Annotated in this window: 60 protein-coding genes and 1 pseudogene (1 of these 61 cut by a window edge); 34 read left to right on the forward strand and 27 right to left on the reverse strand. The window is 68.6% G+C overall.

Features of this window, described 5'->3' with window-relative positions; all coding sequences use genetic code 11:
- Positions 1-236 precede the first annotated feature (236 nt).
- Complete coding sequence (locus BWI15_RS05575) at positions 237-803, forward strand: ATP-dependent DNA ligase (protein ID WP_168197265.1); 567 nt, start codon at positions 237-239, stop codon at positions 801-803.
- On the forward strand, positions 800-1,087 hold the full coding sequence (locus BWI15_RS05580; RefSeq protein ID WP_077013196.1) for a hypothetical protein: 288 nt from the start codon (positions 800-802) through the stop codon (positions 1,085-1,087). The genes BWI15_RS05575 and BWI15_RS05580 overlap by 4 nt, the downstream gene beginning before the upstream one ends.
- A gap of 18 nt (positions 1,088-1,105) precedes the next feature.
- Here the strand turns inward: BWI15_RS05580 and BWI15_RS05585 are convergent, their stop codons facing one another.
- Positions 1,106-1,795 (reverse strand): ANTAR domain-containing protein, encoded by a 690-nt coding sequence (locus BWI15_RS05585; RefSeq protein ID WP_237771139.1) that lies wholly within the window; start codon positions 1,793-1,795, stop codon positions 1,106-1,108.
- Positions 1,796-2,285: 490 nt separating this feature from the next.
- On the opposite strand from BWI15_RS05585, the gene BWI15_RS38685 reads away from it, so the two are divergent.
- On the forward strand, positions 2,286-2,510 hold the full coding sequence (locus BWI15_RS38685) for a hypothetical protein (protein WP_143465415.1): 225 nt from the start codon (positions 2,286-2,288) through the stop codon (positions 2,508-2,510).
- A 471-nt stretch (positions 2,511-2,981) separates the two neighbouring features.
- On the opposite strand, the gene BWI15_RS38690 is transcribed toward BWI15_RS38685, so the two are convergent.
- From BWI15_RS38690 to BWI15_RS38695, 3 genes are all read right to left on the reverse strand, one after another.
- Positions 2,982-3,188: a hypothetical protein gene (locus BWI15_RS38690; RefSeq protein ID WP_143465416.1), complete on the reverse strand. Its 207-nt coding sequence runs from the start codon at positions 3,186-3,188 to the stop codon at positions 2,982-2,984.
- Between the two features lie 94 nt (positions 3,189-3,282).
- Positions 3,283-6,228, reverse strand: a complete 2,946-nt coding sequence (locus BWI15_RS05590) for an RHS repeat-associated core domain-containing protein (protein ID WP_143465417.1) — start codon at positions 6,226-6,228, stop codon at positions 3,283-3,285.
- Positions 6,229-6,987: 759 nt separating this feature from the next.
- Positions 6,988-7,641 carry a hypothetical protein gene (locus tag BWI15_RS38695; protein ID WP_143465418.1) on the reverse strand — a complete coding sequence of 218 codons (654 nt, stop codon included), beginning with the start codon at positions 7,639-7,641 and terminating at the stop codon, positions 6,988-6,990.
- 402 nt (positions 7,642-8,043) lie between these two features.
- Here BWI15_RS38695 and BWI15_RS40700 point away from each other — a divergent pair.
- Positions 8,044-8,124, forward strand: a pseudogene (locus tag BWI15_RS40700) (hypothetical protein); the annotation flags it as partial.
- A 209-nt stretch (positions 8,125-8,333) separates the two neighbouring features.
- Here the strand turns inward: BWI15_RS40700 and BWI15_RS05600 are convergent.
- Entirely contained in the window at positions 8,334-8,636 is a 303-nt protein-coding gene (locus BWI15_RS05600; protein ID WP_143465419.1) for a hypothetical protein, read from the reverse strand.
- A gap of 297 nt (positions 8,637-8,933) precedes the next feature.
- Entirely contained in the window at positions 8,934-9,959 is a 1,026-nt protein-coding gene (locus tag BWI15_RS05605; RefSeq protein ID WP_077013200.1) for a hypothetical protein, read from the reverse strand.
- Between the two features lie 287 nt (positions 9,960-10,246).
- On the opposite strand from BWI15_RS05605, the gene BWI15_RS05610 reads away from it, so the two are divergent.
- The 3 genes from BWI15_RS05610 to BWI15_RS05620 all read left to right on the forward strand — a co-directional run bounded on the left by BWI15_RS05610 (position 10,247) and on the right by BWI15_RS05620 (position 13,334).
- Positions 10,247-11,467, forward strand: coding sequence for an NAD(P)/FAD-dependent oxidoreductase (locus BWI15_RS05610; protein ID WP_077013201.1), 1,221 nt, complete (start codon positions 10,247-10,249; stop codon positions 11,465-11,467).
- A 21-nt stretch (positions 11,468-11,488) separates the two neighbouring features.
- Positions 11,489-12,427, forward strand: a complete 939-nt coding sequence (locus tag BWI15_RS05615) for a sigma-70 family RNA polymerase sigma factor (RefSeq protein ID WP_077013202.1) — start codon at positions 11,489-11,491, stop codon at positions 12,425-12,427.
- Between the two features lie 142 nt (positions 12,428-12,569).
- Entirely contained in the window at positions 12,570-13,334 is a 765-nt protein-coding gene (locus BWI15_RS05620; RefSeq protein ID WP_077013203.1) for a class I SAM-dependent methyltransferase, read from the forward strand.
- A gap of 26 nt (positions 13,335-13,360) precedes the next feature.
- On the opposite strand, the gene BWI15_RS05625 is transcribed toward BWI15_RS05620, so the two are convergent.
- Complete coding sequence (locus tag BWI15_RS05625) at positions 13,361-14,251, reverse strand: phosphotransferase family protein (RefSeq protein WP_168197266.1); 891 nt, start codon at positions 14,249-14,251, stop codon at positions 13,361-13,363.
- 314 nt (positions 14,252-14,565) lie between these two features.
- Between BWI15_RS05625 and BWI15_RS05630 the strand changes: the two genes are divergently transcribed.
- Both BWI15_RS05630 and BWI15_RS05635 read left to right on the forward strand, forming a co-directional pair.
- Positions 14,566-15,546: a phosphotransferase gene (locus BWI15_RS05630; protein ID WP_077013205.1), complete on the forward strand. Its 981-nt coding sequence runs from the start codon at positions 14,566-14,568 to the stop codon at positions 15,544-15,546.
- A gap of 299 nt (positions 15,547-15,845) precedes the next feature.
- On the forward strand, positions 15,846-16,151 hold the full coding sequence (locus tag BWI15_RS05635) for an SbtR family transcriptional regulator (RefSeq protein ID WP_330359526.1): 306 nt from the start codon (positions 15,846-15,848) through the stop codon (positions 16,149-16,151).
- 40 nt (positions 16,152-16,191) lie between these two features.
- Here BWI15_RS05635 and BWI15_RS05640 read toward each other — a convergent pair whose 3' ends face one another.
- The gene (locus tag BWI15_RS05640; protein WP_237771140.1) at positions 16,192-17,127 is read right to left on the reverse strand and encodes a CPBP family intramembrane glutamic endopeptidase; all 936 of its coding nucleotides are present in this window, start codon (positions 17,125-17,127) and stop codon (positions 16,192-16,194) included.
- Between BWI15_RS05640 and BWI15_RS05645 the strand changes: the two genes are divergently transcribed.
- Together BWI15_RS05645 and BWI15_RS05650 are read left to right on the forward strand one after the other, a co-directional pair.
- Positions 17,107-17,775 carry a TetR/AcrR family transcriptional regulator gene (locus BWI15_RS05645; RefSeq protein WP_077013206.1) on the forward strand — a complete coding sequence of 223 codons (669 nt, stop codon included), beginning with the start codon at positions 17,107-17,109 and terminating at the stop codon, positions 17,773-17,775. The genes BWI15_RS05640 and BWI15_RS05645 overlap by 21 nt on opposite strands.
- Positions 17,776-17,820: 45 nt before the next feature.
- On the forward strand, positions 17,821-18,774 hold the full coding sequence (locus BWI15_RS05650; RefSeq protein WP_077013207.1) for a phosphotransferase family protein: 954 nt from the start codon (positions 17,821-17,823) through the stop codon (positions 18,772-18,774).
- Positions 18,775-18,889: 115 nt separating this feature from the next.
- Here the strand turns inward: BWI15_RS05650 and smpB are convergent, their stop codons facing one another.
- Both smpB and BWI15_RS05660 read right to left on the reverse strand, forming a co-directional pair.
- Positions 18,890-19,369 carry an SsrA-binding protein SmpB gene (gene smpB, locus BWI15_RS05655; RefSeq protein WP_077013208.1) on the reverse strand — a complete coding sequence of 160 codons (480 nt, stop codon included), beginning with the start codon at positions 19,367-19,369 and terminating at the stop codon, positions 18,890-18,892.
- Positions 19,370-19,574: 205 nt separating this feature from the next.
- Positions 19,575-19,877 carry a hypothetical protein gene (locus BWI15_RS05660; RefSeq protein ID WP_077013209.1) on the reverse strand — a complete coding sequence of 101 codons (303 nt, stop codon included), beginning with the start codon at positions 19,875-19,877 and terminating at the stop codon, positions 19,575-19,577.
- Positions 19,878-20,095: 218 nt separating this feature from the next.
- Here BWI15_RS05660 and BWI15_RS05665 point away from each other — a divergent pair, with 218 nt between their 5' ends.
- The 3 genes from BWI15_RS05665 (at position 20,096) to BWI15_RS05675 (ending at position 23,541) form a co-directional block, all read left to right on the forward strand.
- Positions 20,096-22,009 (forward strand): AAA family ATPase, encoded by a 1,914-nt coding sequence (locus BWI15_RS05665; protein WP_077013210.1) that lies wholly within the window; start codon positions 20,096-20,098, stop codon positions 22,007-22,009.
- Between the two features lie 5 nt (positions 22,010-22,014).
- Positions 22,015-22,887 carry a helix-turn-helix transcriptional regulator gene (locus BWI15_RS05670; RefSeq protein WP_077013211.1) on the forward strand — a complete coding sequence of 291 codons (873 nt, stop codon included), beginning with the start codon at positions 22,015-22,017 and terminating at the stop codon, positions 22,885-22,887.
- Between the two features lie 180 nt (positions 22,888-23,067).
- Positions 23,068-23,541: a GNAT family N-acetyltransferase gene (locus BWI15_RS05675; RefSeq protein ID WP_077013212.1), complete on the forward strand. Its 474-nt coding sequence runs from the start codon at positions 23,068-23,070 to the stop codon at positions 23,539-23,541.
- 256 nt (positions 23,542-23,797) lie between these two features.
- Here the strand turns inward: BWI15_RS05675 and BWI15_RS05680 are convergent, their stop codons facing one another.
- A complete protein-coding gene (locus tag BWI15_RS05680; RefSeq protein WP_077013286.1) occupies positions 23,798-24,346 on the reverse strand; it encodes a hypothetical protein in 549 nt (182 codons plus the stop codon).
- A 303-nt stretch (positions 24,347-24,649) separates the two neighbouring features.
- On the opposite strand from BWI15_RS05680, the gene BWI15_RS05685 reads away from it, so the two are divergent.
- From BWI15_RS05685 to BWI15_RS05700, 4 genes are all read left to right on the forward strand, one after another.
- Positions 24,650-25,864 (forward strand): MFS transporter, encoded by a 1,215-nt coding sequence (locus BWI15_RS05685; protein ID WP_168197267.1) that lies wholly within the window; start codon positions 24,650-24,652, stop codon positions 25,862-25,864.
- 140 nt (positions 25,865-26,004) lie between these two features.
- Positions 26,005-26,994 (forward strand): ABC transporter ATP-binding protein, encoded by a 990-nt coding sequence (locus tag BWI15_RS05690; RefSeq protein ID WP_077013214.1) that lies wholly within the window; start codon positions 26,005-26,007, stop codon positions 26,992-26,994.
- Positions 26,991-27,767, forward strand: coding sequence for an ABC-2 family transporter protein (locus BWI15_RS05695; RefSeq protein ID WP_077013215.1), 777 nt, complete (start codon positions 26,991-26,993; stop codon positions 27,765-27,767). The genes BWI15_RS05690 and BWI15_RS05695 overlap by 4 nt, the downstream gene beginning before the upstream one ends.
- Positions 27,768-27,769: 2 nt before the next feature.
- Positions 27,770-28,546 (forward strand): ABC transporter permease, encoded by a 777-nt coding sequence (locus BWI15_RS05700; RefSeq protein ID WP_237771141.1) that lies wholly within the window; start codon positions 27,770-27,772, stop codon positions 28,544-28,546.
- Positions 28,547-28,557: 11 nt separating this feature from the next.
- On the opposite strand, the gene BWI15_RS05705 is transcribed toward BWI15_RS05700, so the two are convergent.
- Complete coding sequence (locus BWI15_RS05705) at positions 28,558-29,436, reverse strand: AraC family transcriptional regulator (RefSeq protein ID WP_237771142.1); 879 nt, start codon at positions 29,434-29,436, stop codon at positions 28,558-28,560.
- 153 nt (positions 29,437-29,589) lie between these two features.
- On the opposite strand from BWI15_RS05705, the gene BWI15_RS05710 reads away from it, so the two are divergent.
- A complete protein-coding gene (locus BWI15_RS05710; protein WP_077013217.1) occupies positions 29,590-30,672 on the forward strand; it encodes an aldo/keto reductase in 1,083 nt (360 codons plus the stop codon).
- On the opposite strand, the gene BWI15_RS05715 is transcribed toward BWI15_RS05710, so the two are convergent.
- The gene (locus tag BWI15_RS05715; protein WP_077013218.1) at positions 30,669-31,241 is read right to left on the reverse strand and encodes an ArsR/SmtB family transcription factor; all 573 of its coding nucleotides are present in this window, start codon (positions 31,239-31,241) and stop codon (positions 30,669-30,671) included. The two genes, BWI15_RS05710 and BWI15_RS05715, sit on opposite strands and share 4 nt — an antisense overlap.
- A 32-nt stretch (positions 31,242-31,273) precedes the next feature.
- Positions 31,274-31,960 (reverse strand): nucleotidyltransferase domain-containing protein, encoded by a 687-nt coding sequence (locus BWI15_RS05720; RefSeq protein WP_077013219.1) that lies wholly within the window; start codon positions 31,958-31,960, stop codon positions 31,274-31,276.
- 17 nt (positions 31,961-31,977) lie between these two features.
- On the opposite strand from BWI15_RS05720, the gene BWI15_RS05725 reads away from it, so the two are divergent.
- The 7 genes from BWI15_RS05725 (at position 31,978) to BWI15_RS05755 (ending at position 37,774) form a co-directional block, all read left to right on the forward strand.
- A complete protein-coding gene (locus BWI15_RS05725) occupies positions 31,978-32,628 on the forward strand; it encodes a uridine kinase family protein (protein WP_202817578.1) in 651 nt (216 codons plus the stop codon).
- A 31-nt stretch (positions 32,629-32,659) separates the two neighbouring features.
- Positions 32,660-33,520, forward strand: coding sequence for a helix-turn-helix domain-containing protein (locus tag BWI15_RS05730; protein WP_077013289.1), 861 nt, complete (start codon positions 32,660-32,662; stop codon positions 33,518-33,520).
- A gap of 9 nt (positions 33,521-33,529) precedes the next feature.
- The gene (locus BWI15_RS05735) at positions 33,530-34,831 is read left to right on the forward strand and encodes an FAD-binding oxidoreductase (protein ID WP_077013220.1); all 1,302 of its coding nucleotides are present in this window, start codon (positions 33,530-33,532) and stop codon (positions 34,829-34,831) included.
- On the forward strand, positions 34,828-35,466 hold the full coding sequence (locus tag BWI15_RS05740; RefSeq protein WP_077013221.1) for a dihydrofolate reductase family protein: 639 nt from the start codon (positions 34,828-34,830) through the stop codon (positions 35,464-35,466). The genes BWI15_RS05735 and BWI15_RS05740 overlap by 4 nt, the downstream gene beginning before the upstream one ends.
- Positions 35,463-36,383, forward strand: coding sequence for an NAD-dependent epimerase/dehydratase family protein (locus tag BWI15_RS05745; RefSeq protein WP_077013222.1), 921 nt, complete (start codon positions 35,463-35,465; stop codon positions 36,381-36,383). Before BWI15_RS05740 ends, BWI15_RS05745 begins: the two co-directional genes overlap by 4 nt.
- 26 nt (positions 36,384-36,409) lie before the next feature.
- Positions 36,410-36,793 (forward strand): TIGR03618 family F420-dependent PPOX class oxidoreductase, encoded by a 384-nt coding sequence (locus tag BWI15_RS05750; RefSeq protein ID WP_077013223.1) that lies wholly within the window; start codon positions 36,410-36,412, stop codon positions 36,791-36,793.
- A gap of 132 nt (positions 36,794-36,925) precedes the next feature.
- The gene (locus BWI15_RS05755; RefSeq protein WP_077013224.1) at positions 36,926-37,774 is read left to right on the forward strand and encodes a DUF2268 domain-containing putative Zn-dependent protease; all 849 of its coding nucleotides are present in this window, start codon (positions 36,926-36,928) and stop codon (positions 37,772-37,774) included.
- A gap of 90 nt (positions 37,775-37,864) precedes the next feature.
- Here BWI15_RS05755 and argG read toward each other — a convergent pair whose 3' ends face one another.
- Complete coding sequence (gene argG / locus BWI15_RS05760) at positions 37,865-39,304, reverse strand: argininosuccinate synthase (protein ID WP_077013225.1); 1,440 nt, start codon at positions 39,302-39,304, stop codon at positions 37,865-37,867.
- Between the two features lie 241 nt (positions 39,305-39,545).
- Here argG and BWI15_RS40575 point away from each other — a divergent pair, with 241 nt between their 5' ends.
- Positions 39,546-39,713 (forward strand): hypothetical protein, encoded by a 168-nt coding sequence (locus BWI15_RS40575; protein ID WP_202817579.1) that lies wholly within the window; start codon positions 39,546-39,548, stop codon positions 39,711-39,713.
- Positions 39,714-39,730: 17 nt separating this feature from the next.
- On the forward strand, positions 39,731-40,054 hold the full coding sequence (locus BWI15_RS40580) for an AAC(3) family N-acetyltransferase (protein WP_202817580.1): 324 nt from the start codon (positions 39,731-39,733) through the stop codon (positions 40,052-40,054).
- Here the strand turns inward: BWI15_RS40580 and BWI15_RS05770 are convergent.
- The 6 genes from BWI15_RS05770 to BWI15_RS05795 form a co-directional block, all read right to left on the reverse strand.
- Positions 40,017-40,442 carry a class I SAM-dependent methyltransferase gene (locus tag BWI15_RS05770; RefSeq protein WP_077013226.1) on the reverse strand — a complete coding sequence of 142 codons (426 nt, stop codon included), beginning with the start codon at positions 40,440-40,442 and terminating at the stop codon, positions 40,017-40,019. The genes BWI15_RS40580 and BWI15_RS05770 overlap by 38 nt on opposite strands.
- Positions 40,443-40,445: 3 nt before the next feature.
- The gene (locus BWI15_RS05775; protein ID WP_083750575.1) at positions 40,446-41,708 is read right to left on the reverse strand and encodes an alpha/beta fold hydrolase; all 1,263 of its coding nucleotides are present in this window, start codon (positions 41,706-41,708) and stop codon (positions 40,446-40,448) included.
- 62 nt (positions 41,709-41,770) lie between these two features.
- A complete protein-coding gene (locus BWI15_RS05780) occupies positions 41,771-42,076 on the reverse strand; it encodes a hypothetical protein (protein ID WP_077013227.1) in 306 nt (101 codons plus the stop codon).
- 60 nt (positions 42,077-42,136) lie between these two features.
- The gene (locus BWI15_RS05785) at positions 42,137-42,991 is read right to left on the reverse strand and encodes a helix-turn-helix domain-containing protein (RefSeq protein ID WP_077013228.1); all 855 of its coding nucleotides are present in this window, start codon (positions 42,989-42,991) and stop codon (positions 42,137-42,139) included.
- A gap of 10 nt (positions 42,992-43,001) precedes the next feature.
- Positions 43,002-43,514, reverse strand: coding sequence for a DUF6879 family protein (locus tag BWI15_RS05790; RefSeq protein ID WP_077013229.1), 513 nt, complete (start codon positions 43,512-43,514; stop codon positions 43,002-43,004).
- Positions 43,504-43,761, reverse strand: a complete 258-nt coding sequence (locus tag BWI15_RS05795; RefSeq protein WP_237771143.1) for a hypothetical protein — start codon at positions 43,759-43,761, stop codon at positions 43,504-43,506. Before BWI15_RS05795 ends, BWI15_RS05790 begins: the two co-directional genes overlap by 11 nt.
- A 149-nt stretch (positions 43,762-43,910) precedes the next feature.
- Between BWI15_RS05795 and BWI15_RS05800 the strand changes: the two genes are divergently transcribed.
- Positions 43,911-44,777 carry an exodeoxyribonuclease III gene (locus BWI15_RS05800; protein WP_077013292.1) on the forward strand — a complete coding sequence of 289 codons (867 nt, stop codon included), beginning with the start codon at positions 43,911-43,913 and terminating at the stop codon, positions 44,775-44,777.
- A complete protein-coding gene (locus tag BWI15_RS05805) occupies positions 44,777-45,886 on the forward strand; it encodes a hypothetical protein (RefSeq protein WP_077013230.1) in 1,110 nt (369 codons plus the stop codon). The genes BWI15_RS05800 and BWI15_RS05805 overlap by 1 nt, the downstream gene beginning before the upstream one ends.
- Here the strand turns inward: BWI15_RS05805 and BWI15_RS05810 are convergent.
- Positions 45,872-46,375: a mycothiol transferase gene (locus BWI15_RS05810; RefSeq protein ID WP_077013231.1), complete on the reverse strand. Its 504-nt coding sequence runs from the start codon at positions 46,373-46,375 to the stop codon at positions 45,872-45,874. The two genes, BWI15_RS05805 and BWI15_RS05810, sit on opposite strands and share 15 nt — an antisense overlap.
- A gap of 124 nt (positions 46,376-46,499) precedes the next feature.
- On the opposite strand from BWI15_RS05810, the gene BWI15_RS05815 reads away from it, so the two are divergent.
- The gene (locus tag BWI15_RS05815) at positions 46,500-47,531 is read left to right on the forward strand and encodes an aldo/keto reductase (protein ID WP_077013232.1); all 1,032 of its coding nucleotides are present in this window, start codon (positions 46,500-46,502) and stop codon (positions 47,529-47,531) included.
- Between the two features lie 16 nt (positions 47,532-47,547).
- Here the strand turns inward: BWI15_RS05815 and BWI15_RS05820 are convergent, their stop codons facing one another.
- Both BWI15_RS05820 and BWI15_RS40435 read right to left on the reverse strand, forming a co-directional pair.
- Complete coding sequence (locus BWI15_RS05820) at positions 47,548-48,252, reverse strand: M50 family metallopeptidase (protein WP_077013233.1); 705 nt, start codon at positions 48,250-48,252, stop codon at positions 47,548-47,550.
- A 24-nt stretch (positions 48,253-48,276) separates the two neighbouring features.
- Positions 48,277-48,408: a hypothetical protein gene (locus BWI15_RS40435; RefSeq protein ID WP_269087158.1), complete on the reverse strand. Its 132-nt coding sequence runs from the start codon at positions 48,406-48,408 to the stop codon at positions 48,277-48,279.
- Between the two features lie 158 nt (positions 48,409-48,566).
- Here BWI15_RS40435 and BWI15_RS05825 point away from each other — a divergent pair, with 158 nt between their 5' ends.
- Entirely contained in the window at positions 48,567-50,495 is a 1,929-nt protein-coding gene (locus tag BWI15_RS05825; protein ID WP_237771144.1) for a S41 family peptidase, read from the forward strand.
- A gap of 90 nt (positions 50,496-50,585) precedes the next feature.
- Here BWI15_RS05825 and BWI15_RS05830 read toward each other — a convergent pair whose 3' ends face one another.
- On the reverse strand, positions 50,586-52,808 hold the full coding sequence (locus BWI15_RS05830) for a bifunctional SulP family inorganic anion transporter/carbonic anhydrase (protein WP_168197268.1): 2,223 nt from the start codon (positions 52,806-52,808) through the stop codon (positions 50,586-50,588).
- A gap of 217 nt (positions 52,809-53,025) precedes the next feature.
- Complete coding sequence (locus tag BWI15_RS05835) at positions 53,026-54,213, reverse strand: mandelate racemase/muconate lactonizing enzyme family protein (protein ID WP_077013235.1); 1,188 nt, start codon at positions 54,211-54,213, stop codon at positions 53,026-53,028.
- Between the two features lie 82 nt (positions 54,214-54,295).
- Between BWI15_RS05835 and BWI15_RS05840 the strand changes: the two genes are divergently transcribed.
- Positions 54,296-55,069, forward strand: coding sequence for an SDR family NAD(P)-dependent oxidoreductase (locus BWI15_RS05840; protein ID WP_077013236.1), 774 nt, complete (start codon positions 54,296-54,298; stop codon positions 55,067-55,069).
- 2 nt (positions 55,070-55,071) lie between these two features.
- A complete protein-coding gene (locus BWI15_RS05845; protein ID WP_077013237.1) occupies positions 55,072-55,467 on the forward strand; it encodes a MerR family transcriptional regulator in 396 nt (131 codons plus the stop codon).
- On the opposite strand, the gene BWI15_RS05850 is transcribed toward BWI15_RS05845, so the two are convergent.
- Positions 55,464-55,703: the 3' end of a DUF427 domain-containing protein gene (locus BWI15_RS05850; RefSeq protein WP_237771146.1), read on the reverse strand. Its footprint extends 453 nt past the window's final position; 240 of the gene's 693 nt are visible here — the last part of the coding sequence; the start codon falls outside the window, past its right edge; it ends in the stop codon at positions 55,464-55,466. The genes BWI15_RS05845 and BWI15_RS05850 overlap by 4 nt on opposite strands.

Below are 55,703 nucleotides of genomic sequence, written 5' to 3' on the forward strand. Positions count from 1 at the left end.
CCGCACACGTTCGGCGTAAAACTTGGCCAGCGCGCCCTGGTCGAACGCCCGGCAGCCGGAAGGAGCGCGGGCTGGACGATGCCGCTTTGATGCTTGCACCTAGCGCTGAGACGCGGTTGAGCGTCAACCGAGGCGTGCGCCCGGCTGTGCCTGAGCGGCGATGGTGGCGAGACTTGGGGGGATGGAGTCGTTGGCGGGCGACCTGCTTGGGCCGGTCGGGCTGGCGCGGCGGTGAGGTGCGGTTGTGGTCGCGTAACGGCAACGACTTCACCGCGAAGTTCCCCGACGTCCAGGTCGCGCTGGCCCGGCAGGTCGACGTCGACTGTGTTCTCGACGGCGAACTGGTGGTGTGGACCGGGAACCGGCTCGACTTCGACGCACTGCAGCAGCGGATGGCCAGCACCGCGGCAACGGTGCGGCGCCGCCTGGCCCCGGCCCAGCCGGCGTCGTTCGTCGCCTTCGATGTCCTCGCGATCGACAGCGTCGATGTGCGCCCGATGCGCTGGACTGCTCGCCGTACCCGGCTGGAATCCCTCGCGGCCGGCTGGACGCCACCGCTGCAACTGTCCCCGGCCACCGCCGACGCCGACGAGGCCATGGAGTGGCTGGAACCGTTCAAGACCAGCGGCGTCGAAGGCCTGGTCGTCAAAGGCGCCTCCAGCCGGTACCTGCCAGGCCGGCGGGAGTGGCTGAAGGTGAAGCACCGCGACACCGTTGAGGCGATCATCGGCGCCGTCACCGGGTCCCTGCAGCACCCCGAAATCTTGGTCGTCGGCCGCTACCGCGGCAAGGAACTGAAGTGATCGGCCGCACGGTCAAGCTGAAGTCCGACCAGGCGGCCGTACTCGCCAAGCTACTGAAACCGGCCTCGGCCAGGCACCCGTGGCCCGACCAGATCGCCACCCATTGGGGTAAAGGCAGCAAAACCCCGATCATCAAGGTCCAGCCCAAGGTCGTCGTCGAAGTCGCCGCCGACGCGGCCCTGCAGGCCGGCCACTACCGGCACCCGCTGCGACTCATGCGTCACCGAGCTGACGTGCAGCCCGAAGACGTCCCCACACTTCCTGAGATCAGTGCGGGCAGCTGATGAGAGCGTCGAGCCGGTTCATCTGGCCTTGGCGGCTACATCGGCGACGATCCCGGCTGCGACTCGGTGCAATTTGATGTTGCCCGCTTGGGAGGTTCGGACCAAGAAGGCGAAGGCCCGGTCCGGGTCGAGCTGGTAGCGCTCCATCACAATGCCGATCGCCTGACCGATGCCGTTTCGGGTCTCCAACGCCCTGTGAAGGGTGTCGTCTTGGCGGCTCCAGCCCAGCGCGGCCGCGGCGAGGTTGGCGAACAGCATGGCGAGCTGGCGATCCTCGATGCTGATGCTGTGCGGCTGGTCGGAGTAGAGGTTGAACCCGCCGCGCACGTGCGGTTCCGCACGGAACTGGAACGCCAATTGCGACCCGATCCCGAAATCGCGCGCCGCCCGCGGCCCGTACACCGGCCACCGCAGATCGGTGCGGATGTCGTCGACCTGGACCACCGGTTCCTCGAGCACGGCCGCCAGGCACGGTCCCTCGCCCAGCTCGTACTGCAACTCGTCAGCTCGGACCGCGATGTCATCGGTCGGAGCCAACGTGGTGATTTTGCCGTCCTTGGCGGTGAGAGAGACGCTCGCGTGGTCAATAGCCGGCGTTGCCGCGACCACGGCCTCGGTGATGCCTTGCAGGGTCTGCTCGACGTCCATCGGGAACCGCAGCGACAACGCGACCTGATGCATGACGGTGAGGAGTTCCGGGACTTCCACGGCGTCGGTCCGATCTCAGCCGGCACCTACAGGTGAGTCGGACTGATCTTCGAGAGAACCGAGGATGCCTCAGCTGACCGCTGAAACGAGAAACCGCCGGTAATTACACTGTACTCCTAGGCGCGGGGAGCGCCGCCGGGCCTAATGCCGAGCAGTTGTGCACGGTGCCGATCATCCGCTGGAAAAAGCACATTCCGACGTCGCGCCCAACCGTGCTCGGCACGCTCCAACTGCGTCCAGCGCTGACACCGAACCGAAACCACGGCATCAGGTCGCAGGCCGAGCTGCGCAGCGTCCCTGGTGACAGTCCAAGGCCGCGAGGTCCCGGAGCATCAGGGTCTGCCGTGCAGCTCGACGCCGGTCGTGAGACATATGCGGCAGGGGTCCAGCCGTGGGCGGTCGTGTCTGGGTCGTCCCAGTACCAGCCGTGGACTCCGCAGTGCCGGCAGTACGGGCGCGGCCAGGTGCCCCGCTGGTCGATGCTCACGGGGTGAGCACAGGTCAGCTTGCGTACGGCGTCGACCGCTGCGCCCAGCTGCCCGGTTCGTTCCGGCCAGGCGTCGGCACCGATCGGTGGCAACAGCTGCTCGACGTACTCGATCGCTGCGAGCAGCTGCTCACCGTCGACCGCGGCGTGGTGTCGGGATGCCGGCATACCGACATCCTCTCCCATGTCAGCGGCGCGGCTGGTGGTTGTGGTTCGGCATGGCCTTGAGAACCGTCTCGAGTTCCCGTAGCCGGGCGGAGTCGAGGGGCTGGGAGCCGAGCTTGGGCTGCCGAGGGAGGCTCGCCCAGGCTTCGCGCGCTCCGCCTCGCGGTAGCTGAAAACCTCCGACAGCGGCATGCCGTACCCGAGATAGGCCCTCATCCGGTCGGCGTAGAACTCCGAGCGGCGCGCGGCCCACTGCACCACCACAGGGCGCGAACATCGGGGCCAGCATCATGAACCTGCGCAGCCTTCACAACGACGAGAAGGCGCCGCCCGGTGCCGTAGAACGGCACGTTGACGGCGCCTTCGTTCGTCCCCTGCGGTGGTGGCCAGTCAGACGACCTGTTGACTGCACAGATCGAACGCGGGCGGCAACCTGCGGCTTCCGCCAATCGCTGCACGTTCGAGGTATCCAGGCCGCTGCTCGCATCCAATCCGTCACGTATCCGCCGAGGGGGGTTACTGCGATGATATACGTTACTGTTCTTCAGTATTGCGCGGTTTGGTTTTTGCGCGTTTGGTGAAGAATAAGATAAAGACTAAAGCGATTGAAAGGGCTGCAATAAGTACGCCAATGCTTTGATTTCTGGTCAGCCCTGCTAGAGCTGCGAGGGCGCCAAGCAGAATCCCTGCGATGAATATTGTTAGAGAGATTGCTCTATAGTTTTTCTTAGGCTGACTCACTGGTGAGCTTCCTTGAGGTTTCGAATGATCTGATCTGCAGGCGAACAGTGATCCGGAGCGACTCAGGGATGCCTGCTCCGGATCACCGATCATCCTAATCGTCGTCAAGTAGTCCTTCAGTGACGACGTAGCCGATTCCGAATCCAAGGCCAGCGGCTCCCCCGATAGCTGTACCAGGGCCGATGCTGAAGATGGAACCGGCGGCCGCGCCGATGGTAGTCGTCGTGCCGATGAATCCGAGGTCGGAACGGAAGTCGGCGTCCGAGTATAGACCGGTGGGGTCAATCCTGTTGGCTGGATTCCCGCTGGCATAGGAGTACCGGCTCGCCTCGTCTGGCGCAAGCAGGAAGCTGAGGGGGTCTTGGCTGGTCCAGTTGGCGGTGGTGGTGTCGTGGAAGCGAACGCCTCGTTTGAGCCAGCCGGTTTGGTCGTCGAGGAGACCGGCGGTGTAGCGCAAGGGGTTGACCGTGGCGGAGGTTCCGGTGGAGGTCATCTGCTTGCCGGCGGGATCATAGGTGTAGGTCGCGGTCACCGTGCCCGTGTTGTTGACCAGGCCGATCGGTGAGCCTTGGTTGTCGAGGGTGTAGTAGTCGACACCAGTGCCGGTGTTGAGAGCGATGGGCGAGCCGGTGGGGTCGGTGTCGAGGTAACTGATCTGGCCGTTCTTGATGAACGACGAGATGATCGGCACGCCGTTCCGGTCGTTTTGGCCGTAGACATAACTGGTGGTGTTGGTGCCACTGGTGGTGGAGACGAGTTCGTTCTGGTCGCCGCCGCCCCAGGTGTAGGTACTCGAGGACGAGCCGTTGGTGCGAGCCGTCATCTGGCCGGCGGCGTTGTAGGTGAAGGTGCCCTGGGCCGGGTCGGCGGTGCGATTGCCGGCGGCGTCGTGGCTGTAGCCGGCGGAGCTGATCTGGTTGGCGGTGTTGTACGCCAGGCCCTGGACCTGGACGCCGTCGATCTTTGTCGAGGTGCGGTTGCCGGCCTTGTCGTAGGCGTAGACATAGTCGCGGCCGCCGTAGTTCGTCACGCCGGTGAGCCGGTTGGAGGTGTCGTAGCTGTAGATCGACCGAGCGGCATTCAGGTTGTTGACCGACCAGCGGATGACGCCGGTGTCGGTCGTCGCTGTCGCGGACGGGCAGGCCTGGCCGGAGACGTAAGGGGAGTAGCAGAACGAGGTGTCGTAGACCTTGGTGGCGTCGTTGGAGGCGCGCGACGTCCAGGTGCGCGAGATCCGCCCGGCCTTGTCGAAGGTGGTCTTGGTGTGCGCGGCGAACGTCGTCCGGGCGGTGTTGGTGTTGAACCAGGTGTCGGTGCGTTTGCCGTTGGCGTCGTAGGCGAACGCGGTGGCCTGACCGTTCGGCGTCGTCATCGACACAACCTGGTTCGCGGCGTCGTACGTGTAGACGGTGGTGCCCCGCGGATCGGTCTTCGACGTCAGGTTCCCGGCCTTGTCGTAGCCGTAACCGAGCGTTCCACCGCCAGAGGTCGACGTACGGGAGGTGACGCGGTTCTGGGCGTCGTAGGTGTACGTCGTGGTGCCGGAGGCGTCGGTGCGGGTCAGCACGTTGCCGGCGCCGTCGTAGGTGAATGCGACGTCGGGGGTGGTGTCGGAATACTGGATGGTCTTGATCCGGTCGGCGCGGTCGTAGGCGTAGATGGTGCGCAGCCCGCGGCCGTCGCGGACGCTGTGCAGCCGCCCGAACCCGTCGTAGTCGACCACGACCGGCGCCAGCGACGATCCGGTCGGCGGGGTGATGTTGGTCAACTGGTGGTCGGCGTTGACGGTGTAGTCGGTGACGTTGTCCCGCGGATCGGTGGAGGTATTCAGCGTGCCGTCGGCGTTGTAGTCGACCTTGGACGTCGCGGTCGCGGAACTGTTCGCCGAGGTGAGCTGGTTGCCGGCGCCGTCGTAGGTGAAGAGCTTGTTGTTGCCCTGGGTGTCGGTACCGCCGGACGGCAGGTACTTCGCGGCGCCGGTGTTGGCGTAGGCCGCGGTTGACTTCGCGCCGGTGGCCGACGTGACGCCGGTCAGGGATTCGCCGCCGTTGACGGCCGAGTTGTAACCGAAGGTGGTGACCCCGGAGACGCCGTTGGTCGAGGTCGCGACATCGTTGAACGCGGTGTAGGTGTTGGCCCGAGAACGGCCCACCGGGTCGGAGACTGAGGTTACCAACTCCTGTGCGTTCAGCGTGTAGTAAGTCTGCGGGCCCTCGGACGGGATCGTGGCGGTGTTGTTCGGGTCCGCGACGTAGGTTTCACCGTTGGAGTAATAGGTGAACCGGGTCGCCGCGCCGCCGGCCGGGTTCTGCTGGGTCACCTTCTTCACCCGGTGGGAGACGTCGTACTGGATGGCGGTCTGCTTGCCCTCGCCGTTGGTGATCGTGGTCAGGTCGCCGGTGGTCGCGTCGTACCCGAACTGGGTCGACTTCGAGGTCGGGTCGGTGATCTTGGTCAGTTTGCCGTTGGTATAGGTGTAGCCGACGCTGCGCGGGGTGCCGTCGTCGCCGGCCTGGGCGATCGTGACCAGGCTGCCCGACCAGGTGAAGTTCGCCGTCTTCGCGCCCGCTCCGCCGCGCGTGGAGACGACCTGGGACAACTTGCCCGAGGTGTAGGTGAACGTCGCGGACTGGCCGTTGCGGTCCTTGATCGACACCAGCTGACCGGTCGAGTTGAACGTCGACACCTGGTTGCTGGAGTGGTCGGTGATCGTCCACCCCGTACTCGTTTTCACCATGGTGACCTTGAACCCCGCGGGAGCGGTGTACGTCGTTGCGGTGGCGGGCTGGAACAGGCCCTCTCGGCCTTCCGGTGCCAGGTAGAGCACCGAGTTGTCGGAGTTCAGGATCACCTTCGTGTCCTGACCGACCCGCATCGCCCAACCCGCACCGGCCGAACCAGACGGCAGAGCAGCTCCCGCGGCGAGCCGCAGGCTGTTGTAGTCCAGACCGAGCTGCAGATCGCCCTGGATCCCCGGCAACAACAGATCGGACGTGGTGACCAGCAGGTTTCCAGTGGCGACATCGACCGAGGCCGACACCTTGTCAGAGATCGAGAACGGGATCCGCGTCGCCGACGGACGCGCCCCGGTGAACTGGGCAGTGAGAACTGCCGCTGTGCTGGCCTCGGCTGGCAGCGCGGCGATCGCGCCCCCGGAAAAGAGCGTCAATACAGCGGCGGCCGCGCTGACGGAACGACGAGAAGACAGACTTCGGGCAAACAAAACAAACCCCCAGTAGCTGTACGGCTTCCCCACCACGGCCCCCAAGCCAGGGAAGAACACCTGTGACAGTAGGTAGGCAACCAGTCACCATCAAGAGGTTGGATCACGCAACCAGTTGCAACAAGATGCAGTTCGCAGGCAGTTCACTCATCAGCACGGTTCCGTATCCGAGGCGGTCGTACTTTGTGCACTGTCGGGACGCTGGCGCGGCTAGGCAAGTCAAGCGGGTACTTAGCGGGCCAGGGCCGGGAGTGCTGGCGGGCGCAGTGGCCTCGGCGAGTGAGGCGAATTTACGTTTCCCGAAGGCGGAGCACCGAAAGTCGTGCCCTATGGAGTAGCCGTTGGCGGCGGACGGCAGCGTGGCATCACTCGTGGCACGAAATGGTCGCGATGTATGGGAATCTCGCCTCCGCTGAGGGATGGCGCGCAACTGGAACAGCTGTAGGGAGCGGATGCGACGCTGTCGTTCCTCCTCGTATGAGAAGGGCGTAGGTCCGATGCACACAGGGCGGCGTAAGCAGTCCTGTCAATCTTGGTCGGCACAGGTCACTGCGGTGAGACGTTGAATGCCCATTGTCATCCCGCACAACATGACCCTCCACAGCTTGACGAGTTCGGCTGCGTCTCTACTCCGCGGTTGAGGTGGAGGCTCTTCGCCGCGACAGATATGTGGCTCGTCGAACGACACAACCACACACGTGTCAGCACGACACTGACAGTTGCTCCCGTTGGTGCCGTGGCGTCAGCCTCTGCACTGAGTACGGCGGAGTGGTTATGGACATTCGCGAGGAGAGCGGACGGGAGGCGGTCGTAGTCGGTCTTCGGGCCGTGGTCTCCGGGCTGTTCGAGCCATAGTAGGGTCTGGCGATCCAGGGGGACGGCGATTGCTATCGCGCCCGCTAGCCCTCTTTCGTCGTAACCGTCGCCCGGTACCAGGGAGACTGGGACGTCTGAGGCCACGAGCCGTTTCCGCGTGTAGATAACGCGGGACCAGGACCGGTCGTAAACGATGGCGGTCGCTCTGTCGTATGTCCTGGCGAGGATGTCGAGGTGCTCTTCACCGTCGACGACGACCTCAGGTCCTTCGGGCGAGTGGATGTCGTCCCACACGCGTTCGGCCTCGGCTATGGATACCGCGCGGCCCAAGCCTTCGCTCATCGCATGCTGGAGGTAGGCAAGACCGCCCATGCCAACCTGAGCCTGAACGGTGATCGCAGCGACCTCGGCCATCCGCCGACGGTTGTCGGGGCCCCGGAGATATTGGCGGGGCGACCCAACGGGCGAGCAGTGCGCGATCGTTGTCCTGAAGTTCGAAGGTCGGCATGTCGATCGCTCGCCGCAGGGCCGGTGCGATCTCGTTCTCCACCTCGCTCAGCCACCGCTCCCATGCATCGGTGACCGTCCCGTCTGGAAGAACGACGGTGTAGAAGTTTTGATGACCGCGGCATCGGTCACCGACACCTCTCGGCGACGACCCGTGTCGAGGTCCAGTTGAATGATGCGCTCGTCGACGTCAGCGACGCCGCGCAGATGCAGCCGGGGCACCGCCGTCGACAGCGTTGACGTGCGACCGCTGCGCTGGACCGCCCGCCGTACCGGGCTGGAGGCCTTCCGGACGGCTGGACGTCGCCGATGCAGCTGTCTCCGGTCACCGCCGATGTCGACGAGGCCAAGGAGTGGCTGGAAGCGTTCAAGGCCAGCGGCTTCGAAGGCCTCGTCGTCAAAGGCGCCTCCAGCCGGTACCTTCCCGGGCAGTGCGAGTGGTTGAAGGTACACCGCGACGCAGTCGAAGCGATCATCGGCGCCGTCACCGGTTCCCTGCAGCACCCCGAGATCTTGGTCGTCGGCCGCTACCGCGGCAAGGAACTCGAGATGATCGGCCCGACGGTCAAGCTGGAAACGGACCAGCAGCAGGACCCCGATCAATCAAGGTGCAGCCGCAGCTCGTCGTCGAGGTCGCCGCCGACGCTGCTCTGCAAGTCGGCCACTACCGCCACCCGCTGCGCCTGGTCCGCCACCGCGCCGACCTCCGGCCAGCGACGTCGAGACGCTGCCTGGCAGCTGATCACGGCACCGGGCAATGTCGTAGCGATGTGCCGCGGCAGTCCGGTGGAGACCATCTCGGTCGCGAAAAGGCGCCGGAAGTCGTGCGGGGTGAAGTGGATCGCTGGCCGGCGCCGCGCAGCCCGGCGGCCGGCCGCGACGTCGAGCAGTAGTCGCCTCACGACCGCAGCCGAGATCACTCCGTGCTGGGCGCGTTCCGGCGTGCGAAAAGGTGCAGGAACGGCTCACTCGCACCTTCTCGTGTGGATCGCAGCGGTAGCGGCAGACATCACACTTGCGTCAGAGCCAGGTCACGACGAAGGCAGCGGATCGAGCAGGTGTGGCCGTTGTTGCGGCTTACGTCATTGACTGGGTCGACATCCGCATGAGGAGCCGGCTACGGCCGAGGAACGGACCCCGGGACGAGTGATCTTCAGGTCGGTCGTGCCGAGGGGACGGCGTGGGCAGGCGACGAGCTGTCAGGCTGCGACCGCTTCGGTCAAGGTTGAACTGAGTTCCGCGGTACGGCGGGCGCGAAGGCCGCCGATCAGGCACAGCACTGCGCCGAGCGCGACCCAGGCGGCCAGCACGGTAACGGCTTGGGCGATGCCGCGGCCTTCGAAGAAGGCGGTGGAGCGCAGCAGTTGGCCGCCGGCGCCGGGAGGCATGAGTTGCCCGAGCATGCCGGACCATCCCGGCAGCATCTCGGGTGCGGTCGATGTCCCCGAGAGCGGATTGCCGACGAGCATCATCACGACGGCACCGATGCCAATCCCGGCGAAGCCGAGCAGCGATTCCAGCCCGAGAATGGTCAGGGACGTCGCCGCGATGGTGCTGGCGACGGCTCCGGCGTTGGCCAGATAGTTCCCGCTCAGTGACCCGAACCAGAACTGCAGGATCGCTGCCACCGCGAGACCACCGCAGATCGAGTAACCGAGTGCTCCGGTGACGCGGCGGCCGCTGCCGCGAACGAGTCTGGTCAGCAGTACAGCTCCCATCAGCCCGCCCATGACCAACGGCATCGCGCCTGCTGAAAGGCCAGCGCCGCGAGGGTCGTCGGCCGGGAGTGCAGCGATGTCACGCACACCGGACGGCGCCGCGGGCTGACTTGCCTGAGCCAGGCCGGCCGCCATGCTCTGCAGTGTTTGGGCGACGGCCGTGCTGCCGGCCGAGGCAACGATCACTTGCGGACTGCCGGTGCTGAGATCGATCGCGCCGTACACCTCCCGATCGCGGATGAGTTGCTCCGCCGCTGCCGTGTCGGCGACCTCGGTGATGTCGAAACCACCCGGCGCGCGCTGGTCCAGGGCGGCACGAACTTGCCCGGCCGCGCTGGTCGGCCCGGCTACCGCGATTGGCACGTCGTGAAGCGAGGACCGTGCCGATGGCCAGGCGAACGCGATCAGCAACATGCTGGTGATCGCCGTGAGGAGGGCTACTGTGCCGGCCGTCTGCGGCCATGGTGACGGGCGTGAAGTGGTGGCGAGCGGTGCCCGCGGGGTCATGTTTGCTCCTCGAAGTGTGTGGTCCTGAACGGTCCCCACCGCAACGTGCGGCGGGTTTGGGAGTCGATTCAGGTCAGCTCGTGCCGGATGGGGACGTAGTAGAGGCCGGCGTTTCCTTCCCTCTGAGCGACCTCGAGCACAAGACGCCACAGCCTCGGGAGTCCTGACAGGCTGTGGTGCAGATCACCCGGCTGGTGCTGTGACGCAGGCCATATCTCGTTCCTGTCAGCAATCGGGGCGCTGTCCCGCTCAACCCCACAAGAGCAACCGAACCGACAGGAGCACCAATGAAGCACCGAATCGTGGTCCTCGGCGCCGGCTACGCAGGGGCGTTCGTGGCCGGGACGCTGGCCCGCCGGCTGTCCCGGGCCGACACCGAGATCACCGTCGTCAACGCTGTGCCGGACTTCGTCCAGCGGCTGCGGCTCCACCAGCTCGCAGCCGGGCAGAAGATCGAGAATCCGCAGCTCACCGACGTCTTCGCCGGCACCGGGATCGAGTTGCGGCTGGCCCGCGTCACCACCGTCGACGCCGAGCGCCGGATCGTCACGGTCGCCGACGCCGACGGTGGCAGCGAGCTCGGATACGACACGCTGGTCTACGCGCTCGGCAGCCGCGGCGGCACCAGCGGCCTTCCCGGCGCCGCCGAGCACGCCTTCGACATCGCCAGCCGCCCCTCCGCACTGCGCCTGCGCGAACGCCTGGACAAGCTGGACCAGCGAACCGAAGGCGGGAGCGTCGTCGTCATCGGCGACGGGCTGACCGGCATCGAGAGCGCCACCGAGATCGCCGAGTCCCGACCCGGGCTGTCGGTCACACTGATCGCCCGCGGCGAACTCGGCGCCAGGCTTTCGACCGGTGCACGCGAGCACCTGCGCCGGGTCTGTGACCGGCTGAAGGTCGCCGTGCTCGAACACACCAGCGTCGAAGCCGTCGAGGCCGAACGAGTGCTTTGCGCCGACGGAACCGTCGTGGCTTCCGACGCGACCGTCTGGACGGCCGGGTTCGCGGTCGACCCGATCGCCGCCGAGACCGGGCTGGACGTGACCGAGGACGGTCGGATCGTCGTCGATCGCAGCATGCAATCGGTGTCACACTCGGGGATTTACGCGATCGGCGACGCCGCCTACGCCATCGGCGACAACGGACGACCGCTGCCGATGTCGTGCGCCTCGGCCGGCTACACCGGAACGCAGGCGATCGAAGCGATCATCGCCCGACTCACCGGCCGCGAGGTACGCCAGACCAAACTGCTGTACCACGGCAATCACATCAGCCTCGGCCGGCGCGACGGAATCGTGCAGATGGTCGACGACCAAGGACTCGCGAAACCGAAGCACACCGGCGGACGCAGCGCCGCGTTGATCAAGACCGGCATCGTCAAGGCGTCGCTGTGGGCCACCTCGCATCCGACCTTCGGCATGCCCAAGCGCAAGCACCGGGTCACCGCCGAGCCGCGCACGCTGACCGCCGTACGGAGGCCGGAAACACCGGCTGAGATCGCCTGACGGCCACTAGAGTCAGCTTTCGTGGACAGCATCGCCATCGATCGCTTCGAGGCCAGCCGGAACCGGCTGGCCTCGCTGGCCTACCGTCTGCTCGGTTCGGCGGTCGATGCCGAAGACGCGGTACAGGACGCGTTCCTGCACTGGCAGGCGACCGATCGGGACCAGATCAAGGTGCCGGAAGCCTGGCTGACCAAGGTCGTCACCAACCTGTGCCTCGACCGTCTTCGCTCGGCGCAGCACCGGCGCGAACGCACGGCCGGCAATTGGCTGCCCGAACCGTTGCTCGGCGGTGACCCGATGCTCGGCCCGGCCGAGACGTTCGAGCAGCGCGAATCGGTCTCGCTGGCCGTGCTGACTCTGCTGGAACGCCTGGCCCCCGTCGAACGAGCCGTCTACGTCCTGCGCGAAGCCTTCTCCTACAGCCACGCCGAGGTCGCCGAGATCCTCGACATCACCGAGTCCGCCAGCCAGCAGCACCTCCACCGGGCCCGGCACCGCATCACCAGCGCATCGCACCGCGGCCAACAGGTCAATCGTGCGTCCGCCCGCAGCATCGTCGAGGAGTTCCTGGCCGCCGCCTCCTCAGGCCGCACCGAGCGCCTGGTGGCGCTTCTCACCGACAACGCCACCGCGATCTCCGACCACGCCGGCCTGACCGAGACCCTGCTGCGGTACGACACACCACAGCGCATCGCGGCGATCGTCCGCGGCGGCTTCAAATCCAGCCCCGCGAAACGCCGCCTCGCCGGCGGCACTCCCGCGATCCACTACGCGGAGGTCAACGGCGGGCCCGCGATCCTCTTCGTGGTCGACGAGCGAGTCGTCGGAGTCGTGACGTTCGACATCACCGACGGAAAGATCGCAACAGTACGCGGCATCGCCGCCCCCGCGAGGCTCACCCGTATCACCACCACCTGGCGCCGGCACGAACCGGGGACCCCACTCGTCGCCGAGTGGTGACAGCGAAACCGCCTTGAGGCCCGCCAACTGGTCGCGTCGACGTCAGCACGTCGTCCGGGGACCTCGGCATGTGGTCCGGTAGCGCCCTCCGGCGGCGGAAAATGGCAAGCGCCGGAGCGTGGATGAGTGTCAGGATGCCGGCATGGTTGCGCGCGCGTTGAGCTTCGGGGTGGTAGCGGAAGCGTATGAACGCTTCCGGCCCGGGTATCCCACGGAACTGCTCGAGCTGGTGATGGCGTACGCCGATGTGCCTATTCGGACCGCCCTCGAAATCGGCGCCGGGACGGGCAAGGCGACGCGCTTGTTCGCGCACGGAGGGATCGCGGTCACGGCGACCGAGCCTGACGCGGCGATGCTCGTGGAGCTGCGCAAGCACGTGCCGGCGAACGTCTCAACGGTGCAAGCCGCTTTCGAGGACTTGCCGCTGGATTCGTCGTACGAGCTGGTGTATTCGGCGGCCGCGCTGCACTGGACCAAACCTGAGGGCCGGTGGGATCGCATGGCCGCGCTCGTCCGACCGGGTGGCGTGTTCGCCTCGTTCGCTGTGCCGATCCAGTTGGCCGACCCGGCCCTCAAGGAGGCCGTGCGTGCGGCGCGTGCGCCGTACCTGGAGAACGACGGTGTCCCGTCGCCTGATGCAACACCACCGGCGGATCGCGCGATGGAATGGCCCGGCACAGAGTTGCTGGAGGCCGAGTGGTTCACCGATGTGCGGCAGGCGGTGATCGAACGGCGTCTGACGATGAGTGCCGAGGACTACGTCGGACAGCTCTCGACGGTCTCGGCGTACGTGATGCTGCCGCCCGCCGAGCGGGACCAGGTCTTCCGCCGAATCCTCGAGGTCCTGCCAGAAACCGTGGAGCTCAACGCGGAGATCACCGCCCACCTCGCCCGCCGCCGGCACTAGGACGACGCAGGCACCACCGCGCCCGACTACTCGAGTTGCGCCAGCAAGCAGTCGCGCGCGGCGGCCCGTCGAGCGGCTTGCCACTCGGCGCTCTTCTGCCAGTAGTAGTGGGACTTCGTCTCGGGGGCCAGCGCAGCGATGTCGAACGTGGTCAGAGCGAGGTGGACCTGCTCCCAACTCGGCAGCGGCACCTTGCGATGTTCGGCGTACGCCGTCCAGAGGTGCCGGCGGAGGTCGCCGTACGAGCGTTCGGCGGCCCAGCTTGCGCTGTCCCACTGGCTGCAGGTGAAGTCGACAAGAGGATTCAGCACACCTCCGAATCCCCAGTCGAGAATTCCGGTCAAGGTCCCGGATGCGTCGAGCAGCAAGTGGTTTTCGTAGAGGTCGCCGTGGGCAAGGACCGGGTCCATCGCGTCGACAGCTTCGAGTGCTTCGAGCAACGTCTTCCGCGCTGCCGGGCCGAGGAAAGGTGCGACCGATTCGGCAAGGCGTTCGGTGCCGCCCAGTTCGCGGAGGGGCGAGTAGCAGTCGGTCGCGGTCGGTGGGGTCGGCGGCGGTTCCGACCAGGCGTTGGCCCACAGGCGCGGTGGGACGTGCTCGACATCGACGTCGTGGCACGCTGCGATCGCTGTGCCGAGCTGTTCCGCCAGGATTCGCAGGTGTTCTGGCGACGTGTCGTCGGGCACCGAGCCTCGGAGCCGAGTGACGGCGAAGAACGGGTACGGCGAGATCGCGGGCTCGTCCCAGCGGCCGAGCAGCTTTGAGACGAGCGGGTGGTCGACGGTTGCGTAGACGTCGCATTCGCGTTCGAGCTGCGCGACGATCGTGTGGTTGCGGGGGAACAGAAAGGCGCGATCGTCGGCGAGCAGCACATGTTTTGTGGCTCCGTCGAACCGCGGCTCGATCGGGCCTGCCACCTCGCAGAGCTTCCTGAATCGCTGGAGTTGGGTCTGGACGAGGACAGCGGAGACGGCTGTTTCGTCATCCATGGCGAGCCAACGACGGACGCGTTCCTGGCGGGAGTTCGTGCACCTGCGGTCTCCTGTCGACTGCCTGCGTCGCGCTCCGTCGAACACGTCGGTGTCAGGCTCCCTGCAGAACTCGGGAAGCTCTCGATTTTCATCGTATGCGGTACCGGAACGACTTCGTCGCCGTAGCCGTTGATCACTGACGACGCTCATCGCTGACCTCGGAGGGACCCTTGCACACGCCGACTCCGGAGGAAATCGCGGTGGCGTTCGATCTGGGTGTGCCCGTGGGCGGCCTCGAGCACGTCAGGCGCGGTGACACCGATGCCTGGCGGCTCGACACCACGACCGGACGGTATTTCGTCAAGGGGTACTTTCCGACGACGGGCGGTCAGTTCCACGGCGACGACTTGATCGACCAACTGGCGGTCGCGATGGAGTTCGAGCGCCTGGCGCTCGAGGCAGGCGTGGACATGCCGGAGCCGATCACGCCGGTCGAACCCGTCCTGGGATGGTTGGCCCGCATCGAAGACCGGCTCTTTCGGGTTCACCGGTGGATCGATGTTCGAACGCCTCAGCCCGGTGGAGACATCTCGGCGTGGCTCGGCCCGACGATGGTGCAGGTCCATCGGCTGCAGCCACTCGGCCGGGTCGGCTTGCCTCAGTGGTGGCGGCAAGCGGTCCAGGCGCCGGCGACCTGGGAGGGCTGGTTCGCCGAGGCCCGCGATCGTCATGCCTCGTGGGCGGGCCTGTATCGGGACAGCCTTCCCCACATCCTTGCGGTCACCGAACGGATCGCGGAGCTTTGCGACGTCGCCCCGGATCTCGTGACAACTCATGGCGATTTCAAGATCCACAACATCGTCATGTCCGACTTGGGGCCCGTGCTCGTGGACTGGGACAGCGTCCGGGCCGACAGTGCAGCCCTCGAGGCGGGTCGGGTCGCGTACATCTTCGGAGACGGAAACCCCGAGCAGGTCAGGAAAGTGCTGACCGCGTACGTCGCTGCCGGCGGCGACGTGGGCTGGGCCGGGTCGGATCTGTTCCTCAGCGTGGCCAGGAATCAGGTTCAGGTTCTCAGCGAGCAGATCCGGGTCTCACTCGGGGAGGCCGCTGCGGCGCGATGGATGGGGGACTGGGCGGCGGTTGAGGCTGCCATCGGTACGACGTTGCGAGACCTTCCCGGCAAGATCGACCACTTGCGATACCTCGCGACGATGGTCGGCGGCCCCCGCTGGGGTTAGCTCGGTGATGTCGACGAGCTTGGCTGGCACGTCGTGCGTCAGCAGGTCTGTCAGTAGGTGGCCGAGCCGGGGAGGGAAGATCGTCTCGGTCGCTTCGGCCAGCTCGGAGGCTTGCCATCAGCGGAAGCCCGAGATGTTGCGGGCTTCGTACTCGGACAAGTGGAGCAGGCGGTCGTCTTCATCCAGCAACAGGAGCTTGACTTCGCGTCTCGCCACGGGCCAACAGTAAGTGGTCGGGCCTCTCCTAGAGATCGCGGTACGCGGACGCTCAGGGCATCAGGCCCGCGGAACGACGTGAACTGGACCGCCCGGCTCGTGGTCGCCAACGTGTCGACACGCTTCTCGCGATGATCGAAGCGGGCGAGATCGCGCATGCCGATACCCGGACCGAGTTGCTCGGGGCCATCGATGGCATTCTCGAAGCCGGCCGTACGAGCGGGGAACTCCGCGCCGACGTCGCCGTCGAGGACATCGCGGCCGCTCTCATCGGGATCTTCACAGTGGCAGGCAAGCCCGCGCATGCAGCGATGGCGGCTCGGCTGCTGAACCTGCTGATGGACGGACTCCGCCTTTCTTCCGGCGGTCAACGCAAGATGGCTGAGTGAGCGTGTGTATCGCTGAAGTCAAGCGTGCCTTTGAGGGCGGTCACAGCAGGGGCAGCAGGATGCGTGCCGCGTTGACGGCGCCGTGGATGACGAGGATCGGCCACATCACGCGGTACTTGCTCCAGAGGTACCCGAGCAGCAGTCCGAGGACGCCCTGGTTGACGAAGGTCGACGCGAGGTCGACCGGCAGGTCGCCAGTGCGCTGGATGGCGACGTGCCAGGCTGCCCAGAGCAGGGACGCGAGCACGATTGCCGGCCACCGGCCGAGAATCGACTCCCACCTCGACTGCAGCCAGCGCCGGTAGAAGAGCTCCTCGATCACGCTGTTGACGAGGAACACGGTGACGACGACGAGGACGAGCGTGGTCATGCTCACGGTGGAGGCGAAGTCGCTGAACGGCATCGCCCACGGACCCGCGTAACTGAGCAGGGCCCAGATGCTCACCGGTACCACGGGAGCCCACCGTCGCCACCCGTCCAGTACCGCGCGCTCCGGCTGCCAGGCGGTGCCCTTGCGCCGCAGGATGAAGAACATCGCAAGGGGGACAGCCAGCAAAAGTAGGAGCTTCAACAGGGTGTGAGCCGGCTCGCCACCACCGATCAGTCGCAGCGTCACTGCGAAGAGCACGGCTGAGCCCAGAAGGACTCCCGCCTCGAGTCGGGGTCGGCGCTGGGTCGGTGCGGTCGCGATGGCGGGACCCGGCATCAGTCGCGCCAACGTAAGGCCGGCGAGGACTGGAATCCAACGCAACCACATCGGGATGGTGTCGTCGGTGTCCGCCGAGTACCGGACGTCGGTGGAGCCGGTCAGCACGAACCACAGTGCCGATCCGAGGATCGACAGCAGTCCGCCGAAGAGCACGATCGTGCTCGCAGCGCGCGCCGTCGTCGCACCACCTTTATTTAGCATGCGCGTACTGTATAAGAGACCGTACGCGCGTGCTATAACCGGTGCGTGCCGAAAATCGTCGATCACGCGCAGCGCCGCGAAGAGCTGGCCCGCGTGGTGTGGGACGTCATCAGCCGCGACGGCATCGAGGGTGTGACGGTGCGCAAGGTCGCGGACGAGGCCGGCGTCTCGGTAGGCGGGCTGCGACATTACTTCGACAGCCAGCGGGGTCTGCTTCTGTTCGCGGCGAAGGCGATGGCCGACAAAGTCGCTGCCCGCATCACCGCACATCTCGACGGCGACATACCCGGCCGCGACCGGGCCCGGCTGATGCTCGAGGAACTTCTGCCGTTGGACGCCGACCGGCGGGTGGACGTCGACGTATGGCTGGCCTGCATGATGCGCTCGCGCTACGACGACGCACTCGCCGAACTGCAGGCATCGGGATTTCCTGGCGAACGGCACATCTGCCGGCTGGCGGTCGCGTACGCCTGCGGTCAACCGGCTCCGGAACGCATCGGCGATCCGCTCGGGGATCCTCGTCTCGACCGGCAGTCCGCGCGTCTGCACACGTTCGTCGACGGACTCACCTTGCACGCGGCGATGTACCCGCGAGAATTCCCGGCCGAGGAGATCCGGCGACTCCTGGACGAGGAACTCACCGCCCTCCTTCCCGACCCACGGGAAGACCTCGGCCCGCCCGACAGCACCGGCAATCAGCGTTCTCACCAGTGAGAAACTCCTTCGCGAAGGCCGCCGTTTGGATGATGTGGTGGCACGGTGACGTACCACGATGAGGCGATGGCGGTCCGGCCGTTGACGCTGGCTTGGGTGAACCGGCACCTGGCGGTTGGCGAACGGATCGTCGGGACTGAAGTGCTGCATGGCGGCATCACGGCCGAGATGCGGAGGCTGACCCTCGGCGCGCGGGACGGGAGCACCCGTCAGCTGGTACTGCGGAGCTTCGTCGACGTGGAGTGGGCCGAGGATTGGCTGAGCAGGGAGGCCGGTGCGCTGAGCCTGCTCGCGGGGACCGGCGTACCGGCTCCTGGGTTGGTCGCGGTTGATGCGACCGGGGTGCATTGTGAGTATCCGTCGCTGCTGATGACGCATCTGGCGGGCCGGACGGTTCTCGGGGACGAGGGGTTGGAGGCACGCGTCCCTGCGCTGGCTCGTCAGCTCGTGGCGATCCACGCGGTGCGGCCTGTTGAGCGGCCTCGCGAATATGTTGCCTTGACGACTGCTGACACGGTCGTGGTGCCGCGGGGTGCGGACACGGCGGTCTGGGGTGCGGCGATTGATGTGATCCGGACGCCGGCGCCGGCGTACGAGGGGCGGTTCCTGCATCGGGATTTCCAGCCTGGCAACGTGTTGTTCGACGTGTCCTCTTCAGGGTCGGCAGGTGTGCGTATCACCGGGGTTGTCGACTGGGCGGCGGCGTCCTGGGGTCCGGCGGATCTTGATGTGGCGCACTGCGCCGTTAGTCTTGCGCTGCTGCACGGGCCGAGGTGGGGTCTGCGGTTTGCTGCGGCGTACGAGGAGGCCGGCGGGGTTCTGGCCGCGGCGAAGAGCGAGCGGCTGTATTGGCAGGTGCGGGATGCGCTGGCGTCCTCGGAAGAAGTTCAGGTGGTGTCGCAGCCATGGCGTGAGGCAGGGAGGACGGAGCTGACGACGCGGGTGGTGGAGGAGCGGCTGGATGCCTATGTCGCCGCGCTGATGGACACGCTGGGTTGAGATCCAGGGGTTGACCGCCGGGCGTGGAGGACTCCCCGCGGACCGGCCGCAGGATCCGACGATGAGCTGGATGCGGCACTCCGACGAGTACGCCGACCAGCGGTGACGCCGGGGATCAGTCCGAGCGACCCTTCAGCCGGCGGCTGACCGCGCGTTCGGCTTCCCGGGTCGCCTCGCGCTCGGCGAGCGTCTGCCGCTTGTCCCAGGTCTTCTTGCCGCGGGCCAGCGCGATCTCGACCTTCGCGCGACCGTCCTTGAAGTAGAGCAGCACCGGGACGATCGTCAGCCCGCTCTCGTTGACCTTGCGCTCGATCTTGTCGATCTGGGCCCGGTGCAGCAGCAACTTCCGCTTGCGGCGTGAGCCGTCGTTGAACCAGCGGGCCTGCGTGTACTGCGGAATGTGCACGCCGTGCAACCAGATCTCCCGGTCCTCGACAGAACCGAAGCCACCGACCAGGGACGCCCGGCCGGCACGGAGTGCCTTCACCTCCGGCCCCTGCAGCACGATCCCCGCCTCCCAGGACTCGCCCAGGTGGTAGTCGTGGGCAGCCTTGCGGTTGCGCGCGATCACGGGGTCGGTCTGGGGCTTCTTCACGGGGCAATTCTGCCTCGGCAGTCCGCCCTGGGAGCCGATCGGGGCCGAATTCGCCGTCCTGGCCGAGCACCGCATTGCTCTCTGCGGCGAGACCGAGTGATGTCCGAGGACCTCCCGCCCTCTCCCCGCTGAATCCAGTTCGCGGACTTCTTGCGCGGTTCCGGCCGCCGCCCGCGTCGCGGCCGAGGCTGGGTGGACTCCGCCGTCAGCGCACGATCGGGGTCTTCACGCTGGGCGAAGTACTGAACGGCTTGTGGCCGCGCAGCCGAGCGGTTGCGGCAAATGCGGCTCCGGTCACGGCGATCCCGCCGACGGTCCCTGCGCCGATCTGCACCAGGTCAAGATCGCCGTCCTGGTGTTGGGGCGAGGGCACCGGTCCTGCGGAGACCTTCCCGCCGGACTCGTGTTTGTTGATGGCGCTGGCCGGCGAGCTGAGGGTCAGCGGGAGGCCGGCGATGCCGATGGTTGCGGCGATGGCGGCGATTCTGGTGATGGTTCTGGTGGTCATTGGATGTCACTCCTTCGTGGGTTGGACCTGCCAATGACTGTCCGGGACGAGGAGTGCCGTCGGCATCGGGTATTCGCGCTCGAAGAGGCCGCCGTTCGCCTTATGTCACTGCGGCTGTGCCTTAGGTGCGGTGAGGATGCCGACGCCCGTTCGCCGGGCCTGGCAATTGCGGCGTAGTCGCACTATGACCGCACTCGATCGGGGCGCATGATGGGGGCATGGCCGGCTTGGTGGTCGGACGCGAGGCCGAGGCTGCGGTATTGCGAGGATCGATCGCGGATCTGCCGGAGCACTCGGCGGCCGCGGTGGTTCGGGGTGAGGCGGGCATTGGGAAGACGGTGCTCGTCCAGTCAGTTCTCGACGAATACTCCGGCAGCGGCGTGCGGATCTTTCGCGGCGCCTGCGCGCCGATGTCCGGTGCGACCGCCTACAGCGGCCTCGGCACCACGGTGACTGCTGCGCTGAGCCAACCTGCGGCATCCGGCCAGTTCCCGTCGGCAGCCGCGGCCCGAGCCTGGTCGATGCAGACCCTCACGGGCGTGCTCGACAGCGACTCGGCGCAAGGCACGATCCTGCTGGTCGAGGACATTCACTGGGCGGATTGGTCCACGCTCGATTTCCTCGCCCATGTGACCCGTAACCTGCCCGACCGGCGGCTGCTGGTCCTGCTGACGTGGCGGGACGAGGCGGCTCATCCCGACCGCCTGACCTGGCTGGCGGAACTGCTGCGCTGTCCGGCCGTGATCGACTTGCCGCTGCGCCGACTGACAACTCGGGAGACGTCGGAGCAGGTGAGCGGTCTTCGACCCGGCTGTACGGCGGACATGGTCGCTGCCATCCACCAACGCAGCGCGGGCAATCCCTATCTCAACGCCGAACTGGCCCGCGGCGACTTGACGGTGCCGGCTTCGTTGCGTCAACTGTTGCTCGCGCGTCTGCAAGTACTCTCGCCGCCGGCTCGGGTGATTGTCGCGGCCACCGGAACGCTGGCTCGCGCTCTCGACGACGATGACCTGCTGGCGGTGGTGAGCGGTGCCGCCGACGCCGTACGAGAGGCCTGTGATTCCGGTCTGGTGATCCGCGACCCGGCGGTCGGCTGCGCCGCGCGGCACCCGGTGATCGCCGAGGTCGCCTACGACCAGCTGCTGTCTCCGGAACGCCGCGACCTGCACGCACGACTCGCACAGCATTTGGCCGGCCGTGTTCGCAGCGATGCCTCCGCATCGGTGATCGCCGAGGTCGCTGAGCAGTACCATCGTGCCGGCGAGCGAGATGCGGCGTTCGGTTGGGCTTTGAAGGCCGCTCGTGCCGCCGAGAAGGAGTGCGCGTTCGCGGAGGCCGGCCACTGGTTCTCCGTGGCTTCGTCGCTCTGGAGTCCCTCGGACTTGGCCGATGACCTGGCGACGCATCGCCTAGTGCTCGCCGAGCGGGCGGCCTCGCTGCTGGGCGGCGCCGGCCGGCACGCCGAGGCTCTCGCCTTGCTCGAGGCCACGGTGGACGAGACCGGCGCCGAGTTGGGCTTGCTTGAGGCCTTGCTGATGCGGGGGAGATTGCGTGCGCTGACCGATGACCTCGCCGGCGCGCTGGCGGACCTCGAGCGAGCTCAGCGTCTGGTGCCGGCCGGCGACGACCGAGCGCTCGGACAGGTCTGCATCGCGCACGCGGTGGCGGTGAATGCTTACGGCCGCCAGACCGAGGTCACTGAGGCCGCCCGGCTGGCGTTGGAGTACGCGACCCGAGCGGGTGACATCCGGACGATTGGACAGGCCCGGGCGACGCTGAGCTGGGTCGCCGTGAGCGAGGGCCGGTTCGACGACGCAGTCGACGAGGCGCAGGCCGCGCTGACGATCGCTCGCGACCTCGCCGAGCCGGAAGATCTGGCCATGGCAGCAATGCAGCTGACTTACGCGTACGGCGTGCACGGCGATACCGACAACGTCCTGGCGGTCGCCGAGATGATCCAGCCCGAGCTCCGGAGCCTGATGGTCAACGAGCATTGGGTCGAGGGCGTCATCGAAAACAATGCCGTGTGCGAGCTCCGTCTCGCCGGCCGGTGGGATGAGGCGCTGCACAGGGACGACAGAGGCCGGTTGCCCTCCGGACCGGCGTCAAGAACGCCGAGCTCGCGCTGATCCACATGGAGCGTGGGAACCTGCCGAAGGCCGTCGAACTGATGCAGGGGCAAGAGCAGTACGCGGTCGACGACCAGCCCATGATGAAGCGCGACTATGCAACCATCGCTGCCGAGCTGCGTCTGCTGCAGCAGCGTCCTCACGAGGCCCTGGCCCTTGCACTGGACGCCGCCGAACTCAGCCACGACACCGACGACGAATTGGTGTCGGGAGGGCTGCTACGGATCGGCCTCGAAGCGGCGGTCGCGTCGCAGTCACCCGAAGGCTTCGATCGACTCGTGACACTGCTTCCGCGCGCCGTGTTCGGGGTCGAGGCCGCAGCGCTGGCCGCGATCGTCGACGGAGAACGGTCCCGGATCCGCGGCACTCCCGACCCGATTCCGTGGCTCACCGCCGCCCAGGAGTGGGTGTCACTCGGCCGGCCGTACTGGGAGGCGCAAGCACGACTGCGGGCAGCCGAGGCGCTGCTGATTGACCGCGGGCACCCTGGCAGCCGAGGCAGGGCGACCGGCGAACTCCAAGCGGCGCGACGGATCGCCGAGCAACTCGGCGCGGTACCGCTGCTCGGCCAGATTCTGAAGCTGGCGAAGATTGCCCGGATTCATCTCGACGACTCCGCGACCGAGCACCGCGCGGACACCACCAGCACGCACCCATCGTTGACCGAACGTGAACGTCAGGTGCTGACGCTGGTCGCGGCCGGGCGGACGAATCGCGAAATCGGCGCGATGCTCTACATGAGCCCGAAGACTGCCAGCGTTCACGTCACCCACATCTTCGAGAAGCTCGGCGTGCGGACCCGCGTCCAGCTCGCCGCCGAAGCGATCCGGCTCGGACTTCTGGACAACCGCGCAGCACCGCCTGACGACGGCGGGTGAGCGTTCTGTGGTTGCGCGCATTCAGCGTCGGTGAAGCTGTCCTGCTCGAGTTTGATTGATCAGCGACCTGACCTTGCCGATACTCGCCCGATCAGCACGGGGAGAGGGATACGCAGTAGAAAGGCGTTCGCCTGGAAATGCGAGGGGATCTCAGCGAAGTCATGAGTATCGTGCGGGTCTATGAGCATCAGCGTGCGGTCCTACGAATCCGGCGATGCCGAGGCGACCTGGGAGGCGTACTTCCGGGCGATTCGTGACACCGCGTCGAAGGACTACTCGGCGGAGCAGATCGCCGCGTGGGCGCCGGAGTCGGTGGATCTGGCGGAGTGGAACGAACGCCGTTCGGCTGCTCATACCTTCGTCGCGGTCGTCGGCGGGCGGGTCGTGGGGTTCAGTGACGTCACCGGCGACGGACTGCTCGACATGCTCTTCGTGCATCCGGACGCCGGCGGCCGGGGTGTCGCGCGGGCGCTCGTCGAGGCGGTTGTCGCCAAGGCTCGCGAGCTGGGGCTGTCCGAGCTTCGCACTCACGCGAGCCGAACGGCCCGGCCCGCGTTCGAGCGGTTCGGCTTCGAGGTGGAGCGGGCGAACGACCAGAACCGGATCCGGGGGCAGAACGTGCCGAACTACGACATGCGGTTGACGGTCGGCTAGATCCGCGCGGCAGGCTCGGGCTGGCGTGGTGTTGCCGGGGCATTGATCGGGTACCACGCTGGGGGCGTGGTCAATCCTTGCCGGAGGCCCCAATCAGCCGCACGGCCTGACCCGGTCCTGCGCGCGAGGAGAGATCGTCAGCGCGCTGACCATCTCTCTCGACACGTTCGAGTACAGCTACTACGTAAGCCCGCCGCTGCGGGTGACCAGGTGCTGAGCTCGACCCGTTGACCGGCGGCTGTGTCCCGCGGGTGGGTCAGCCCAGGGCGCGGCGGAGGATGCCCTTGTGGACCTCGCTGGCTCGTTGTTGTTCGCCGGCGAAGGCGCTGACGACGACCAGGGCGCCGGTGACGGCGGGGACCGCCCACTGGAGGACTGCCAGTCGGCGCTGGGCTGAGGCGACGTCGGGTGGGGTGGTGGCGGCGGGTTCGGTGCCTGATTCTGCCGGTACGTCGGTTTGCGCGGAGACCTTCTTGCCGAGGGCTCGGCTGTAGGCGGTTGCGGCGAGCGAGATCGCGGTCAGGGCGGTTTTCAGCATCACCATCGAGCCGACGCCGCGTTGGCCTTTGATGCGCGGGGCGTTGTCCGCGAGCTGGACCACGGAGCCGATCAGGTGGGAGCCGATGGCGGCGGCGTTGACCGGTGTCCAGCGGTCCCATCCGACGTTGGCGACGGCGCCGGTCTTGTTGGGGCTGCCGGCCTGGGCCGCGGCGGCGTTCAGGGCGACCGCGTTCGCGAGCGTGCCGCCGAACCAGGCGGCGAGGCCGACGTCGTGCATCGAGCGAGCGAGAGTGTTGCGGGCCATCGGAGTCTCCTTCGTCGGGATGATTCCGGCGGCGGTACCCACGGATGGGTGCGGGTAACCGAGATGGGGGCACGGTGTCCTGAGAGCGGAGTCGCGGTCAGCGGCTGCGACCACGGCCGTGGCCTGCAGTGTCTCGACTCCGAGGTCGCCGTCGGAATCGGTGTGATCACCTGCTGTAGGCGGGCTCTTCGGACCAACCGTTCTCGTCGAGTGACGTCGACGGCGTTCCGCTGGCGGCGAAAACGGTTCGCTGGGGGTGAACCGGGCTGGTGGCCTGCGGCGGTCGGCCGCGAGGGTTCGGGGATGCGATGGCGCGTGGTGAGCAGCAATCCGGAGTTCCGCAAGTTGTGGATCGGGCAAGGGGTTTCGGCGGCGGGGACGGCCGTGACGGGCATGGCGTTGCCGTTGGTGGCGGTGGTGGGGTTGGGGGCCTCGGCGGCGGAGATGGGAGTGCTCGCGGCGCTTGCCGTCGTACCGCATCTGGTGTTGGGGCTGCCGGCCGGAGTGTGGGTGGATCGGGGGAGTCGGCGACGGTTCATGGTGGTCGCCGACGTGGGGCGGGCGGGGTTGCTGGCAGCGATTCCGTTGCTGGCGGCAACTGGTGAGCTGCGGATGCCGCATCTGTACGTCGTGGCGGTGCTGACCGGCGCGTTGACAGTGGTCTCCGACACGGCCTCGCTGGCCTTGCTGCCGGCGCTGGTGCGGCGCGAGGAACTGGTGGAGGCCAACAGCGCTTCGATGTTGAGTCAGACGCTGGCGTCGACGGCTGGGCCTGCGGGAGCGGGGTTGTTGATCCAGCTCCTCAGCGCGCCGGTGGCGGTCGCGGTGGACGCGGTGTCGTACGTCGGGTCGGCGGTGGCTTCGTTCCTGATCAAGGAGCCGCCGCGGGAGACACCCCAAACATCGTGGCCCAGGCTCGACCTGACGACAGGGCTGAAGGAGCTGTTCAGAGATCCGGTGCTGGCCGGGCTCACACGCTCGGCGACCGTGGCGGCTGTAGCCGGCGCGATGCAGGGGCCGCTGGTAGTGCTCTACCTCGTGCGCGAACTGCACTGGTCACCGCTCCTGGTGGGCGTCGCGATCACCACCCTCGGCGCCTCCTCCGTATTCGGCACGCTCATCGCACCGGCGTACAGCAACAAACTCGGGATCGGACCGGCGTACCTGATCGGCCAACTGATCGCCTCGTGCGCCGGCTTCGCGTTGGCCTTGGCGTGGTGGCCGTTGGTCTTCATCGGGCAAGTGATGACCGGACTCGGCATGCCCCTGTACGGCGTACCGCAGCGCGCGCTCCGGCAGGCGCTGGTGCCCGACCACCTGCTCGGCCGTACGACGGCCGCCTGGCGCACCTTGGTGATCGGCGGCCAGACCGTCGGCGCTCTAGCCGGTGGACTCGTCGGCACGCTGCTGGACCTCCGAGCCGCACTGGTGCTCAGCAGTCTCGGAATGCTGGCCGGGCTGATGCTGGCCCTCCTGTCACCAGTGAAGACTCTTCGTCAGCTGCCGAGCACCGGGTAGCGCAGGATGCAGACACCGCCGACCGCTTTCAGCACTCCAGGAGAACCTTCGACGGACGCTGGAGGGTGCCAACGCTGAAGAAGCTCAGCGCCTCAGCGGCCAAGTCTCAAATCTTGCATCACAGTTCTAGGTTGAGATTCATGACAGCTGGAGCACCTCCCGTCCGTGTCGACGGCCTGACGATGACGTTCCGGGCACCGGTTCGCGAGGCCGGATTGCGGGCCGCTCTGCGCTCGGTGGCGCGGCGGGAGTACCGGACGGTCGAGGCGGTCACCGGCCTCTCGTTCGAGCTCGCGGCCGGTGAGGTGGTCGGGTTCATCGGGCCCAACGGCGCCGGCAAGACGACCACGATGAAGATCCTGTCCGGCATCCTGCACCCGACCGCGGGCGAGGTCCAGGTGCTCGGCTTCGTCCCGTGGCACCGCAAGGCCGACTACCTGCGGCGGATCGCGCTGATTCGCGGCAGCCAGCCGATCGGCGGCCCGGCGGAGCTGACCGTGATGGACTCGATGCGGTACCAGCGCGTCCTGTACGCCGTACCGCGGGACGACCGGACGATCGACGAGCTGGTCGAGCTGCTCGACATCGGCGACCTCCTGCAACGGCAGGTCCGCGCGCTCAGCCTCGGCGAGCGGATGCGCGCCGGCCTCGCCCTGGCTCTGCTCTACCGCCCGAAGGTCCTGTTCCTCGACGAGCCGACGCTCGGTCTCGACGTCCTGGCCGCGGGGGCGCTGCGCCGGTTCGTCGCCGAGTACGCCGCCCGCACCGGCGCCACGATTCTGCTGACCAGCCACTACATGGCCGACGTCGAAACCCTCTGCAAGCGGGTGATCCTGATCGACAAGAGCCGCATCCGGTACGACGGCGGGCTCGACGCGCTGACCACCAGGCTCTCGCCGTACAAGTTGCTCAAGGTGTCGGTCGCCGATCCCACCGGGACGGAGTGGGAGCGGTTCGGCGAGGTCGAGCACAGCGAGGACGGCAAGGTCGTGCTGCGCGTCCGCCGGGACGAGGTGCCGGCCGTGACCGGCGCGCTGCTCGCGCAGGTGCCGGTCGTCGATCTCGCGGTCGAGGACCCGTCGCTGGACGTCGTGATGGACCGCTTCTACCGCGATGGAATCCCCTCATGACGATCGCGGTACGGCGTACGGCGCTGCTGCTCGGGATGGCGATCTGGCGCAGCTCGGTGCAGTGGTGGAGCTTCCGATCGTTCGTGATCACGCTGGTCGCCGGGCGGACCGTGACGCCGCTGCTGGGATTGTTCGTCTGGTCGGCGGCCGTCCCTGGTGACGCGGGCATCACCACGTACTACGTGGTGCTGCTCGCCGTGCAGCTGATGACGGTCTCCTACGAGCACCACACGTTGGCGAGCGACATCTACGGCGGCGACTTCGCCGTCGAGCTGGTCAAACCGCAGCCGGTCGTGCTGGACCTGCTCGGGACCAACCTGGCGTTGCGCTTCTGGCATCTGATGTTCGGAGCCCCGGTCATCGTCGCGGTCGCCCTGCTGGCGGAGATCTCCTTGCACGGCGTCGATCTGCTGCTCGCGCTGCCGGCCATCTTGCTCGCGGCCGGGTTGAGATTCGTGTTCACCTACACGCTGGCCCTGACCGCGGTCTGGACGCAACGGGCGCACGGCGCGGTCGCGATGGGGGAGACGCTGATCTTCCTGCTCGGTGGGACGGCGGCGCCGCTGACCTTCCTGCCCGAACCGTTCCGGGCGGCCGGGGCCGTGCTGCCGTTCTGGTCGATGCTCGGGGCACCGGCGGAAATTGCCGCGGGCAACATCGACGCCGTGCTCGAGGTGTACGCCGTCCAGCTCGGCTGGCTGGCCGTGACCAGCGCGATCGCCGTTGTGGTCTGGCGCCGCGCGGTTCGCCGATTCACGGCTTTCGGAGGATGACGATGGTGCTGAAACTGTTCGGGGCGTTGTTCTCGATGTCGCTGCGGCGGTCGCTGGCCTTCCGGGCCGACCTGCTGTTCGAGCTCGTCATGACGCTCGTCGGCGCCGGTGCGGCGGTTGCCGCGCTCGGGGTCGTCTACACGCGGACGGACACGCTCGCCGGCTGGTCGCCGGGAGAGGCGATCGCGTTGCTGGGCACGTTCCAGCTCGTGTCCGGCTTGCGCACCGCGTTCGTCGAGCCGAACCTGCAGTGGTTCGGCGACCAGGTGAAGAGCGGCCGGTTCGACGCGATCCTGCTGCAACCGGCGCCGAGCATGTTCCTCGCCAGCCTCGCAACCTGTACGCCGGCCGCCCTCGTGCAGGTTGCCCTCGGCATCGGCATCACGGCCGCCGGGGTCATCCAGGCCGAGGTCACGCTGACCGTCGCCGGAGTGGCGAGCTGGCTGATCCTGGTCGTCGCGGCGACCGTGACGATGTGGGCGACGCGGATCGCGCTGGCCTCGGTGGTGTTCTGGGCGCTCGGGCTCAACCTGGACATCCTCTACGACGCGGTGTGGCAGTTCGGGCGGTATCCCGTCCAGGTCTACCGCTCCACCTTGCAGTCGGTGCTCACGTACGTCGTACCGGTCGCCCTGCTCGCCACCGTGCCGGTCGACGCGCTCCGCGACGGCAGCTTCGTCGCGGTCCCCGCCGCGGTGGTCGTTGCCGCAGGCACCAGTACGGCGGCGTGGGTGATCTGGCGCAGGGGACTCAGGCGCTACACCAGCGCGACGAGCTAGGGCGTCTCGCCCTAGCCGGCGCGCAAGCGAGCGGCGTCCTGGCCGGGCGGCGTACCGAAGAGGCGGCGGTACTCGCGGTTGAACTGTGACGGGCTGTCGTACCCGACCAGGTGCCCGACTCCGGCGATGTCGCGCGGATGGGCCGCGAGCAACGAGCGCGCTTCCTGGAGCCGGATGCGTTTCTGGAACTGCAACGGGCTCAGCGCCGTGATCGCGCGGAAGTGCCGGTGGAAGGCCGCCGGGCTCATCCCGGCCAGGCTCGCCAGATCTGCGACGCGCAGCGGTTCGGCGTAGTTGTCGCGGATCCAGCGGATCGCGCGGTTGACGTGGGTCAGGCTGCTGTCGGCGAGGCCGATCTGGCGGATCACGTCGCCGTGCGGGCCGGTGAGCAGCCGCCAGAGCAGCTCGCGCTCGATCAGCGGGGCGAGCACGGGCACGTCGGACGGCGAATCGAGCAGTCGCAGCAGTCGGGCGGCCGCGTCCAGGATCTCGGGATCGGCCGGGCCGGTGGCGATGGCCGACGCGCCGGCGGCGGTACGGCGTACTGGCGGGGCCTGGAGCAGCAAGGGAGCGATCGCGTCCGGGCGCAGCGTGACGGCCATCCCCAGGGCGGGCGTCCGCGGGCTCGCGCCGACGAAGTGACCGGACACCGGGAGGTCGGTGGTGACGACGAACAGGTCGCCGGCCCGGTAGTCGAAGGTCTGGTCGCCGAGCAGGAGGCGCTTGCCGCCCTGGGCCATCACGACCAGCAGCGGTTCGGTGAGCGAGTAGTCCGGCGCCGAGGACTCGACCTTCGACAGCGTCAGCCCGTCGACGGCGGTCCGCAGGTCGGGGCGGGCGTGTCTCGCGATGCGCTCGCGGAGCTCGGTCAGCAGCTGGTCTCGGTGCACCTCCTCAGCCAAACACGACGACATTCCCGGTGCAACCTGATCTGATCGTGCTTGAGAGGAATAGGCAAGAGCTGGAGGGAATCGGTCTACCGGGTCACAGGGTGCCCGCGATGGGATGGAGCCATCAGATTCAGACACCGTTGGGAGCACCTCATGGGACTCGATCAGTACGTCACCCTCGGCCGGTCCGGGCTGCGGGTCAGCCCGTTCGCGCTCGGCGCGATGACCTTCGGCGACGACGCCGGCGGCGCCGGTTGCAGCGTCGAGGAGTCGGAGAAGATCCTCGCGACCTACCTCGATCGCGGCGGGAATTTCGTCGACACGGCCAACTTCTACACCAACGGCCACTCGGAGAAGATCCTCGGTGACTACCTCGCAGCCCGGCCCGGGCAGCGCGAGCACGTGGTGCTGGCGTCGAAGTTCTTCGGCAACATGTGGCCCGGCGACCCGAACGGGGGCGGCGCGGGCCGGGGTTCGATCGTCGCGCAACTGGAGCACACACTGCGTCGGCTGCAGACCGACTACCTGGATGTCTACTGGTTGCACAATTGGGACCGGCACACGCCGATCGAGGAGACACTGCGCACGCTCGACGATCTCGTCCGGGCCGGCAAGATCCGGTACGTCGGCTTCTCGAACACTCCGGCCTGGGTCACCGCGCAGGCCCAGACCACCGCGCTGCTGAAGGGCTGGACGCCGTTGATCGCGCTGCAGGTCGAGTACTCGCTGCTGGCGCGGACCGTCGAAGGGGAGCTGGCGCCGCTCGCGCTCGACCAGGGGATGGCGCTGGTGCCGTGGAGCCCGCTCAAGAACGGGTTCCTGTCCGGCAAGTACCGGCGCGGGACCGACGTCGTGGACTCGGTGCGGGCGGCGTACGTCGGTGGGCCGAGCGAGGCGGAGTACGCCGTGATCGACGCCGTCGCGGCGGTGGCCGACGAGCTCGGGAGGTCCTCGGCGGCGGTGGCGCTGGCCTGGCTGCGCGCGCGCCAGGGGACCGTCGTACCGATCGTCGGCGCTCGGCGGGTCGAGCACCTGGAGAGCAATCTCGTCGCGCTCGAGGTGTCGCTGAGCGAAGAGCAGGTGCGGCGGCTCGACGAGGTGTCGGCGCCGACGCTGAACTATCCGGCGCCGATGCACGGCGCGCAGCGGGCGATGCTGCAGTTCGCCGGGACGACGGTCGACGGGGAGAGCTCGACGATCTACCCGCCGCTCCTGCACAGCGACGTGCGGTACTAGTCGCGCTTCGGGGGCAGGGCCGGGTAGTCGTGGATCGGGTAGACGCCGGTGACGAAGCCGTACGTCGTGTCGCCGGAGCGGGGCAGCGTGTCGAACTCGTGCACGAGCTGCTCGACGCGGTCCCAGAACTCGGCCACCCGCTCGTCGGGGATCCGCGCGTGCCGGATGAACGAGCGCAGCCGGCCGGCGTCGTACGCGCCGATCGACTCCTTCGCCGCGACCTCGAAGTCGTTGAAGTCCGGCGGCAGGTCGACGCCGTCGACCCGGCGGCCGAGGCCGACGAAGAACATCCGGGCCGCGCGACCGTAGTACCGCTCGTCGATCGCGCGCACCCGGCGGGTCCGGACGACGCGCAGGATGCCGGCGTCGGTCAGCACCTTGACGTGGTGCGCGACGGTGCTCTTCGGCCGTTTGACCGCGGCGGCCAGCTCGCTGACGGTCGCGGCGCGCTCGTGCAGCAGGCCGAGGATCGTGGTTCGCAGCGGGTCGCTGATCGCCCGCACCTGCTCGGCCGTGGTGAGCTCGATCGTCTCCTCGAGCTCGTAGTCCGGAACGGCGGAATCGGCCATGATCCGGTCAGACTAGCACCGCCGATCCGGGCTCAGCCGCGCTCGCCGGCCACGCGGTATCCGGCGAAAAGCGGGCCGCCGGCAAGCGTCAGCACCTCCTCGGCGAGGCCGCGGATCGCCGGCGTGCTGCCGCGCGCCGCCAGCCAGCGGTCGGCGTACGCGGGATCGAGATCGCGCAACTCCCGGAGCAACCACTTGCCGTTCCCGATCCAGTGGTTGCGGAAGTTCAGGGTCGCCTCGGCGGTCCGGAGCCAGGCGTACGTCGCGACGACCGCCTGCTCGCCGTCCGGCGCGTGGGCGAGGTCGTCGAGCAGGTCGGTCAGGGCGTACCGGATGGTGTCCTGCTCGGCTTGGTCGAGCGGCGCCGGACCCGCCTGGAGAGTCCGGCGCGCGGCCGCCTGGGTGCCGGCGGCGTCGCCGGTCACCACGGTGCCGAGGGCAACCATCCGGTGCAGGACCGGCCGTCGGCCGGGCAAGTCCATGGCCAGGTAGTGCGCGAGGCTGGCCTGGTCGTGGACGAACAGCTCGACCGGCCAGCCGTCGTAGCGCAGCGACTCCCGTCGCGGGGCGCCGGTGGATCCGTCCGGCAGCAGCACGACGATGTCGAGGTCGGAGCCTGCCGTGCGCGCCGACGTCAGGACGCTGCCGGACAGGATGACCCAGACTGCCTGCGGGAAGAGCTCGGCTGCCAGCTGTCGAGTGGTCTGCAGGGGATCCATGCAGACATCATGGGGCAATGCGAACTGGGCCCGGTGAACCGGTGGTGGCGGAGTGGAAGACCGTCTCGTTGGCGGAGTTCGTGTCGGGGGTGATGAGCGCGGGGCCTCGGGTGGTGGCCGTCGACGGGCGTAGCGGGAGTGGGAAGTCCACGTTGGCCGGGCGGTTGTCCGCTGCGGTGCCAGGAGCCGTGGTGGTGCATGCGGACGACGTCGCGTGGCATGCGCCGATGTTCGGGTGGAGCGAGCTGCTGGCGCACGGCGTGCTGGAGCCGGTCCGGCGGCGCGAGGCGGTGGCGTATCGGCCGCCGGCTTGGGAGGAGCGTGGACGGCCGGGGGCGATCGAGGTGCCGGCGGACGCCTCGGTGGTGATTGTCGAAGGTGTGGGCGCCGGGCGGACAGAGCTGGCCGGGCTGATCGACGTACTGGTGTGGGTGCAGTCGGACTTCGACGAGGCCGAGAAGCGGGGCATCGCCCGGGACATCGCCTCGGGGGTCAACGGTGATGCGCAGGCGTCGATCGACTTCTGGCACGACTGGCTGGCCGCGGAGATGCCGTTCCTGGAGCGCGATCGGCCGTGGGAACGGGCGGACGTCGTGGTCGCGGGGACGTCCCCGGAGCCGCAGGATGCCGCCACGGTCCGGATCGCGGGGCACGCGCTGAGGTCTTGACGCCGGGTCGGTGGCCCGCTTCGGTGCCAGCATGGCCGGTGTGGAGTCGTACGTCGAACGCCCGCCGCTGCCGGAGCTGGCGCGCGTCGTACGGACCGTGTGGATCCAGCGCACCGGCGACGCGGCGTACGTGCAACGGCACCTGCCCACCGGTGGGGTCGAGCTGCACTTCCCGATCGGCGGGCGGCCGCAGCTGGTCGGGCCGCTGACCGGACCGGAGGTCGAGGTCATCCCGGCGCACACCACGATCGTCGGCGCGCGGTTCCTGCCGGGTACGGCGCCGCCGCTTCCGGCGATGCTCGACGACCTGGTCGATCAGCGGCTGGCGCTGACCGAGCTGTGGGGGAGTCTGGTCGACCGGCTGGTGGAGGCGATGGCCCTGGCCGGTACGCCGGAACGCGCGCTGCTGATCCTGCAAGGCCATCTCCAGCGGGAGTTCCAGGGTGGCGTCGACCCGCTCGTGGGTGAGGCCGTGCGGGCGCTGATGCCGTGGCAGCCGCTCAACATCGATGCCTTGGCCGGGCACTTGGCGTTGTCGCCCAGTCAGTTGCGGCGCCGGTGTCTGCAGTCGGTCGGCGTGAGTCCGAAGGTTCTGCAACGGACGTTGCGGTTCCAGGGGTTCCTCGCGCTGGCGCAGGCCGGAGCGACCGCGACCGGGCGGCGCGGAGCCGACGGCATGGCGGGACTGGCGATCGACGTCGGGTACGCCGATCAGGCGCATCTCAGCCGGGAGTGCCTGCGACTGACCGGGCTGACGCCGAGCCAGCTGCTCGGCGGCACGGTCGATCGGTGTCTGTGCGGCCACGACCACTCGGCGTCGTACCGGCCGTTCCTGGCGGGCCGTCGTCGGGTGCTCGATTTGTTCAAGACGGAGCTGGTGCGCGGAGCCTAGGTTCGGGGCGTGACCGAACTCGACCTGCGCGACGGGATCGTGCTTCGCCCGGGCACCGCGGCGTACGACGTGGTGCGGCGGCCGGTCCAGGTCGCGTACCAGGAGGTGCAGCCGCGGCTGGTGGCGCTGTGCCGATCGGTGCCGGACGTGGTCGCCACGCTGAAGTATGCCGCTGAGTCCGGGGATCGCCTGGTCGCGCGTGGCGGTGGGCACTGCTTCGCGGGCCGGTCGTCGACGGACGGGATCGTGCTGGATCTGTCGGGTCTGGACGAGATCTCGCTGGCCGACGGGATCGCGACGATCGGGGCCGGCGCGCGGCTGGGGTCGGTGTACGGCGAGTTGCACGCCGCTGGGCGGACGTTGCCGGCTGGGTGTGGGCCGACCGTCGGGATCGCCGGGCTCACGCTGGGCGGCGGGATCGGGCTGCTCGGGCGCAAGTACGGATTGACGTGCGACCGGCTGGTCAGCGTACAGGTGGTGCTGGCGGACGGATGCGTCGTGGAGTGCTCGGAGGACGACGAGCCGGAGCTGTTCTGGGGGCTGCGGGGTGCGGGTGGCGGGCAGTTCGGGGTCGTGACGGCTCTGCGGTTCGCGACTGTGCCGGAGCCGGTGATGACGCGGATCGAGGGGTGCTCGTCGGTCGATCTCGCCGAGCTGGTGGGGAGGTGGCAGGTGTGGGCGCCTTCCGCGCCGGACGAGGTGACCGTCGATCTCCGGCTGGTGTCGGAGCCTGGATCGCCCGTGCGCGCGACGGTTTTCGGGGCTTCGATGCTGGGGGTGAACCAGACTCGGGAGCTGGTGCGGGACTTCGCGGCGGCGATCGAGGTGCGTGGCGGGGTGCCGTACAGCGAGTTGAAGGCGTCGTTGGCGGATCCGCTGGACGTTCCGGTGGCACGGCTCAGGTCGGAGTTCTTCGCGCGGCCGATGCGAGCGGGGACCATCGCGTCGTTGCTGTCGCAGCTGGGCGAGCCGCGGAGCGCGGGACGTCGGGAGATCTCGTTCACGGCGATGGGTGGGGCGTACAACCGGGTGGCGGAGGACGCGACCGCGTTCGCGCATCGGGGCGAACGGTTTCTGGTGAACCACGTCGCCGACGGTCCGGACAACGCTTGGGTCGACGCGTCCTGGGCGACGGCGCACGTCGACGGGTCGGGGCGGGTCTACCCGAACTTCCCCGACCTGGCGCTGGAGGACTGGGCGACGGCGTACCACGGGGGCAATCTCGCCCGGTTGACGGCGGTCAAGCGGGCTTACGACCCGCAGCGGTTCTTCGACTTTCCGCAAGCGATTCAGGACGAGGGAGTGCGATGAGCAAGGTGCTGACGGCGCTGTCGGTGTCGGTCGACGGGTTCATCACGGGGCGCGATCCGGGACCCGGCCGAGGGCTGGGCGACGGGTCGATGCTGTTCGACTGGTACTTCACCGGGGACACGCCGAGCCGGGAGTTCGACGGGTTCCGGTTGAGTGAGCCGAGTGCGCGGGTGTTCGACGGATTGGCGTCGCGGGTCGGGGTGAGTGTGGCCGGGCGCAACACCTACGACGACTCCGGGTGGATCGACGGTGGTGCGCCGCATCCGACGGCGCCGTTGGTCGTGGTGAGTCATCGGCCGTTGGACGGTGCCGCGGCGGCCGGATCCGAGCGACCTGGCCCAGGTCTGCCGGGGATGAGTGAACGGCAGACGCTGGTCACGTCCGGGATCGAGGACGCGATCGCCGTGGCGCGCGAACTGGCCGGCGACAAGGACGTCGTACTGATGGGTGGCGGCGTGGTGACCTCGGCGTTGGCGGCCGGGCTGGTCGACGAGGTCGTGCTGCACCAGGTGCCGATCCTGCTGGGCGGCGGGCGCCGCTTCTTCCAGGAGCTTCCGCAGCACGTCAGCTTGCGATTGCGGGAAGCCGTCGCAGCCCCGGGCGTGACGCACCTGCACTACGAGGTGGTCCGATGATTCTCGTCACCGGCGGGCTCGGCATGATCGGCGCCCACACCGCTCGCGCGCTGCTCGACCTCGGGCAGGAGGTCGTCGTCACGGCGTACCGGCGTACGGAGGTGCCTTCGTTTCTTGCCGGACAGGTGACTGTGGAGGTGCTCGACACCACCGATGCTTCCGCTTTCCTTGCTTTGGGCAACCGTTATGACGTCAGCGACATCGTTCACCTCGCGGGCAGTATCCCGGGTGAGAACCCGGTCGGCTTCTTCCGGACCGATCTGACCGGGCTGCTCAACGCGCTGGAGGCCGCGCGGGCGTGGGGCGTGCGGCGGTTTGCCGTCGCCAGCAGCATCGGCGTCTACATCGGCCGTAGCGAGATCCCGTGGCACGAGGACCTCGCGCTGCCGACCGTCGACCTGCCCCTGCACATCATCGCGTTCAAGAAGGCGGTCGAGCCGATCACGACCCACGCCTTGCAAGGCAGCAGTGTCGAGCCGGTCCTGCTACGGATCGGCAGTGTCTGGGGGCCGCTGATGGACCCGGAGTCGCCGTTCAACCCGAACCCGCGCTACATCAGTGCGGTGCTTCGCGGTGAGACCCCCACGGCTCTGTACGCCGACGACGGTGAGGATTCCAGCTACGCGCCTGACGCCGGCCGGGCGATCGCCGCGCTGACGACCGCGGAAACGCTGAACCACACCGTCTACAACGTCTCCAGCGGCCGGACGTCGACCAACCGCGAGCGTGCCGAGGCGCTGGAGGCGCTTGTCCCCGGGCTCCGGTTGCCGTTGCTGCCCGGCCGCGCGAACGGTCCTGGGCAGGACCCGTATCTCGACATCACCCGCCTGACCGAGGACACCGGCTTCACGCCGTCCTTCGACGTCGCGCGCTCGGTCGCCGACTACGTCGCCTGGCGCAGCAAGAACGCTCGTTGAGTCCACCTTCCTGGAAGGAGCAACCCATGCTCGACCCCGCCGTACGCCGTGTTCTCGAAGGCACGTCGATCGCCCACCTGGCCACTGTCTGCGCGGATGGTTCGCCGCACTCCGTTCCTGTGTACGTCGGGACGCGTGGCGAGCATGTCGTGCTGTTCACGGGACCGGACAACCGCAAGGCGCGCAACCTGCGTCGCGATCCCCGGCTGGCGCTCTCCATCGCGCCGGTCGACAATCCCTTCGAACCGGTCGTCATCCGCGGCGAGGTCGTCGAGTGGCTCGAAGGCGACGCGGCGTGGCAGATCATCGATCAGCTGGCGATCAAGTACGCCGGTGAGCCTTATCCCCGAGGCGAGGATCGGGTCGTCGCCGTGATCGCCCCCACCCACCAGACCGTCGGCGTCGGCTGAGCACCCCGTCGAGCTTCCCGTCGGCACCGAGGCTCCGTTGCGTCCGAAGAACCCGAGGCTATAGCGCTCGGTTCTTCGGACGCTGTGACGAGGACGCGGGGGGAGCGGAGAGGTGGTGCTTACGATCGCCAGATGGCGATCATCGTGCGAAACCTGGTGCCGGAGTTCTTGCGGTTCTGGCAGCGTGCAGCCGGTCAGGACGAGCAGCGGCAACTCGCGCTCTGGCACGAGTACGTCGAGCGCTACCCCGAGGTGATCGACGACCTGCGACGGAGTGGGCGCACCACGGATCCGCTGCAGGCGCTGAAGCTGTACCCGACGGTGGTCGAACGCATCGAGGCCAACGCCGAGGCCGGGACCGGCTGGGTGCAAGACGCAGCGGACCTCGTCGTACCGGTGCTGGACGCGGCTCATCTCGACCTGCACGCCGTGGTGATGATCGGCGTCGGTACGTCGAACGGCTGGGTCAGCCAGTTCCGCGGCCGGCCGACGCTGTTCCTGGCTGTGGAGCAGATCCCGGACACGGCGTTCCCGCGGATCTTGGCGGCGCACGAGTTGGCGCACGCGGTGCAGCTGCCCGAGGTGGCTTGGTCGGACGAGGGCCCGCTGGGGCAGTGGATCTACTCCGAGGGCTTCGCGACGGCGCTAACCGCGGACCTGCTGCCGGAGTACGGGCTGGCCGAACACCTCTGGTTCGGCGGCGGGTACGACGATTGGCTCGCGGATTGCCTAGGCGTCCTGCCCGCGGCGCAGGCGGCCATCCTGGCCGACCTGGACTCCGAGGACGACGAGGTCGCCGGGCGGTATCTGTATCTCAACCGTGAATCCCCGTTCCCTCACCGGATCGGGTATCTGGTCGGCACCCGGCTGGTGCAGGACCTTCGGCGTACCTACGGCTGGCCGGAGTTGGCCAGATGGTCGCCGGCGCGGGCGATGGAAGAAGTCCACCGCGCGCTGAACCTTGCAGTTCGAACGATCTGACGAAGCGTCGGCCGAGCAGTCGCGATCACACCAGCCATGAACAACCCGGCCGCTTCCGGAGAAACGGCCGGGCTGTTCGGGCGAACGAAGTCAGTCGGTGCCCGACTCCATCGCGGCCCGGTCGAGCAGGGCGTCGTCGGGGTCGACCTCGCCGCGGGAGGCGATCAGGTCGGCGCCGCCTTCGGGCATTTCGCCGATCAGCTGCGGGGTGCCGGTGCCGATCAGTTCGGCGTGGGCGGTGCCGATCATGCCGAGGCCGGCGTACTGCTCGAGCTTGGCGCGGGAGTCGGCGATGTCGAGGTTGCGCATGGTCAGCTGGCCGATCCGGTCCAGCGGGCCGAAGGCGGAGTCCTCGGTGCGCTCCATCGACAGCTTGTCGGGGTGGTAGCTGAACGCCGGGCCGGTGGTGTCGAGGATCGAGTAGTCCTCGCCGCGCCGCAGCCGCAGGGTGACCTCGCCGGTGATGGCGGCGCCGACCCAGCGCTGCAGGGACTCGCGCAGCATCAGCGACTGCGGGTCGAGCCAGCGGCCCTCGTACATCAGCCGGCCCAGCCGCCGGCCCTCGTTGTGGTACGACGCGACGGTGTCCTCGTTGTGGATCGCGTTCACCAGCCGCTCGTACGCCGCGTGCAGCAGCGCCATGCCCGGCGCCTCGTAGATGCCGCGGCTCTTCGCCTCGATGATCCGGTTCTCGATCTGGTCGGACATGCCGAGTCCGTGCCGGCCGCCGATCGCGTTGGCCTCCATCACCAGGTCGACCGCGGAGCCGAACTCCTTGCCGTTGATCGTCACCGGCCGGCCGCGCTCGAAGCCGATCGTGACGTCCTCGGTCGGGATCTCGACGTCCGGGTCCCAGAACGCGACGCCCATGATCGGCACCACGGTCTCGATGCCGGTGTCGAGGTGCTCCAGGGTCTTCGCCTCGTGGGTCGCGCCCCAGATGTTGGCGTCGGTGGAGTAGGCCTTCTCGGTGCTGTCCCGGTACGGCAGGTCGTGGGCGAGCAGCCACTCGCTCATCTCCTTGCGGCCGCCGAGCTCGCCGACGAACGCCGCGTCGAGCCACGGCTTGTAGATCCGCAGGTTCGGGTTGGCGAGCAGGCCGTAGCGGTAGAACCGCTCGATGTCGTTGCCCTTGAAGGTGGAGCCGTCGCCCCAGATCTGCACGTCGTCCTCGAGCATCGCCCGGACCAGCAGCGTGCCGGTCACCGCCCGGCCGAGCGGCGTGGTGTTGAAGTACGCCCGGCCGCCGGAGCGGATGTGGAACGCGCCGCAGGTCAGCGCGGCCAGCCCCTCCTCGACCAGCGCGGCCCGGCAATCGACCAGCCGGGCGATCTCCGCGCCGTACGCCTGTGCGCGACCGGGGACCGAGGCGATGTCGGGCTCGTCGTACTGCCCGATGTCGGCGGTGTAGGTGCACGGGACGGCGCCCTTGTCGCGCATCCAGGCGACCGCGACCGACGTGTCGAGCCCTCCGGAGAAGGCGATGCCGACGCGTTCGCCGACGGGCAGAGAGGAGATCACCTTGGACATGGAATAAGTATGCAGGGTTCTGCATGATCATGCAAACCCGAGGCGGCGGAAGGCTGGACGGGCGATGCTGGAGTATGGCGTTTCCTGGGGCTGAGTTGCTGGCCGACACCGAGTTCTCGCCGGTGACGCGTGGCGAGATCGCGCGGACAGTTGCGGGGTTGGGCGTCGAGACCGGCGACGTACTGATGGTGCATGTGCGGTTGTCGGCGCTGGGCTGGGTGGTCGGCGGGATCGACCGGTCGTGCGGGCGCTCGGCGACGCGGTCGGTGCCGAGGGCACGCTGGTCGCGTTCTGCGGCTGGGACGACAGCCCGTACCACGTCGCGTTCTGGCCGCACCGCTGGCAGACGGCGTACGGCGAACTGCCGGGATTCGATCCGGCGGTCGCGTCGGCGAGCTGGGACGGCTGACCGATACCGGCGGCAAGGTGTTGTTGCTCGGGGCCCCTTTGAAGACGCTGACGCTCTGCCATCACGCCGAGGCGATCGCGGACGTCGAGGGCAAGCGCTATCACAGCTATCGCATGCCGGTGCGGACCGACGACGGTGATGTCTGGCGTGACTACACGACGCTCGACACGTTCTACGGCGCGCTGCCCTACAAGGTGGAGAGCGCGGTCGGCAATCTTGCGCAGCAGGCCGTGGCAGCAGGTGCAGGAGTCAGTGGGAGAGTCGGCTCGGCCGAGACCTGGGTGTTCGACGCGCGGGCGACGGTCAGGGCTGTCCGGGAATGGATCGAGGCAGAGTTCTGAGCTCGCCGTCGACGTAGAGACGGCCGTCGGGAGTGAGGGCCGCGGCGATGGCCTGCAGGGCTCGGGTTTCGAGGTCGGGGTGACGCCCGTCGAGCGCGCCGACCCGAACCGCGAAGGCCACGTCGTACGGCGCTTCGCCGGGCTCCAACCGGAAGTCCTCCACGGTTGACTGGCGGAAGGTCAGATTGGGCAGCGAATCGGTTGAGGCCTGCGCGATCGCTTTGGCGGAGCGGTCGATGGCGAGAACATGACCGTCGGCGCCGACGCGGCGGGCGACCTCGCGCGCCGCGGCGCCGGGGCCGCAGCCGATCTCGAGGACGCGCAGGCCGGGGGAGAGCGGCAGCGCGTCGACGACGGCGGTCAGGCGTGGAGAGAGGCGTTCGGGCATCGGTCAGACCGGGGGCAGGTCGTTCGCGAGCTTGATCAGGCGGTCGAGCACGGCACCGTCGGAGGCCCGGCCGCCGTCGTGCTCGTACTCGTTGGTGACCCAGGTGGTCACGTTGCCGACCCGGGACGCCGTCTCCAGCGACAGGTTCGCGTCGACGTACATGTCGTCGTGGTAGATCACGGCCGCGACCGGGACGCGGTTCGCGGCGAGGCGGTCGGCGTCGTACAGCGGGGTCCAGTCGGTGGCGGCGGCGAGCAGCTCGGCGGCCTCGGCGAACGGGCGCAGGCCGGCGAGGTCGCGCACCATCCAGGGGTAGATCATCTCGCCGGTGAACAGGAACGGCTCAGCGGAGACCGCGAACTCGGCCGGCATCGCCCGGGCGGCGGCCCAGTCGGTCGCGCGGTCGTCCTGCCCGTAGATCGACTCGTGCAGTACGACGAACAGCGGGGCGAGCGTGTGGTCGGTCCGGTTCATCACGCCGTACAGGAAGGCGTCGGACAGTTCGTCGCCGTCCCAGGCTTCGTCAATCAGCCAGTGCAGGGCTTCGGCCGACTCACCCATGCCGAGCCCGAAGCCGAGCGTCTGGAAGCGCTCGACGCTCAGCCGGTCGCCGTTCGGCAGGTTGACCTCGGTCGCGATCAGATGGTCGGCGATCCGACGGACCTTCGCGACGTCTTGCGGGAAGAGCTTGTAGTAGCGCAGCGTCTTCGCCTTCGCGCGCGGGTAGGTCCGCCGGTACACGTCGTCCGCGGTCGCGTCGATGCCGGCCAGACCCCCGGTCACGTAGCAGGTTTTCAAACCCTCGGGCGCCTTCGACAGATAGGTCAGCGTGATGAAGCCGCCGTACGACTGCCCGAGTGTCGACCACGGCGTACCGGGACTGAGCTGCGCGCGGATCAGCTCCGCGTCGGCAACGATCGAGTCGGCCCGAAAGTGCTTCAGGTACGCCGCCAGTTCCTCGGCCCCCATCGACTCCGCCGTACGCCGGGTGACGGGCGTGCTGCGCCCCGTCCCACGCTGGTCGAGCAGCAGCACCCGGTAGTCACGCGTAGCCCGCTCCAGCCACCCGGTCCCACTGGTCGGCCGCGGCGACGCCCCACCCGGCCCACCCTGCAAATACACCAGCCACGGCAGGTCGGCCCCCACCTTCGTCGGCGCCACAGCCTCCCGCGCGAACACCTCGATCGTCGGCCCCTCCGGCCGTCTGTGATCCAGCGGCACGGTGAAGGTGTGATCGGTCAGCACGAGCCCGGGGATTCTGTCCACGGCGCCATTCTCACCCGACCGACACCCGCTGACTGGAAGGCGGGGCGCACGCGGTCTCGTGGTCACACGCCGCGCCCCGCCGCTCTGGGGGCCGGAGTCTCCCGGCCGTCGGGGTCAGTGACCAGCGGCACCAGATGCCGCGCGAACGCGGCGTCGTGATCCATCAATCGCGAGATTGTGCCGTCGAGCAACGGCTTGTCCCACAGCACCTGCAAGACCGGTCCATGAAAGAGCACGACGGTGCCGCGTCCGTAGTCGTAGTGGCTGACCCGCTGATCGACGTGAATCCTCGGCTGCTCAACGGCGTCATCGCCGTCCGGACGCCCAGCCCACTCGACTCCTGCGCGCTGTCCCGTGTTGGTCGCCATGAGGTGACGTTAGAAGAGCCAAGAGGTTGCCCGCGATGAACTTGCACGGATTTGCACAGCTCAATCCAGGGCGTCGATCGCGGCAGTGATCAGCCGCCGGGCCGGAGCCCCGACAACGGCGAGCTCGGCAAGCCGGCGGAACGCGTCGGCGTACATGGCCAGCTCGCCGGGCTGAGTGATCGTCAGGTAGCCGGAGATCAGCTCGACGTTGACCTGGCTGTCGTCGAAGATCCAGAAGTCCTCGACCGGCGGCATGCCGGTCCGGTCGAGCCCCATCGGCACGATCCCCAGGGACACCGAAGGCAGCTCGCCGACGGTGAGCAGATGGCCGAGCTGACCGGCCATCACATCGGCGCCGCCGATCACGGTGCGCAGTACGGATTCCTCGATCAGTACGGCGAACGTCCGGTTGCCTTCGTGCAGCAGCCGTAGGCGGTCCCTGCGGACGGCGACAGCGTCGTCGACGTCGTCCGGCAGTCCGCGGCGTGCCGACGTTCCGCGGAGAACGGCGCGTGTGTAGCTCTCGGTCTGCACGGCGCCGGGAACCAGCCAGGGGGAGTAGGTGCGGAACCGGCGGGTGCGCTCCCACAGCGGCAGCACCGCCTGCTGGGCGCGCTTGAGACCGCCGCGTTCCATCCGGCGCCACTCGACGAACATCCCCTCGATCGCTTCGAGTGATGCGAGGAGGTCGGGCAGTTGGTCGGCCGCGTTGCAGGTCGTGGCCCAGCTCCTCACGTCGTCGCCGGACGGCGAGGTCCGGCCGTTCTCGATCCGCGACACCTTCGACTCGTGCCATCCGCACGACACGGCCAGTGCCCGTCCGGTGAGTCCGGCGGCTTTCCGGATCTCACCGAGACGGGCACCGTAGTCGCGTTTGGCCTTCTGTGCGTTGGAGAAGGCGGGTGGTGTCGGCAACGGACGTCTTTCAGCTCGGCAGGTACTCCTGGTGCGGGATCGCGCGGTCCCAGACCGCGTCGAACGATGCTACGCAGAGCTTCGCGAGCACTGGGTCGTCGACCCGCTGGTCACCGACCCAGGTTCCGTCCCCGTCGAAGAAGTTCCACAGCACCACCCGATCGTCGAACACCCAGAAGTCGTTCGCCGGCACCAGCAGGTCGCCGCAGTCGTGTCGTGGCAACCACTTGACCTGCTCCCCGGCGGTGAGGTTGTGGGCCGCGGTCACGTCGTACTCGAACCGGACGTACTCGCTGACAGGCTCGGACACGATGCGGGCCCGCCGTACTTCGACCCCGCGGCCGACGGTCTCCCGGACGAGGTCGTGGAACGTGCGCCACCGCTCCGCGGGATCGAACCGCCCGCCCGACTTCCACTCGTTCCAGTCCGGGTCGGCGGGCTCGTACAGGTCCCTGGTCTCCAGATGCACCGCGCTGCGCTGGGCGGCCCGGAACAACTGGAACGCAACCGGCTCAGCCGTCACCCATCGCCTCCCGCAGAAAAGGTGCCATGCGAGCGGGAATCCGCAGCACTGTCTCGTGGTCGGGGATCGGAGCGGTGGCGTTCACCGCAGCGGTCGTCTCCTCGTCGAGCTTCCAGCCCTGGATGACCAGGCTGCCGTCAGCTTCGTCGACCCAGACGGTCGGTGAGTTGGTGTTCGGTGAGTTCGGGTCCTTGCCGATGAACCGCAGCGCCACGATCGTTCTCCCCTGGATCGAGTCGAGTTGCATGGACTTGCATCGTAGATCTGAACGGCCGGATCCACAGCCGGACGGCATGTCGGCCCGAACTATCGAAGCGGTTGTCGGCGGTGGAAGTCCTCCGCGGGCCGGCGCTCGTCCACCCGTACGCCGGTCCGTGCGCGGGCTACCGTAGGCGGGTGCGAGTAGCTACCTGGAATGTGAACTCGGTGAAGCAGCGGATGCCTCGGTTGCTCGGGTGGTTGGACGAGCGGGAGCCGGACGTGGTCTGCCTGCAGGAGACCAAGCTGGCGGACGACGCGTTCACCGCCTTGCTGGGGCAGGAGCTGGCGGGGCGGGGGTACGAGGTCGCCCTGTACGGCGAGGTGCAGTGGAACGGGGTGGCGCTGCTGTCGAAGGTCGGGCTCGAGGACGTCGTGACGGGCGTGGCGGGGGCGCCAGGGTTTCCGAATCCTGAGGCACGGGCGGTGGCGGCGACGTGTGGCGGGATTCGGATCCACTCGCTGTATGTGCCGAACGGGCGGGTGCCCGACTCGGACCACTACGTCTACAAGCTCGCCTGGCTCAAGGCACTCAGGGACGTGGTCTCGGCCGGGCCGGCCGAGCAGATCGTCTGTGGGGACATGAACATCGCGCCGACGGACGCGGACGTCTTCGATCCGGCGGCGTACGTCGGGTCGACGCACGTGACCGCGCCGGAGCGGGAGGCGCTGGCCGAGTTGCTGGCGACCGGGCTGCACGACGTCGTCCGGGACCGCTGGCCGACCGAGCGGATCTTCAGCTACTGGGACTACCGGGCCGGGATGTTCCACCAGGACCTCGGCATGCGGATCGACCTGATGCTGGCGTCGGACCCGGTGGCCGAGCGGGTGAAGGCGGCCTGGATCGACCGCAAGGCCCGGAAGGGGACCGGGCCGAGCGACCACGCGCCGGTGATCATCGACCTCGACGTCGCGCCGGACGGGGACATCGGTCCCGTCGTACCGCCGCCGTCGAATCCGCGCGGTGCCCGCAAGCGGACCACGAAGCTGCCGCAGAACCGCTGATGCGCAGGGCTCTGCTGCTGGTCGTACTGCTCCTGCTCACAGCCGCCTGCAGTGAGGACAAGCCGCAGGCTCGGGTGGTGCAGTGGTCGCAGGTGAAGCTCCCGGCCGAGCCGATCGTGCTCGCCGGGCACGACGACCAACTGCTGGTCGGATTGAGGGACCGCGACGCCAAGGTCGTGCCGAGGCTGCTGCTGATCGAAGGCGACCGGCAGAGCGAGGTCAAACTCTCGCCGGACCCGAGCAGCCCGTACGCCGCTCTCGCCGTCTGGAAGTCCGTCGCGTACGACGGCCGCCGGGTCCTCGCGCTCGGCGGAGCGGCGGGCGGCGCGCACTCCAACGTGCGCTGGACGGTGTGGACCGGGACGACTGCCGGCGTGCAGGAGCATCCGCAGGAGTTCAACACGTTCGGGGGGCCTGACGCCGGGGCGCTGCACTCGGCGGTGATCGGACCGGCTGGGCAGGCGTTGCTGGGCTCCTGGGCGAGCAAGGTGTCAGGACTGGATGGGGCCGTGTGGTTGCCGCAGGGCGCGAAGTGGATCCGGCAGGACTCGACGGGGACAGTGCTGCGCAGTACGCCGGGGCTGCTGGCCGGGCCGGGCGACGCGACGATCTTCGGCGACTCGATCGTGCAGACCGGATCGCAGGTGCGGCTCGCGCCGAACGTCGTACGGCAGGAGGCGGCGGTGTGGAGGTCACAGCGCCTGAACGACGGGTGGTCGGGTTTCGCGCTGCCGGAGGCGGGCGAACGCAGTCACGGGCAACGGGTGACCTGCGGCGAGCAACTGTGCACGGTGACCGGGTGGGTCGAGGGCAAGCTGGCGCTGTGGCAGTTCGACCCCGCGAAGCCGGACAGCGCCCGGCGACTGAAGGACCTGCCGGAGATCGCCGTCGGCAACAAGACCCCGCTGCCCCCGCCGGTGCTCGACGGGGACCAGATCGTCCAGGTCGTTGCTGATGGCAATCAGGTGAAGGTGCTCCGAGGGACGGACGGCGCCTGGACTGTCAACACCTCCGAAGGTCCCACGGGTGAGGTGACCGATGCCCGGCTGGTCGGCCGCACGCTCTACCTGATTGCCGGGAGCACGCTCTGGACGTCAGCTGCCGAGTAGACCGCGCACGTACGCCGCTTGGCCGGCGTGCTGCAGGTCGTCCGAGATCACGCTGATCAGCCGGACGCCGAGCGTGACCGGCGGGTTCCACCGGCGGTCGACGACGCGGTCGAGGTCCTCGTCGGTCAGCGTCTCCAGATACTGGATCGAGCGCGCGTGAACGGCGTCGTAGTACCCGATCAGCAACTCCGCCGACAGCTTGACCGCGGCAACGTCCTCGGGACCATGACCGTAGCCAGTGTCGCTGGGGTCGAACGGCAGCCCGAGACGATCGTGCCAGCCGTCGGCGGTCATCACCTGCTCGTAGCCGCCGGCATCGGCGAGATGGTCGTCCTGGATCCGGGTCAGGTGCCAGACCAGCCAGGCGATCGAGTTACCGGAGTCCTCCGGGCGAGTGCTCAGGACGTCGTCCGACAGCCCCTCGACGACCTCGTGCACGACTTCCTGGATCCGGCCGAACGCGTCGACGACAAGTGCGCTGGTGTTCATCTTTCTCCCCTTCGTCACCTGGACTTCCACACCGTACTCCGCGCCACGGACAGTCCCGCCGGTACCCGGGCAAGCGCGTTCCACCCACGCGTAAGGTGGTAGCACCTGACCTGAAGGAGCAGCTGTGGAATACCGCACCCTGGGCGCGAGCGGCACCGTCGTCTCGACGTACGCGCTCGGCACCATGACGTTCGGGCACGAAACCGACGAGGCCGGCGCGCATCAGCAGCTCGACCGGTACGTCGGGGCCGGCGGCACGCTGATCGACACCGCGGACGTGTACTCCGCCGGAGTGTCGGAGCAGATCGTCGGCAGCTGGCTGGCGAAGAGTTCCGCGCGCGACAACGTCGTCCTGGCGACGAAGGGCCGGTTCCCGACCGGCGACGGGCAGAACGACGTCGGCACGTCGCGCCGGCACCTGCGGCGGGCGCTCGACGCGTCGCTGCAGCGGCTCGGCGTCGACCACGTCGACCTCTACCAGCTGCACGCGTGGGACCCGATTACCCCGCTGCAGGAGACGCTCAGCTTCCTGGAGGACGCCGTCCGGGCCGGCAAGATCGCGTACGGCGGCCTGTCGAACTTCACCGGCTGGCAGCTGCAGAAGGCCTGTGACCTGATCGACCGGCAGGGCTGGTCACCGTTGGTCACGCTGCAGCCGCAGTACAACCTGCTGGTCCGCGAGATCGAGTGGGAGATCGTCCCGGCCGCCCAGGAGAACGGCCTCGGCCTGCTGCCGTGGTCGCCGCTCGGTGGTGGCTGGCTGACCGGCAAGTACTCCTTCGACGAGGCCCCGACCGGTTCGACCCGCCTGGGCGAGAACCCGGACCGCGGCGTCGAGGCCTGGGCCCGGCGCAGCAAGAATGAGCGGGTTCGCGCCGTCGTCGACGCGGTCCGGGCGATCGCCGACGCGCGCGGGATCTCGATGGCGCAGGTCGCGCTGGCCTGGCTGGTGGACCGTCCGGCCGTCACGTCGGTGATCCTCGGCGCGCGCACGCTCGAGCAGCTCGACGACAACCTGGCCGCCGCGGATCTTCACCTCACGGACGAGGAGCGCGCGCAGCTGGACGAGGCGAGCGACCCGGGCGCGGCGGACTACCCGTACGGCGTACCGGGGGCGAATCAGCGCGATCGTCCGATCACCGGCGGCCGCCCGTAGCTGACCGCGGGCGTGCTCAGGTCGGCAGGACGTCCGACCAGAGCACGCCCAACGCCAGGCAGCCGAGCGTGATCAGGCCGAACACTCCGACCCAGAGGATCGCCGGTACGCCGGTGATGCGGCGCAGCTGGTCGGCGTCGGAGTTGCGGCCACCGCCGTTGCGGCGGGATCGCTGCAGCTCCAGTACGGCGCGCGGCGCGGCGAGCAGCAGGAACCAGGTGAGGAGGTAGGCGAAGGCGGATTGGACCTGTTCGGAGCCCCACCACGACACCCCGAAGACAACCGCGCCGAAGACGAGCACCGACCAGAGCCCGAACAGGTTGCGGATCTGGAGCAGTAGGACCACCAGCGCCAGCAGGAGTCCCCAGAGCAGGCCCACGGCGTACCCGCGACTGAGGACGAACGCGGCGGCGAGGCCGAACAACGCCGGACCGGGATAGCCGGCCAGCAGGACGGCGATCATGCCCAGGCCGTCCGGCTTGCCGCGCGAGACGGTGACGCCGGAGGTGTCCGAATGCAGGCGGATCCCGGCGAGCTGGCGGCCGGCCAGCAGCGCGATCAACCCGTGCGCGCCCTCGTGCGCGATCGTCACCACCTGGCGGGTGTGCCGCCACACCGGGCGCCACCCGATCAGCAGCAACGCGGCGATGCCGGTCCCGATCACGACCTGGAGCGGCGGGTGGGCCTGCACGGACGTGATGTTGTCCCAAACCTCGATCACCGGGACATCCTTGCAGGTGGGTGGTCAATCCCCGGTGAGGTTGTGTGGTCCGAGCAGCAAAGCGCCGGTCGCGTGCTGAGTGAGGGCTCGCCAGGTGACCTCGGGCGGGGCGTCGACTACGAGGGTGTGCTCGTCGACGAACGGCAGGTCGGTCACGCGCGCCACGCTGTCCCGGAGGCGAGGCGTTGACATCGCCCGGACCGCGGCGGACGGTGGAAAGATCGCGACGCCCAGGGGAGGGGCGTGCCTGTTGGGGGATCTCATGGCCGAACCACGCAAGACCATCACCAAGAAGCCGACGATCAGGAAAACCGTTGCCCGCAAGGGAAACCGGGACCGGCGAGCCGAGCCGCAGGCGGCCGCCGTACCGTTGCCGGCAGTTCCTCGCCGGGGCCGGCACGCTGACCCTGACCCAGCGCAAGATCCTCGTCGACCAAGCGCTGCTGCTGCTCGGCGAGAACTACGTGCACCTGCCGCTGAAGGCCGCGATGCACGCGGTCAACCCGTTGCAGCGACTGCGCGTGCTGCGCGCGCGGATGGAGCGTCAGACCGCTGCCACGATGGAAGCCGAGTGGTTGTTCCACCGCCAGATGTCGAGCATCTTCCACTCGGTCCGTGACCTGCACACCAACTACCTGCTGCCCGCGCCGTTCGCCGGCAAGGTCGCGTACCTGCCGTTCCTGATCGAGAAGTGCTCCGACAGCGCCGGCGACCACTACCTGATCACCCGCACGGTCGCGGGCTACACCGCGCCGCAGTTCGGCCCCGGCGCCAAAGTGACGCACTGGAACGGTACGCCGATCGCCCGCGCCGTCGCGCTGAACGGCGCCGCGTTCGCCGGCAGCAACGAGGCCGCGAACCTGGCCCGCGGCCTGGAGTCGCTGACGCTGCGGCCGTTGGTGATCCAGGCGCCGCCGGACGAGGAGTGGGTCACGCTGACCTATCTCGGTCTCGACGGCTCGGCGCAGGAGCTGCGCGAACAGTGGAAGGTGACCACCAACCTGCCGCCGATGACCGACCTGGACGCGATCACCGAGGCGTCGGCGTCGATGGGGCTCGACCTGGACTCCGACGAGAAGTCGCGGGCCAAGAAGGCCCTGTACGTCCGCGACGTGGTCGAGCTCGAACGCGGCGAGAGCTCGGCCGCGCTGGCCGCGCCGGTCGCCGTCGGCGCCGCGGATCTGCCGACCACGATGCCCGGGGTGTTCCGGGCTCGCTCGGTGACGACCGCGCACGGCACCTTCGGGCACCTGCGGATCTTCACGTTCAGCGTGACCGACCCGGTCGGCTTCCGCGACGAGTTCGTCCGGCTGGCCGCCGCGCTGCCGCAGGACGGCCTGATCGTCGACGTACGGGACAACGGTGGCGGTCACATCTACGCCAGCGAGTTCACCCTGCAGACGATGACGCCGCGCCGGATCGCGCCGGAACCGGTGCAGTTCATCAGCACGCCGCTCAACCTGCGGATCTGCCGCCGGCACAAGGACAACCCGTCCGGGATCGACCTCGGCCCGTGGTTCGACTCGCTCGATCTGGCGACGGAAACCGGGGCGGCGTTCTCGGCGGCCAAGCCGATCACACCGGAGGACGGCGCGAACGAGCTCGGCCAGACGTACTACGGGCCGGTCGTGCTGATCACTGATGCCCGGTGCTACTCGGCGACCGACATCTTCGCGGCCGGGTTCGCCGATCACGAGATCGGGACGATTCTCGGTGTCGACGACAACACCGGTGCGGGCGGCGCGAACGTGTGGACGCACGGATTGCTTGCGACGCTGCTCAACGAGCCGCCACCGGCCGACCCGACGTCGCCGTACGAGGCGCTGCCGAACGGCGCGAACCTGCGGGTCTCGATCCGCCGGACGCTGCGGGTGGGGGAGTTGTCGGGCACGCCGGTCGAGGACGTGGGCGTGCGGCCGCATGTGACGCATCGGATGACGCGCGCTGATCTGCTGGAGGGCAACGCGGATCTGCTGGAGGCGGCGGGGGCTTTGCTCGCGGCGATGCCGCGGCGGCGGCTGGAGGTCAGTTCGTCGATGACTGGGACGACGCTGAGGGTCGGGTTGGAGGTGGAGGGGATCGATCGGGTTGATCTCTATCTGGACGACCGGCCGATCAGTTCGGAGGATCTGGGTGGTGAGCCGATCGCGATCGAGATCCTCGAGGTGACGCCGGGGCAGTTGCTGCGGGCTGATGCGTACTCGGCTGGACAGCTGGTTGCGTCGCGACGGGTGCACGTCTGACATCAGTCGGTGGGTGCGCGGGACAGCGCACCCACCGGTGCGGCAAAGACCCGGCCGGGGGTGCCGGCCGGGTCTGGAAATAAGCCGGGGTTACAGGTCGGCGTCGGCCGGGGTGGCGGCGGTGGCCAGTTCTTCGTCGGCGCGGACCAGATAGGGCTCGCGCTCGAGGACCAGGCGGGCCGCGGCCGCGCCGATGTCGAACCAGAGGCCGACCAGTTCCAGCCGGCCCGCCTCCTCGGCCTTGCGGACGCAGGCGAAGCTGCGCAGGTTTTCCAGCTGGACGGCGACGTTGGCCACCGAGAGCTTGTCCGCGGGACCGAGTTTCACGCCGGTCGCCGGGTCGACGATGTCCGGCAGCGCGACCGCTCGCTGGATCGACGGTTCGAGGTGGCGCAGCCAGGTCCGCAGACCCGAGCCGTCGTCCGTCGTACCGTCCAGGGCGGCGCCGGCCGCACCGCAGTGCGAGTGGCCGCAGACCACGATCGAGCTGACGCCGAGCACCTCGACGGCGTACTCGACCGCGGCGTCCACCGAGTTGCTGTCCGACCCGTACGGCGGCACGAGGTTGCCCACGTTGCGCACGCAGAACTGCTCGCCGGGACCCGACGTGGTGATCAGGTTCGGCACGATCCGGGAGTCCGCGCAGGTGATGAACAGCTGCGTCGGTTTCTGCCCGTCGGCGGCCAGCTTGGCCATCATCGGCCGGATCAGATCCGCCGACTGCTCGAACTCGCGGATCCCGTCCAGCATCGAGGCCCGCTGGTCCGGCTCGGGCACGACCTGGCCCTGCTGCCACGGCAGCCAGCGCTTGGCGTCACCTTGCAGGGCGGCGCGGAACGCCGACCGGTTGAGCTCGACCGTGCCGCCGCGCGCGATGTGCCCGCGCCGCCAGTCCTCGATCGCCTCGTACGCCGCGTGGTCCAGGTGGTCGACCTGGAGCTTCACCCGGACGGTGGCCCCGGTCGGGATCGTGCGCAGGGTCCGGACCAGTGACGCGACGCCGAGGAACACCAGCGTGCCCTGGATCGAGACGGTCCAGACGCCGTCCTGCTCGGTGGCGGTGACCGTTGCCCTGGCCAACCGGTAGAGCACCCGGCCGAGCGCGAGCATCAGTCCGGCCAGGACGCCCTCGGCCAGGCCGAGCGCGGCCACGCCGCCCGCGGTCACGACGTACACGAGCAGTTCGTCGTGGCGGCGCAGGGTGCGGATGTGGGCCAGTTGGACCAGCCGGAGTCCGATCACGAGCAGCACGCCCGCGAGAGCGGCCATCGGGATGAGCTCCAGCAGGGCGCCGGCCGCGAGCACGAAGACCGCGATCCACAGGCCGTGCATGATCGCTGAGGCCCGGCTCTTCGCGCCGGCCGCGACGTTGGTCGAGCTGCGCACGATGACGCCGGTGATCGGCATCCCGCCGAGCGCGCCGGAGACCGCGTTCGCGGCGCCCTGGCCGATCAGTTCGCGATCGAGGTTGCTGCGCCGGCCGCGGTGAAGCTTGTCCACGGCAACGGCCGAGAGCAACGACTCGACGCTGGCGACCAGTGCGACGGTGAGCACCGCTGTCCCGATTTCCAGCGCGCTGCCGGACGGCATCACCGGCAGGATGAGTTCCTGGACGGGATTGTCCGGCAGGTCGACGCGGGTGACGTCGACCGTCAACCAGGAGGACAGCGCGGTGACGAAGACCACCGCCACCAAGGGCGCCGGAACGACCTTCACCGTGGGGATGCGTGGCCAGACCAGCAGGATCACGACGGTCAGCACGCCGATCAGCACGGACGCCGGGTGATGCGCGACCAGTTGGCCGGGAAGCCCGGCCAGGTTGGCGATCAGTTTGCTCTGCGCCTGTCCACCGAGAACGACGTGGAGCTGCTGGACGGCGATCGTGATGCCGATGCCCGCGAGCATGCCGTGCACGACGGCGGGGGACAACGACAGGGCGAGCCGGCCGATGCGGGTGGCACCGAGCAGGATCTGCAGCAGGCCGGCCGCGCAGGTGATCGCCGCGGTGGCGGCCCAGCCGAACTGGCTGACCAGTCCGGCGACGACCATGGTGAGGCCGGCGGCCGGGCCGCTGACCTGGAGAGCAGAGCCGCCGAGCGCGCCGGCGACCACGCCACCGACGACGGCGGCGACGAGGCCCGCGATCAGCGGCGCCCCGGAGGCTGCGGCGATCCCCAGCGAGAGCGGGATCGCGATCAGGAAGACCACCAGCGAGGCCGGTAGGTCATGACGGACGATGGACCTCCACGAAACCTGTTCGACAGCAGGCTCGCGCGAAGGCGGGGAGTGGGATTTTGACTGCGTTTCGGACATGGTCGGCACGGGTCCCTCCGGCGTCGGTGCAAGAGCATCGGAACGTCGAAACAAAGAGTGTCGATCTCGTCACTCATAGTACCCAGCGATTCAAGGCCGGACGACCCCGAATCGTTGCCTTGGGCTCAGATCCCCACCAGTAGTGGCGAAATCGTTGCCTGGCGCCCAGAACCTGGACGGGCCGGACATCCGCGCGCAACAGCAGGACATCTCCTGTTCACCTGGTCACCCGGCGTTCGGCCGCGGTCAGGTCGTCGCGCAACCGGACGCCGTGCCCGGGTGCGTCGGTCGCGGCGATCCGGCCTTCGACGATCTCCGGCAGACCGTCGACCAGCTCGGCGTACCAGGTGCGCAGGAAGGCACGCACGGTCTCCTGGATCAGGCCGTTGGGCGCCGACTGGGTCAGGTGGACACAGGCCGCCAGCGTCGCCGGGCCGGTGCAGTCGTGCGGAGCCACCGGTACGCCGTACGTGTCGGCGAGGGCCGCGACCTTGCGCGCCTCGGTCAGTCCTCCCGTCCACTGCACGTCGACAGTGACGACGTCGACCGCACCCCGGTCGAGCAAGGGCAGGAAGCCGCGCCGGCCGACCAGCGTCTCCCCGGTCGCGATCGGTACGTCGACGTCCGCGGACAGCGCCGCCAGCGCGTCGACGGCGTCGGGACGCATCGGGTCCTCGACCCAGTACGGCCGGTACTCGGTCAACGCCTGCAGGATCGCGGTCGCGCCGCGGCGGTTCCACAGGCCGTGCAGCTCCACCATCAGCTTCATGTCGAACCCGACCTCGGACCGGATCGCCTCGATCACCGCGAGCCCGCGGCTCAGCTCGGCCGGCGAGATGTCGGTCCCGCCGGATTCCTCGGCCGCGCGGTCGAACGGCCAGACCTTCATCCCGGTGATGCCCTCGTCCCACAGGTCGCGCGCCAGCTGGCCCGGACGGTTGAGGAAGGCATCGAGATCGTCGTACCGGGCCGGACTCGTTGCTGGGACGCCCCAGTTGTCCGATCGTTGCCGCGTACTCGTACTGATGTACCCCGGCCCCGCGCAGGTGTTGTACGTCGGTAACGACTCCTGCACCGGTCCGCCGAACAGCCGCACCAACGGCAACCCCGCCTCCTGCCCGACCAGGTCCCACAGCGCCAGGTCGATCGCGCCGTTGCCGCGCGTCTCGACCCCGGCCCCGGCGAATCCCGTGTACGACGCCAGCGCGCGGGCCATCGACTCCGGCGTCGGGTCCTCGGCGGCGAGCAGGACCTCCGCGGCCGATTCGTGCAGATACGCCTCGACCGCGCGGCCGCCGAAAAACGCCTCGCCCAGGCCGGTCCGCCCGTCGTCGGTGTGCAGCAGCACGAACACCAGGTTCGGCTGGATGCTCGGCCGGACCGTCTTCACTGCCGTGATTCTCATCGCATGTCCTCTTTTCGTCAGTCCACCAGTGCCCGGTCGCGCGCGAACTACGATCGGAGGCAGCCGAGTCAGGAGAGAGTTGATGGATCTTCAGTTGTCGGGCAGGACCGCGGTCGTCACCGGGGCCAGCAAGGGAATCGGCCTGGCCTGCGCGGAGGCGCTGGCCCGGGAGGGTGCACGGGTCACCGGCATCTCCCGCGACCCGGGGAACCTCGCGAAGGCGCAGGCCGAGCTCGCGGCCAAGGGGCTGGAGTACGCGGTCGAGGCCGTCGACCTGACCGACCCGGACGCGACCACCGCGGTGTTCGCGCGGATCGGCGTACCGGACATCCTGATCAACTGCGCGGGGGCGGCCCGGCGTACGCCGGTGGACGAGCTGGACAGCAAGGCGCTGCACGCGGCGATGGAGGCGAAGTACTTCACCTACATGCACGCCACCGAGGCGGTGATCCGCGGGATGGCCGAGCGCGGCAGCGGCACGGTCGTCAACGTGGTCGGCCAGGGCGGCCGGCAGGCGAACCCGCTGCACATCGGCGGCGGCGCGGCCAACGCGGCGCTGATGCTCGCGTCGGTCGGCTACGCCAAGGCGTACGCCGGCCGCGGCGTCCGGGTGAACGTGATCAACCCCGGCCTGACCCGCACCGGCCGCGTCGACGAGGGCCTGGAAGCGGCCGTCCGCGCGACCGGCCGGCCCAAGGACGAGCTGCTCGACGAGATGGTCGCCGAGATCCCCCTCGGCCGCCCCGGCGAACCGGCCGAGGTCGCGAACGTCGCGGTCTTCCTGTCCTCCCCGCTGTCCAGCTACGTCACCGGCGCGATCATCCCGATGGACGGCGGCGTCACCTCGGCGATCTGACCATGGCTGTGGAGAAGCTGCTGAGCATCGGCGAGCTGGGTGTCCGCTGTGGTGTCGCCACGCACGTCCTGCGGCACTGGGAAGACGTCGGCCTGCTCACTCCGGCCACCAGGATCTCCGGACGGCGCCGGTACGACGAGTCGCACGTCGCGCGGGTGGTGATGATCCGCCGCGGCAAGGCGGCGGGCCTGTCCCTCGCCCAGCTGCGCGAGATGTTCGACGCCCCTGACGGGTCCGCCCGGCGGGCCGTGCTGGCGGAACAGCGCGCCCGCCTCGACGAGCAGATCCGTCAGGCGCAGGAGTCCCAGCGGCTGCTCGACCATGCGCTGACATGTGAGGCCCCGGACTTCACCGAGTGTCCTCACTTCCACCGGTTGGTCTCAGAACTGACCGGCTAGGAGAAGGGCGTGACCGGGCGGTCGACGGTGACGCCGTCGACGGTCAGGTCGACCTTCTCGTTGAAGAAGGCGACGTGACCGGCCACCGGGAGCAGTGGGGCGGTGGGGAAGTCGTAGCACCAGGCGAGGTCGGGATGCAGCGAGTCGGTGCGGACCGACCAGTACCCGGTGGTGCGGCCCTTGTACGGGCAGGCGGTGCGGGTCTGGCTCGGTTCGAGGTGCTCGAAGGCCACGGT

Origin of the sequence: Kribbella sp. ALI-6-A (assembly GCF_001984195.1) — a bacterium.
Taxonomy (GTDB): Bacteria; Actinomycetota; Actinomycetes; order Propionibacteriales; family Kribbellaceae; genus Kribbella.

Coding starts and splice junctions, on each gene's coding strand:
- BWI15_RS38695 (WP_143465418.1), bottom strand. CDS start 7,641: ATGGCCGAGGTCGCTGCGATCACCGTTCAGGCTCAGGTTGGCATGGGC.
- BWI15_RS05605 (WP_077013200.1), bottom strand. CDS start 9,959: ATGACCCCGCGGGCACCGCTCGCCACCACTTCACGCCCGTCACCATGG.
- BWI15_RS05610 (WP_077013201.1), top strand. CDS start 10,247: ATGAAGCACCGAATCGTGGTCCTCGGCGCCGGCTACGCAGGGGCGTTC.
- BWI15_RS05620 (WP_077013203.1), top strand. CDS start 12,570: ATGGTTGCGCGCGCGTTGAGCTTCGGGGTGGTAGCGGAAGCGTATGAA.
- BWI15_RS05660 (WP_077013209.1), bottom strand. CDS start 19,877: ATGACCACCAGAACCATCACCAGAATCGCCGCCATCGCCGCAACCATC.
- BWI15_RS05665 (WP_077013210.1), top strand. CDS start 20,096: ATGGCCGGCTTGGTGGTCGGACGCGAGGCCGAGGCTGCGGTATTGCGA.
- BWI15_RS05670 (WP_077013211.1), top strand. CDS start 22,015: ATGGAGCGTGGGAACCTGCCGAAGGCCGTCGAACTGATGCAGGGGCAA.
- BWI15_RS05675 (WP_077013212.1), top strand. CDS start 23,068: ATGAGCATCAGCGTGCGGTCCTACGAATCCGGCGATGCCGAGGCGACC.
- BWI15_RS05680 (WP_077013286.1), bottom strand. CDS start 24,346: ATGGCCCGCAACACTCTCGCTCGCTCGATGCACGACGTCGGCCTCGCC.
- BWI15_RS05685 (WP_168197267.1), top strand. CDS start 24,650: ATGCGATGGCGCGTGGTGAGCAGCAATCCGGAGTTCCGCAAGTTGTGG.
- BWI15_RS05690 (WP_077013214.1), top strand. CDS start 26,005: ATGACAGCTGGAGCACCTCCCGTCCGTGTCGACGGCCTGACGATGACG.
- BWI15_RS05695 (WP_077013215.1), top strand. CDS start 26,991: ATGACGATCGCGGTACGGCGTACGGCGCTGCTGCTCGGGATGGCGATC.
- BWI15_RS05700 (WP_237771141.1), top strand. CDS start 27,770: ATGGTGCTGAAACTGTTCGGGGCGTTGTTCTCGATGTCGCTGCGGCGG.
- BWI15_RS05710 (WP_077013217.1), top strand. CDS start 29,590: ATGGGACTCGATCAGTACGTCACCCTCGGCCGGTCCGGGCTGCGGGTC.
- BWI15_RS05715 (WP_077013218.1), bottom strand. CDS start 31,241: ATGGCCGATTCCGCCGTTCCGGACTACGAGCTCGAGGAGACGATCGAG.
- BWI15_RS05720 (WP_077013219.1), bottom strand. CDS start 31,960: ATGGATCCCCTGCAGACCACTCGACAGCTGGCAGCCGAGCTCTTCCCG.
- BWI15_RS05725 (WP_202817578.1), top strand. CDS start 31,978: ATGCGAACTGGGCCCGGTGAACCGGTGGTGGCGGAGTGGAAGACCGTC.
- BWI15_RS05730 (WP_077013289.1), top strand. CDS start 32,660: ATGGCCGGTGTGGAGTCGTACGTCGAACGCCCGCCGCTGCCGGAGCTG.
- BWI15_RS05740 (WP_077013221.1), top strand. CDS start 34,828: ATGAGCAAGGTGCTGACGGCGCTGTCGGTGTCGGTCGACGGGTTCATC.
- BWI15_RS05745 (WP_077013222.1), top strand. CDS start 35,463: ATGATTCTCGTCACCGGCGGGCTCGGCATGATCGGCGCCCACACCGCT.
- BWI15_RS05750 (WP_077013223.1), top strand. CDS start 36,410: ATGCTCGACCCCGCCGTACGCCGTGTTCTCGAAGGCACGTCGATCGCC.
- BWI15_RS05755 (WP_077013224.1), top strand. CDS start 36,926: ATGGCGATCATCGTGCGAAACCTGGTGCCGGAGTTCTTGCGGTTCTGG.
- argG (WP_077013225.1), bottom strand. CDS start 39,304: ATGTCCAAGGTGATCTCCTCTCTGCCCGTCGGCGAACGCGTCGGCATC.
- BWI15_RS05770 (WP_077013226.1), bottom strand. CDS start 40,442: ATGCCCGAACGCCTCTCTCCACGCCTGACCGCCGTCGTCGACGCGCTG.
- BWI15_RS05780 (WP_077013227.1), bottom strand. CDS start 42,076: ATGGCGACCAACACGGGACAGCGCGCAGGAGTCGAGTGGGCTGGGCGT.
- BWI15_RS05795 (WP_237771143.1), bottom strand. CDS start 43,761: ATGCAACTCGACTCGATCCAGGGGAGAACGATCGTGGCGCTGCGGTTC.
- BWI15_RS05805 (WP_077013230.1), top strand. CDS start 44,777: ATGCGCAGGGCTCTGCTGCTGGTCGTACTGCTCCTGCTCACAGCCGCC.
- BWI15_RS05810 (WP_077013231.1), bottom strand. CDS start 46,375: ATGAACACCAGCGCACTTGTCGTCGACGCGTTCGGCCGGATCCAGGAA.
- BWI15_RS05830 (WP_168197268.1), bottom strand. CDS start 52,808: ATGTCCGAAACGCAGTCAAAATCCCACTCCCCGCCTTCGCGCGAGCCT.
- BWI15_RS05835 (WP_077013235.1), bottom strand. CDS start 54,213: ATGAGAATCACGGCAGTGAAGACGGTCCGGCCGAGCATCCAGCCGAAC.
- BWI15_RS05840 (WP_077013236.1), top strand. CDS start 54,296: ATGGATCTTCAGTTGTCGGGCAGGACCGCGGTCGTCACCGGGGCCAGC.
- BWI15_RS05845 (WP_077013237.1), top strand. CDS start 55,072: ATGGCTGTGGAGAAGCTGCTGAGCATCGGCGAGCTGGGTGTCCGCTGT.